39 protein-coding genes and 1 tRNA gene (1 of these 40 only partly in view) are annotated in these 57,671 nt (G+C 55.5%); 16 read left to right on the plus strand and 24 right to left on the minus strand.

Annotated features, from left to right (window positions below; all coding sequences use genetic code 11):
* Nucleotides 1-104: 104 nt before the first annotated feature.
* The 4 genes from Poly41_RS04070 to Poly41_RS04085 all read left to right on the plus strand — a co-directional run bounded on the left by Poly41_RS04070 (nucleotide 105) and on the right by Poly41_RS04085 (nucleotide 10,111).
* Nucleotides 105-3,083, plus strand: a complete 2,979-nt coding sequence (locus tag Poly41_RS04070) for a DUF11 domain-containing protein (protein WP_231615381.1) — start codon at nucleotides 105-107, stop codon at nucleotides 3,081-3,083.
* Nucleotides 3,084-3,162: 79 nt separating this feature from the next.
* Nucleotides 3,163-4,110 (plus strand): hypothetical protein, encoded by a 948-nt coding sequence (locus tag Poly41_RS04075; protein ID WP_197231049.1) that lies wholly within the window; start codon nucleotides 3,163-3,165, stop codon nucleotides 4,108-4,110.
* A gap of 31 nt (nucleotides 4,111-4,141) precedes the next feature.
* Entirely contained in the window at nucleotides 4,142-6,115 is a 1,974-nt protein-coding gene (locus tag Poly41_RS04080) for a hypothetical protein (protein WP_231615382.1), read from the plus strand.
* Nucleotides 6,116-6,418: 303 nt separating this feature from the next.
* On the plus strand, nucleotides 6,419-10,111 hold the full coding sequence (locus Poly41_RS04085) for a sulfatase/phosphatase domain-containing protein (RefSeq protein WP_315853707.1): 3,693 nt from the start codon (nucleotides 6,419-6,421) through the stop codon (nucleotides 10,109-10,111).
* A 169-nt stretch (nucleotides 10,112-10,280) separates the two neighbouring features.
* Here the strand turns inward: Poly41_RS04085 and Poly41_RS04090 are convergent, their stop codons facing one another.
* Nucleotides 10,281-11,639 (minus strand): enolase C-terminal domain-like protein, encoded by a 1,359-nt coding sequence (locus Poly41_RS04090; RefSeq protein ID WP_146524596.1) that lies wholly within the window; start codon nucleotides 11,637-11,639, stop codon nucleotides 10,281-10,283.
* Between the two features lie 360 nt (nucleotides 11,640-11,999).
* Between Poly41_RS04090 and Poly41_RS04095 the strand changes: the two genes are divergently transcribed.
* The gene (locus Poly41_RS04095; protein WP_146524597.1) at nucleotides 12,000-13,100 is read left to right on the plus strand and encodes a zinc-binding metallopeptidase family protein; all 1,101 of its coding nucleotides are present in this window, start codon (nucleotides 12,000-12,002) and stop codon (nucleotides 13,098-13,100) included.
* A 164-nt stretch (nucleotides 13,101-13,264) separates the two neighbouring features.
* The gene (locus tag Poly41_RS04100; RefSeq protein WP_146524598.1) at nucleotides 13,265-14,554 is read left to right on the plus strand and encodes a hemolysin family protein; all 1,290 of its coding nucleotides are present in this window, start codon (nucleotides 13,265-13,267) and stop codon (nucleotides 14,552-14,554) included.
* Between the two features lie 248 nt (nucleotides 14,555-14,802).
* Here Poly41_RS04100 and Poly41_RS04105 read toward each other — a convergent pair whose 3' ends face one another.
* From Poly41_RS04105 to Poly41_RS04145, 11 genes are all read right to left on the minus strand, one after another.
* Nucleotides 14,803-15,234 carry an arsenate reductase ArsC gene (locus Poly41_RS04105; RefSeq protein ID WP_146524599.1) on the minus strand — a complete coding sequence of 144 codons (432 nt, stop codon included), beginning with the start codon at nucleotides 15,232-15,234 and terminating at the stop codon, nucleotides 14,803-14,805.
* A gap of 88 nt (nucleotides 15,235-15,322) precedes the next feature.
* Entirely contained in the window at nucleotides 15,323-16,543 is a 1,221-nt protein-coding gene (arsB, locus tag Poly41_RS04110; protein WP_146524980.1) for an ACR3 family arsenite efflux transporter, read from the minus strand.
* 70 nt (nucleotides 16,544-16,613) lie between these two features.
* Nucleotides 16,614-16,937: an ArsR/SmtB family transcription factor gene (locus Poly41_RS04115; protein ID WP_146524600.1), complete on the minus strand. Its 324-nt coding sequence runs from the start codon at nucleotides 16,935-16,937 to the stop codon at nucleotides 16,614-16,616.
* A 129-nt stretch (nucleotides 16,938-17,066) separates the two neighbouring features.
* Nucleotides 17,067-17,315 carry a hypothetical protein gene (locus Poly41_RS04120; RefSeq protein WP_146524601.1) on the minus strand — a complete coding sequence of 83 codons (249 nt, stop codon included), beginning with the start codon at nucleotides 17,313-17,315 and terminating at the stop codon, nucleotides 17,067-17,069.
* A gap of 275 nt (nucleotides 17,316-17,590) precedes the next feature.
* Nucleotides 17,591-20,500 (minus strand): Ig-like domain-containing protein, encoded by a 2,910-nt coding sequence (locus tag Poly41_RS04125; protein ID WP_146524602.1) that lies wholly within the window; start codon nucleotides 20,498-20,500, stop codon nucleotides 17,591-17,593.
* Entirely contained in the window at nucleotides 20,442-22,127 is a 1,686-nt protein-coding gene (locus tag Poly41_RS04130) for a S8 family serine peptidase (RefSeq protein WP_315853708.1), read from the minus strand. Before Poly41_RS04130 ends, Poly41_RS04125 begins: the two co-directional genes overlap by 59 nt.
* 194 nt (nucleotides 22,128-22,321) lie before the next feature.
* Complete coding sequence (locus Poly41_RS04135) at nucleotides 22,322-22,519, minus strand: hypothetical protein (protein WP_146524603.1); 198 nt, start codon at nucleotides 22,517-22,519, stop codon at nucleotides 22,322-22,324.
* A 143-nt stretch (nucleotides 22,520-22,662) separates the two neighbouring features.
* Complete coding sequence (locus Poly41_RS33810; RefSeq protein WP_197231051.1) at nucleotides 22,663-22,800, minus strand: hypothetical protein; 138 nt, start codon at nucleotides 22,798-22,800, stop codon at nucleotides 22,663-22,665.
* A gap of 30 nt (nucleotides 22,801-22,830) precedes the next feature.
* Nucleotides 22,831-25,272, minus strand: a complete 2,442-nt coding sequence (locus tag Poly41_RS04140) for a hypothetical protein (RefSeq protein WP_146524604.1) — start codon at nucleotides 25,270-25,272, stop codon at nucleotides 22,831-22,833.
* Nucleotides 25,256-25,399 (minus strand): hypothetical protein, encoded by a 144-nt coding sequence (locus Poly41_RS34765; RefSeq protein ID WP_231615383.1) that lies wholly within the window; start codon nucleotides 25,397-25,399, stop codon nucleotides 25,256-25,258. Before Poly41_RS34765 ends, Poly41_RS04140 begins: the two co-directional genes overlap by 17 nt.
* 226 nt (nucleotides 25,400-25,625) lie before the next feature.
* Nucleotides 25,626-27,236 carry an ATP-binding response regulator gene (locus Poly41_RS04145; protein ID WP_231615384.1) on the minus strand — a complete coding sequence of 537 codons (1,611 nt, stop codon included), beginning with the start codon at nucleotides 27,234-27,236 and terminating at the stop codon, nucleotides 25,626-25,628.
* 22 nt (nucleotides 27,237-27,258) lie between these two features.
* Between Poly41_RS04145 and Poly41_RS04150 the strand changes: the two genes are divergently transcribed.
* Complete coding sequence (locus tag Poly41_RS04150; protein ID WP_261344881.1) at nucleotides 27,259-27,510, plus strand: RNA polymerase sigma factor; 252 nt, start codon at nucleotides 27,259-27,261, stop codon at nucleotides 27,508-27,510.
* A gap of 13 nt (nucleotides 27,511-27,523) precedes the next feature.
* Here the strand turns inward: Poly41_RS04150 and Poly41_RS04155 are convergent, their stop codons facing one another.
* Nucleotides 27,524-29,224, minus strand: coding sequence for a TolC family protein (locus Poly41_RS04155; protein WP_146524605.1), 1,701 nt, complete (start codon nucleotides 29,222-29,224; stop codon nucleotides 27,524-27,526).
* A gap of 289 nt (nucleotides 29,225-29,513) precedes the next feature.
* Here Poly41_RS04155 and Poly41_RS33815 point away from each other — a divergent pair, with 289 nt between their 5' ends.
* From Poly41_RS33815 to Poly41_RS34770, 4 genes are all read left to right on the plus strand, one after another.
* A complete protein-coding gene (locus Poly41_RS33815) occupies nucleotides 29,514-29,912 on the plus strand; it encodes a hypothetical protein (RefSeq protein ID WP_197231052.1) in 399 nt (132 codons plus the stop codon).
* Between the two features lie 280 nt (nucleotides 29,913-30,192).
* A complete protein-coding gene (locus Poly41_RS04170) occupies nucleotides 30,193-32,271 on the plus strand; it encodes an efflux RND transporter periplasmic adaptor subunit (RefSeq protein ID WP_146524607.1) in 2,079 nt (692 codons plus the stop codon).
* Nucleotides 32,272-32,395: 124 nt separating this feature from the next.
* Entirely contained in the window at nucleotides 32,396-36,052 is a 3,657-nt protein-coding gene (locus Poly41_RS04175) for an efflux RND transporter permease subunit (RefSeq protein WP_146524608.1), read from the plus strand.
* Between the two features lie 83 nt (nucleotides 36,053-36,135).
* A complete protein-coding gene (locus Poly41_RS34770; protein WP_231615385.1) occupies nucleotides 36,136-37,260 on the plus strand; it encodes an eL24 family ribosomal protein in 1,125 nt (374 codons plus the stop codon).
* Here Poly41_RS34770 and Poly41_RS04185 read toward each other — a convergent pair.
* The 3 genes from Poly41_RS04185 to Poly41_RS04195 all read right to left on the minus strand — a co-directional run bounded on the left by Poly41_RS04185 (nucleotide 37,228) and on the right by Poly41_RS04195 (nucleotide 39,690).
* The gene (locus Poly41_RS04185) at nucleotides 37,228-37,710 is read right to left on the minus strand and encodes a hypothetical protein (RefSeq protein WP_231615386.1); all 483 of its coding nucleotides are present in this window, start codon (nucleotides 37,708-37,710) and stop codon (nucleotides 37,228-37,230) included. The genes Poly41_RS34770 and Poly41_RS04185 overlap by 33 nt on opposite strands.
* Before the next feature lie 388 nt (nucleotides 37,711-38,098).
* A complete protein-coding gene (locus Poly41_RS04190) occupies nucleotides 38,099-38,299 on the minus strand; it encodes a hypothetical protein (RefSeq protein WP_146524609.1) in 201 nt (66 codons plus the stop codon).
* Nucleotides 38,300-38,442: 143 nt separating this feature from the next.
* On the minus strand, nucleotides 38,443-39,690 hold the full coding sequence (locus Poly41_RS04195; protein WP_146524610.1) for a DUF1559 domain-containing protein: 1,248 nt from the start codon (nucleotides 39,688-39,690) through the stop codon (nucleotides 38,443-38,445).
* A gap of 211 nt (nucleotides 39,691-39,901) precedes the next feature.
* Here Poly41_RS04195 and Poly41_RS35385 point away from each other — a divergent pair, with 211 nt between their 5' ends.
* Entirely contained in the window at nucleotides 39,902-40,036 is a 135-nt protein-coding gene (locus tag Poly41_RS35385) for a hypothetical protein (protein WP_261344882.1), read from the plus strand.
* Nucleotides 40,037-40,428: 392 nt separating this feature from the next.
* On the opposite strand, the gene Poly41_RS04200 is transcribed toward Poly41_RS35385, so the two are convergent.
* Both Poly41_RS04200 and Poly41_RS04205 read right to left on the minus strand, forming a co-directional pair.
* A tRNA-Leu gene (locus Poly41_RS04200) sits at nucleotides 40,429-40,513 on the minus strand.
* A gap of 129 nt (nucleotides 40,514-40,642) precedes the next feature.
* Complete coding sequence (locus tag Poly41_RS04205; protein ID WP_197231053.1) at nucleotides 40,643-42,331, minus strand: proteasome accessory factor PafA2 family protein; 1,689 nt, start codon at nucleotides 42,329-42,331, stop codon at nucleotides 40,643-40,645.
* 393 nt (nucleotides 42,332-42,724) lie between these two features.
* On the opposite strand from Poly41_RS04205, the gene Poly41_RS04210 reads away from it, so the two are divergent.
* Complete coding sequence (locus Poly41_RS04210) at nucleotides 42,725-44,470, plus strand: alpha-keto acid decarboxylase family protein (RefSeq protein WP_231615387.1); 1,746 nt, start codon at nucleotides 42,725-42,727, stop codon at nucleotides 44,468-44,470.
* An 81-nt stretch (nucleotides 44,471-44,551) separates the two neighbouring features.
* On the opposite strand, the gene Poly41_RS04215 is transcribed toward Poly41_RS04210, so the two are convergent.
* Nucleotides 44,552-45,412: a hypothetical protein gene (locus Poly41_RS04215; RefSeq protein ID WP_146524612.1), complete on the minus strand. Its 861-nt coding sequence runs from the start codon at nucleotides 45,410-45,412 to the stop codon at nucleotides 44,552-44,554.
* A 288-nt stretch (nucleotides 45,413-45,700) separates the two neighbouring features.
* Between Poly41_RS04215 and Poly41_RS04220 the strand changes: the two genes are divergently transcribed.
* Both Poly41_RS04220 and mutY read left to right on the plus strand, forming a co-directional pair.
* Complete coding sequence (locus tag Poly41_RS04220; RefSeq protein WP_146524613.1) at nucleotides 45,701-46,837, plus strand: PDZ domain-containing protein; 1,137 nt, start codon at nucleotides 45,701-45,703, stop codon at nucleotides 46,835-46,837.
* On the plus strand, nucleotides 46,834-48,018 hold the full coding sequence (gene mutY / locus Poly41_RS04225; RefSeq protein WP_231615388.1) for an A/G-specific adenine glycosylase: 1,185 nt from the start codon (nucleotides 46,834-46,836) through the stop codon (nucleotides 48,016-48,018). Before Poly41_RS04220 ends, mutY begins: the two co-directional genes overlap by 4 nt.
* Nucleotides 48,019-48,243: 225 nt before the next feature.
* On the opposite strand, the gene Poly41_RS04230 is transcribed toward mutY, so the two are convergent.
* The 3 genes from Poly41_RS04230 to Poly41_RS04240 form a co-directional block, all read right to left on the minus strand.
* Complete coding sequence (locus Poly41_RS04230; protein WP_146524614.1) at nucleotides 48,244-48,699, minus strand: response regulator; 456 nt, start codon at nucleotides 48,697-48,699, stop codon at nucleotides 48,244-48,246.
* Nucleotides 48,700-48,785: 86 nt separating this feature from the next.
* Nucleotides 48,786-49,100 (minus strand): hypothetical protein, encoded by a 315-nt coding sequence (locus tag Poly41_RS04235; RefSeq protein ID WP_146524615.1) that lies wholly within the window; start codon nucleotides 49,098-49,100, stop codon nucleotides 48,786-48,788.
* 480 nt (nucleotides 49,101-49,580) lie between these two features.
* On the minus strand, nucleotides 49,581-50,453 hold the full coding sequence (locus tag Poly41_RS04240) for a glycosyltransferase family 2 protein (protein ID WP_146524616.1): 873 nt from the start codon (nucleotides 50,451-50,453) through the stop codon (nucleotides 49,581-49,583).
* A gap of 959 nt (nucleotides 50,454-51,412) precedes the next feature.
* Between Poly41_RS04240 and Poly41_RS04245 the strand changes: the two genes are divergently transcribed.
* The gene (locus Poly41_RS04245) at nucleotides 51,413-52,183 is read left to right on the plus strand and encodes a rhomboid family intramembrane serine protease (protein WP_146524617.1); all 771 of its coding nucleotides are present in this window, start codon (nucleotides 51,413-51,415) and stop codon (nucleotides 52,181-52,183) included.
* 12 nt (nucleotides 52,184-52,195) lie between these two features.
* Here the strand turns inward: Poly41_RS04245 and Poly41_RS04250 are convergent, their stop codons facing one another.
* Together Poly41_RS04250 and Poly41_RS04255 are read right to left on the minus strand one after the other, a co-directional pair.
* The gene (locus Poly41_RS04250) at nucleotides 52,196-54,784 is read right to left on the minus strand and encodes a DUF11 domain-containing protein (RefSeq protein WP_231615389.1); all 2,589 of its coding nucleotides are present in this window, start codon (nucleotides 54,782-54,784) and stop codon (nucleotides 52,196-52,198) included.
* Between the two features lie 160 nt (nucleotides 54,785-54,944).
* Nucleotides 54,945-57,671: the 3' portion of an MMPL family transporter gene (locus Poly41_RS04255; RefSeq protein ID WP_146524619.1), read on the minus strand. Its footprint extends 18 nt past the window's final position; 2,727 of the gene's 2,745 nt are visible here — the last part of the coding sequence; its start codon lies beyond the right edge, outside the window; it ends in the stop codon at nucleotides 54,945-54,947.

Here is a 57,671-nt window from a genome sequence, read left to right on the forward strand (position 1 = left end):
CCCATTGCGTGCTAGGGTTCCTTGGACAAAGTCTGTCCCCTTAGGAATTCATCACCACGCAATGGGCGTCGGGTTCAGTTGAACTCGGTCGCCTGACGAGTCCAATGAACCGAAACACAGCACGAAGCGAGCCAACGTCGCAACGGAATTTGCCAGCTGGGCGACTTCTGGGCGTTGCGATGTTGCTGCTGGTGGTGCTGTCGAGTGGTTGCGGCCGCTTGCGATTGCCAGCGATTGATCCTAGCGGGACTTGTTTGTTTGCGCCGTGTCCAGCTTACACCGCGTTAGCACCGCCATGCACGTCGGGGCAAGGTTGCTGCTGCTTGGGCGGTTTGCGCGGAATTGGGTCTTGTTTATTGCCGTCCTGCTTAGGCGGTTCGTGTGTCTGCAACGATTCGCCTGGCGTGAATGTCTTGGCTGCTCCCGGTGCCACCGGTCTGCCTGCTCCGGCAACGCGAAGCCGTTGCACGTGCTTGGGTTGCCTTGGCGGTTTTGGTTGCCTGGGATGCCTTTGCAAACCGTTTTCTGGGGTTCCGGACCCTGCGTTCCCCGAACCTGTTCCGCCACCGGAATGCCCTGGTCCGGTCGCGGCTCCAGCGACCATGGGGGGCGCCGCGGTCAACGATGAACCTTGTGTGCCGGGACCGGCTTGCGGTGATTCATGTCCCAATGGTCCACCGGCTGTATTGTATGGAGCCGAGATCGGACAAACCGAACCCGCCTGTTTACCAGAATCCGGAGAACGCGGTTGCATCTTGTTGTCACCTCAGAAAATCGTTGCCCCAGTCGGCGGCGAAGTCATTCTGCTGTCAGGCATCTGTGGAACAGACGGTTACCTGCAAATGGGGCAACCGCTCGAATGGATGCTCACACCCGAAAGTGTTGGCACATTCATCCAGGTTGGCAACGACGATCCTGGACTGGTTCATCGGTTGGCGGGAATCAGGAAGGCTGAAAAGCATGATCCATCCTATGCCATTGGAGTGACCAGTACCAAACGAAGCTACATTACGCGAGGCAACCTGGACCCCAAGGACGACGTGAAGCTTGAAAAGGGACAAACCTGGTTGTCTCTCAGTAGTCCAACCGAGGGGACCAGTCGGGTGACCGTATTGGCGTCCGAGAGCGAATGCTGGGATCAACGCAAAGCGACAGCGACGATCTACTGGATCGATGCGCGTTGGCTATTCCCAAGTCCACAACGAGAAATCAAGGGAAACCCGGTCGCGCTGAACACACGGGTGACTCGCGCCGAAGGTACCTTACCAGCGCGAGGTTGGAAGGTGCGCTATGAGATTCAACAGCCTGAGCTGGCAACGTTTGCGGGGACCGGTGGATCGTCGGTTGTCGAAGTGAACGTGGATGATTCCGGCGACGCGCCAGCGGAGTTGATCCCCAATCCGGGGACCAGTGGTACCGCGATGATCGATATTCAGGTGATCCGTCCCGGCGGAGATTCGGACAACATGCCGACGATGACACTCGGTCGAGGCAGCACCACGGTCACGTGGAGTTCACCGCAACTCTTGATGCGTGCCGGAGCCCCAGCCGTTGCAAGTTTCGATGTACCGTTTGAAGTCGTCGCCAATGTTTCCAATCCTGGCGACCAACCGGCGACCAACGTTCGCGTTAGTGTGGCGCTGCCTCCCGGAACTCGCGTGATTGGAGCGAATCTGCAGGCACAGGTGTTACCCAACGCGGTCGTATGGGAAGTGGGAGACCTTCCAGCTCAAATGCAACTCGATATGTCGATGACCGTCGTGGCGCAATCAACGATGAATCTGACATTCCAAGCGAGAGCAGACGCCGGCTTGTTGTCCGAAGATACGGTTCGCGTCGATGTGTACCGGCCGTCGCTCGAAATCACCGCAGCCGCACAGCAAGAACGCTATGAGGCTGGGAAAGAGGTCACGTTCGAGATCGCGGTGAAGAATAGGGGGGATCGACCGCTGGCGAACGTGAAGCTGAGAGCATTTGGCGATGAAGGAATGGTGCACCACGAGAACGGAACTCGCGATGTTGGCAATGATAAGACCGACGGACCGCTACAACCGGGGCAATCGTGGACCACCAACGTTACCTACGTTCCCACGCGAGCGGGGCGACGATGCGTCAATTTCGAAGGGTTAGCCGATGGCGGTCAGCGTGATTCGACCGACGCCTGTGTGACCGTGATCAATCCGGTGCCACCGGCGCCTGCATTGACCGTACGGCTCGACGGCCGTGATCGGGTTAAGGCAGGTGACTTGGTGATGATCCGCGCCTACGTTACCAATACGGGCGAAGTGGTTCTGGAGGACACGCAAGTCGTGTTGGTTTACGATCCGCAGTTGCAATTGGCGGGTGCCACTGTCGGTGCGGATCAGCCAAGGCCGGGGCAATCGCTGATTCAGTGGAATCTACCAACGCTGGATCCTGGACAACCCAAGGTCTTGGAGGCTCAGTTCCGTGCGGTAGCAACAAATCCTCAATCTCGAGCAAGGTTGTCGGCGACCAGTCGCGACGGAACCACTGCGCAAACGGACTTGGCGTTCGCCATTGTCGCTGGCCCCCCCCCCGTGGCTGCCCCGCAAACCGGACCGCCACCGACCTTGCCGCCTGCATTGCCACCGCCGACCATTCCTGGTGGGCCGGGAACGCTGCCACCGTCGAATGTGCCTCCACCAGGAATGCCGCCATCAAGTACACCACCGGCAATGACTCGAAGCGGGTCAGGCCAGATCCAGGTGGAGCTGTTTGGACGAGACAATCCGGTCGCGGTTGGCCAACCGATTCGATACACCCTTCGCGTCACGAACGATTCGAATGAGGTGGATGGCGAAGTGAGCCTCAGCTTTCTGTTGCCCCCCGGGGTAACGATCGACAGCATCGCTCAGCGTCGCAGCCCCGCAGGTGGTCAGTACGAAATGAAGGCTGGCAAGGTCTACCTGGCTGAGATACGATCGATGCGGCCTGGTGAATCGGTGGAGTACGACCTGGTTCTGCGAAGCAACCAACCCCAGGCGATCACGCTGATGGCTGAAGCCGTCAGCCGCCGAGGTCCAGGCGGCAGCGATTCGGTGCAAACCGAGGTGAGACCGTAGCCTTTGCTTTGCAAGGGAGGTTGCTCGGAATAGAATAGGCCGCGACGATCCGAATGACTGCGCACCTCTCAGGCCAAACGTGAACGAATCGAGTCAACACAACCTGCCGATCGTCTGCCTTCGTCTCGGTGCGTTTCTCTGCTTTGCCGGATGGACTTGGGTACATTTTTATTGGGAAGGCCCCTATGGCGTCCTTGTTTGGCAAGATTCCACCTATGAACTTGCAACCCAATTTGGCATCAGCTGGGATGAATTCGTCGGATCAGGTGCCAACGATGGCTTCGTACAGAAATGGATCTCCAGGATTTGGTGGCTGTACCTAGCGTGCACGGTGTTGACCGTGACGGTCCGCAAGAAGTCCTGGATTCAAATGTCAGGGTTGGTACTTGGTAGCGGACTGCTTACGTTACTCTGCTATGCCAAATATGTTGGCTCGCAACGCCAGCTACCGATGTTTGTCGAACATGGTGGCCAGATGCTGATTCCGATTCTGCTCGTCATGGCACTCGCCCTTGGGGTTCGCCACCGGATCACGGTGATCACTGCGATCATCGCATTGATCATGACCTTCGCTGGTCATGGCAGTTACGCACTTGGGTTATGGCCGACGCCTGGGAATTACTATGCCATGACGTCCGTGATCCTTGGGCTCGATTATCCAACGGCGCAAGCCCATCTGCGAGCCGTTGGTGTTCTCGACTTTTTGATTTGCATCGGAATCTTCATTCCCTATCTGCGTCGTGCGAGTGCTTTATACGCCACGGTCTGGGGTTTCTTGACCTCGATCGCCCGACCGGTTGCCGGCATGTCCTGGGGGCTCAATTACTGGGGGGCTGATCAATTTTTGCACGAGGCAGTACTCCGGGCTCCCCATTTCCTCATCCCGCTCTATTTGTTGTTAATATGGCGGAAACCGCGTCCCACGGAATCCCCAGAGTTTTGCCCACATTCTCAACAAGATTCTGGCGTGTCTGACCGTCCGGTTGCTCCCGAAGGCAGCCAATCACCTACCGCTCCTGTACACTAGAGACAACTCACTCCGATCGATAGGCAAACGAATGAATCTGCAAAAAGACAAACAACCTGATCTGTTGCAATTATCGCTGAATTGGATGTTATCACGACACGACCCTTGCGACCGAAGAGAGCCGGCAAACGCGATTCGAGCGGTCGCTCGTGTTGCTTGTGGCCGTGCCACGCTATGCTTCCTGGGGTTGCTCTTTCTCGGTTCTCCGTTGCTGGCTCAGCAGAATGGGCAGAAACGACCCGCCCGTGCGGATTTGACAATCCCCAAGGTCGAAAGCAGCGAAATTATTTGTTTTGCACTCTACACCGTTCACGACAACACGCTCAAGCTCACCGCCCAGCTTTATCCACTTGAACCCAGCGATCCCAGAATCGTTCGCTTGGAAATACAGCAAGACGGCAAGTGGGTCGAAGTTGCCCGAACGACGGTGATTGAACAGGGCTGGACTGCACCGTTTCGAGTCGAAAACTGGAACGACACCGAAACGCATCCCTACCGTGTTTTGCATGGAACCGAAGCCAAATATGAAGGCGTCGTCCGCAAGAACCCCGTGGACAAGGACGAGATCGTTGTCGTCGGATTTACCGGCAACTCGATTCAACCCGTCCACGGCGGCGATATCTCGCGCCAGGACCTGATTGACAACGTGAATAAGGTGGATGCCGATGTGCTGTTTTTCTCGGGTGATCAAGTTTACGACCACAATCGGCATTATGCGGCTTGGCTGAAATTTGGACGCGACTTTGGCGATATCATCAAAGACCGCCCGACCCTTTGTCTGCCCGATGACCACGACGTAGGACAACCCAATCTGTGGGGCGAAAGCGGAAAGATCTCGACGCTCAGCGGCGCCGCAGACGGTGGCTACTCCCAGCCTGGGGTCTATGTCCAAGAAGTCGAACGCGCCCAGACGAGCCATTTGCCCGATCCGGTGGATCCACGGAAAATTGGTCAAGGCATTGGTGTCTATTTCACCAACTTGAATTGGGGCAACATCGATTTTGCCGTCTTGGAAGACCGTAAATTCAAAACGGGCCCAGCCGGCCGAGTTCCCAAACAGGGACCGCGGCCCGACCATATTCTCAACCCAGAATACGATCCTGCCAGCGTTGATGTTGAGGGTGCGGTCCTGCTTGGACAGCGACAACTGGATTTCTTGAATGACTGGGCCCAAGACTGGCAGAATGCAAAGATCAAGGTTGCTCTTTCGCAAACGATCTTCTGCGGCGGGGCACACATTCACGGTGGAGCCAACGGTCGATTGCATGCTGACATGGATTCCAACGGTTGGCCACAGACGGGACGAAACCAAGCGTTGATGTCGCTCCGTAAAGGTTTTGCCTTCCACTATGCTGGCGATCAACATCTGGCAACGATCTTCCACCATGGCGTTGACGAACACCGTGATGCCATCTGGTCGTTTTGCGTTCCCTCCATCGCGAATCTCTATCTGCGCTGGTGGGAACCGCTGGAACCAGGACAGAACCGGGAACCTGGCAGCCCCGAATACACGGGGGATCTTGTTGACGGTTTCGGCAACAAAGTCACCAACTACGCTGCGGCCAACCCCGATAAAAAGCCTGCTGGTAACCTCCTGAACACGCGTGCGGCTGGGTTTGGTATCGTTCGTCTGAACACAATCACTCGGCAGATCACGATGGAATGCTGGCCGCGTAATGTTGACGTGACCGATCCGTCCGCCAAGCAGTACGCCGGATGGCCACGCACCATCTCGCAATTCGACAACTACAATCCGCCCTCTTGGGGAAAGCTCGGAGAGCTAACCTTTGACGTGGATTCCCCCGTTGTACAGCTCATCGATTCCGATAGCGGTGAGATCCTCTACACCGTTCGAGTTAACGGAAAATCGTTTGTCCCCGGAGCGCCACATGGCAAGACCTTCAACATCAAAGCCGGCAAGGATGCACCCCAAACGATCGTTGTAAAAGACGCTCAAGTAGGCGGCGCTGCACAGACGGTGCATTTAGGGATTGCTCCGAAGTAAGATGGCTCTTTGCTCAAACGGGCTGCGATTACAGCACGAAATTCCAGCCTTGTTCTATACCGGCCCTCCCCCTCGCTGCGCTCGACCCCTCCCGCTGCGCGGGCAGGGGTGGTTGGATACCTAACACTGCAGCAGTCACAGCCTAAGAACTGCACGACCGCTGCGCGGGCAGGGGTGGTTGGATACCTAACACTGCAGCAGTCACAGCTTAAGAACTGCACGACCTTCGAAAGGGTGGGTGAAGCCAGATTTCGCGACCTCAGAGCGTGGGAGTGAAGTGCAGACAATCCATCGAGTTTAGAAATGCAGATCCACGGAAAACTCATCGAATCTTGTAAGAACACTCGACACGTTTGGTTGGCATTTGCAGTCGCCGGCATCCTTGCCGTTGGAGCGATGCCCAGCACGGCCGTCGCTGACCCATCGAAAGCGAAATCGGCGACCACGACGTTGGTTCGTCCCAATATTGTTTTTATCCTGACCGACGATCAGCGTTGGGACACGATTTCGGCGAACGTTCGTGCACATACTCGCGATTACTATGCGAGCGTTGAGCAAATGGACCAAGCCGTTGGTCGATTGCTTGACGAACTCGACCGATTGTCCCTTCGCGACAAGACATGGATACTGTTCATGGGCGATAATGGTTGGTTTCTCGGCGAGCATGGAATGACCAGTAAGGTATTGCCGTACGAAGAGTCGATGCGAGTCCCGATGGCGATCGCTGGCCCGAAGACGCCATCTCAGGTTGTCGATGACATCGTGTTGAACATCGATTTGACTGCGACAATCTATGAACTCGCCGGGCTTCCGGTGCCAAAGTCACAGCATGGGCGAAGTCTGCTGCCGATTGTTCTCGCGAAAACGCCCGACGATTGGCGAAAGAGCTTTCTGTATGAGGCCCCCACGCCTCAGCTCGGCAGCCAGCCGCTGTGGGCTATCCGGGATGCAAAATGGAAGTACGTTCGCACCGATCTCACGGACGGTGATGTATTCCATGAGTTGTATGATCTGGATTCTGACTCAATCGAGCAGACGAATGTCGCAGATCATCCGAAGAATAGGGCGGTGTTGACGCGTCTGAGCAGAGATCTGGCAGAACAGCGCGAAGTGATCGCGGCGACAACGAACTTAACACCACGCACGAAATCCCTAGCGCAACACGGCGTGTTGCAGATCCCGGACCAACCGCCTCGTTCGCCGCGAACCGACTTGTTCATCAGTGGTGTCTATCCTCATCTGACGACCTACGGTGTCTACAGCCAGAATGGTGCTCACGGCAAAGACGGACACAACGAATGTGGTATCGGCGCGGTGGTTCCGTGGGCAGGCAAGTTGTGGATGGTCAACTACGCGCCGCATATGCCCAAAGGAAGCGAGCACAAACTCTATTCCATCGAAGCGGACTTCTCCAAGCCAATGAAGGTTCATCCCGAGAGCGTGGGAGGGACTCCGGCCGGCAGAATGATCCACAAAGAATCCAACCAGTTACTGATTGGCCATCACATCATTGACGCCGAGGGCAACGTCCGGACGATTCAACCCGCAGACATGCCGATTCGAGTCACCGCGATGGCTCGGCACCTCAACGATCCTGCCAATTCGGTTTACTACATCGACATGGAAGGTTCGATCTGGGAAGCCAACGTGCATACGCTGGCGGTGAATCGGCTTTTCAAGAAGCCGGTTCCCGGCTGGCATGGCAAGGGAGCCTACACCTCGCAGGGTCGGCTGGTGGTTTCCAATAACGGTGAATTGCACGTCGGCACGTACAAGGATGTCCTTGTCGGAGGTGAAGCGAAAGACGACGAAGAAAGGGGCGTGCTTGCCGAATGGGACGGAGATCAGTGGCGGATCGTCGAGCGGCGGCAGTTTACGGAGGTGACCGGGCCAAACGGAATATCGGGTGGAAGTGACGGAAACGATCCGATCTGGTCAATGGGTTGGGACCGCCGCAGTCTTCGCTTCAAGCTGCTGGAAGACGGCCGGTGGCACACTTACCTCCTACCCAAGGCCGCCTACTGCAACGATGCCACTCACGGTTGGTACACCGAGTGGCCGCGGATACGCGAGATCACCGATGGCCGTTGGATGATGGACATGCATGGGATGTTCTTCGATTTCCCAAAGACGTTTTCCAGCACCAACTCGGCAGGTATCAAGCCGATCGGTAGCCACTTGCGTTACGTTCCCGACTTCTGTGGTTGGAATGGTCGACTGGTTTTGGCAACCGACGAAACCAGCATTCAGGGCAATCCGCTCGCCGGTCAACCACAGAGCAACCTGTGGTTCGGCAACGACGGCGACCTGAGGGAATGGGGACCGGCCAGCGGTTACGGCGGACCGTGGATGGAGGACATGGTCACGGCCCATACACCTTCCGACCCGTTCCTGGTTGCTGGCTTCGATCGACGCATCTTGCACCTTGCGTTGGGGCCGTTGAGGCCCGTCGCGGAAGTGGTTCGGAGGGCCACCGATCAATTGCCGATTACGAACCTGCCCGATGCACTTGCGGCGCTACCGCGTGTCACGATTCCTCGCGGTGACTGGCACCAGCCAGCGGCAGGCTTTGGATTCAATCTCAGCGAGCCCGCGACGGTTTACCTTGCCGTTGATGGGCGAGGCAAATCGTCACTGCCGCCGGTATGGAAGCGGACGGACCTGTCGTTGACTTGGGGCAAGAATGTCGAAGATCCCATCTATGTTTGTCAATGCGCTGCTGGAAACGTCTCGGTGCCGAGCAATTCGGTCGAGCACTCCAAGGGTGCTTTTGGCACGCCACACATGGCGTTTGTCAAATTCAACGACGGCTCCTTGGATTCGATCACGCCCGTTGGGAATGCATCCGTTACGAAGCCACTGTCTGTAAAGGTGCCGAGCCTAGCAAACCCAACGACCGTTCATGTCAAGCTGCAAGTCGATCGGAAAGGCAACGGGGTCTGGACCGACTTCGAGACGATCGCGTTGGCTTCAGACGGATATGTTGGAAAGGTGCTTCCAAACGATCTTGATGCCGTGTGGTTGCGACTGAGCGTGGACCGCGACTGTGTAGCGACGGCCATTCTGCATCAAACGACAAGTCAATTTGTAGACGGCGACACAGCACGGAACCAAGCTTTGTTCGCAGGTCTTGCTGACGTTGGCGACGAGGCTTTGAGCGGTTCGCTCTATCCGGCGAAACGCAATCGGAATTTGCGAGTCATCACCGACGATAATCGTTTCTTCGATTTCACCAAGGCTGACTTTGTGTTTGTTGCCGATCAGAACGACGCGAAACTCGCCAAACTGCTTTCCGTCAAACCCGAGTTTTCCGTTGACGAAGCGTCGGTGATTCTGGAAGATCAAGGGAAAAGGCTGCGACTCCCCAAAGGAGATGCCCTCTATGACAAGCCCTTCGCCTCTGGGTGGCCACGAGCGTCTCGGGAAGTCGAGTCCGAACGTCATCTCGCCAACATCCACGGTACGTTTTACGAAGTTCCCCTGGTCACCAACGGGGCGCCACCCGCATGGAATCTGATCCGCCCCGTATCAAGCCACTCGAAGCAGATCACCGACTATTGCTCGTGGAACGGTTTGCTTGTCCTGTCTGGAATCCGACCCGACGCCACAAACGATGGTCACATCTTCCGCGACGACAAGCACAATACAGCCCTCTGGTTTGGCGGAATCGACGACCTCTGGAAACTCGGCAAACCCATCGGCCATGGAGGTCCATGGTTAAACACAGCTGTCAAAAGCGGGGTCCCGTCGGATCCTTACCTGATGAAAGGCTACGACCAAAAGACCGCGCGCCTCTCACACGATTCCGAGCAAGCCGTCACGGTGACTTTGCAAGTGGATCTGGACGGAACAGGCCTGTGGGTCGACTATCGAAAAATCGTAGTCCCCCCCCGAACCGAGGCGATCCACAAGTTCGCACCCGAATTCTCAGCTTGCTGGATTCGCGGTGTCTCGAACCGTACTGCGCAGTTGACCCTGCAATTTGATTACCAATAGTAAGATCCTCCGCCGCGAGCGCCCCCGTTCTGATTCGAAGTCACACCCATTCTATTGGTCCACGCAGCCAACGGACGGTTTGGATTCTGCCAACATGGACATCGAACGTTACGAAGCAAGCTCGGGCTTGCAGTTTGCATTCCCTAATCCAATGGCGGGACGACGGATGTCAATCATGGCTCGTTTCGTCTGGGACTTCAAAAGCCGCGCCCTTTCGCGTTGCATCGCGTGTTCTCCAAACGTCGCCGTCGGGAAACCGATGTCGCTGGATAAAGTCTGGAACGAACTCTAAGCCCCAGCCCGGCGCCGTTGGCGTTGCGTAGCATCCGTTGTGCACCTCGACCGGATGCTCGACGGCTTCCTGCAAGAAGTCGATGTACTCCACAAGCTGCGTATCGGAGTGGCCCGCAACGGCGATCTGATCCCACAAGCCGTAGTGCTGAATCATGTTGCAAAGGGCGATGCCTCCGCCATGTGGACATACGGGAACACCGTACTTCGCAGCCATCAGGACAATCGCCATCACGTCGTTCACCCCGGCAACTCGGACCGCGTCAATTTGACAGTATTGGATCGCTCTGCTCTGAAGCAGTTGTTTGAAGATAACCGGCGAAGCTGCCTGTTCGCCACAGGCGAAACCGAAGTCCGCATCAGCGAAGGCTGCTGCGAGCTCGATATAGCCGAGTACATCGTCACGGGCGATCGGTTCTTCAATCCACGTCAGCCCGAATGGACGGTATCGTTCAATGTGTCGTTTAGCGTCGGCAAGGCCCCAGTATTGATTGGCATCTACCATCAACTTGCACTCGCTGCCGATCGCGTCTCGCATGAAGCGAATCCGTTGGACGTCTTCTTCGGAATCACGCCCTACTTTTAGCTTGAACGAGTCGAAGCCATGGGCTTGAAGTTTACGAATCGTCGCGAGTATCTCGTCATCGCTCAGCCCCAACCATCCAGCGGTGCAGTATGCCTTGGGGCCGCGTGTCGACATTTCCGATTCACGTTGCTGCAGGCTTGATTGACGTTCTTGAAGGATTGCAATTGCTTCCTCGCGAGTCAGGACATCGCTGATGTTTCTCCAGTCGATGCAGTCGGCCACGAACTCGGGTTCGAGATCAATCAGTAGCTTCCACAGCGGTTTGTCCACAGACTTAGCCCAAAGGTCGAACATTGCGTTGACAATTGCGCCGGAGGCCATCCGAAAGACTCCATCGTGCAACCACCGCAATTGGTGGTGATCGATTAGACGCCGATAGAGTTTGATCGGTGCCGTCGCGAAATCGTCAAGGCTTGTTCCGACGATCAATTGGCATAGATCCCGAATCCCGTGGCAAATCCAGTCCGTGCCGGCACCCACCGTGAACACGACCGATACACCTCGAAGCCCCGCGTTCGTTTCCAAGTGAAGTACCGCGGACGAATAGTCGGGTTGCTTGTGAAATGGGTCGGAACCAAGACGTTGATCCGAGGTGGGCACACGAATGTCGATGATTTCCGCTGAAGTGATCGTGATCGGTTGATGCATCATGAACGTCTGACTCGCCTCGAACTAGGTCGTGCAATGGAAGGTCACTTGTGCCTTTCTTTATGAATCGACTTGCTTCCGCACAAAGGAACGCGGAGGATTCCAGTGTTGGATTCATGCGATCAGTCTACCAAAGCTTCCAGCGACAACGCCAGTATTTAAGTCTTCTCAACCGTGGCTGCGGGTGATCTACCGCGATCGAGGGAAGTTCTGATGCGCGGGCTGGGCGAGATGCGTTGCTTCGGTTAGAACCTGACGAAGAATGGCCATTCGCCGGCTCACTGATCACGCGGATCCATTCCTCGGTTGTACAGGCGCTCGGCCCATTCGTGGGCCGTGAAACTATCGGAATGGATCTTGAGCATGAAGACTTTCGTTTGCGAGTGTGGCAATACGATCTTTTACGAGAACACTCGCTGCGTTTGCTGCGGCAGTGAACTGGGGTGGTGTCCGTCCTGCACTCGCATGACATCGCTGAGGCTGGAAAAAGATGGGCATCGTCGTTGCGGTAACAGCGACTGCAATGTACTGCTAATGAAATGCAGCAACTACTCGGAGCATCATGTATGCAATCACTGTGTTCCTGTGTCATCCGAGGCGGAGCGACCCGAGGGCTTGTGCGATTATTGCGACTTCAACGACACGATCCCTGACTTGACGGTTGCTGGCAATCGTGAGATGTGGAAGCGGCTCGAAGAGGCAAAACGCAGATTGCTTTACACGCTGGATCTTCTCCGTCTGCCATACGGAAAAAAGTCGGACGGCGTTTTGCCACGGCTCAATTTCGATTTCAAAGCGGATGCCGTGGGGAAGCCGGACCAGTGGTGGTGGTCCCTAGGCAAAGAGGAACGAGTTTTTACCGGGCACGCCGATGGCAAGATCACGATCAATTTGCGCGAAGCCGATACGGTGGAGCGAGAAAAGGCGCGAGTGCTTTTTCAGGAAGCCCATCGAACGGTGATCGGTCACTTTCGCCATGAAATCGCTCACTACTATTGGGAGATGCTGGTCAAGGGTAAAGCCGAGAGCGAGTTTAAGGCGGTTTTTGGTGATCACGAGAACCCGACTTATGCGGAGTGTCAAAGTAAATACTACAAGAAGGGGCCCGTTGCGAATTGGCAATCGAGCTTTGTGAGTGGTTACGCCGCAATGCATCCGTGGGAAGATTTTGCCGAGACCTTCGCGACCTACTTGGATATGGTGAGCGTTCTTGATACCGCGATGAATATGAATATCTCCCCGAGCTGCAATCCTGTTCAAACCGAACTCGCTGAGATGGTCAGCCACTATATCAAGCTTGGGGTCTTGCTAAACGAGATGAATCGGGCGATGGGGCTGATTGACTATGTCCCGGAGATCCTCGTGTCGCCTGTTGTGGTGAAAATGCAATACATCCACGATCTGCTTCGAAACGCCGCTGAGCCGCTGCCAGCCGCATCACCGCCCACGGAAACACCGACTTAGAATCGGATCTTGTTCCATGGATGGGAAGATTCCCTAAGTTGGCCGCGACCGGATCGGTGCCATAGTGTCGTTTTCGTTCTGCAGTGTTATGGTAGTGTTCGCGAAAAGACGGTCCGGTTTTTCTGGCGTCTTTTCCTTGTACCGACTTTCACCGGACACCCCTCATGACACTGATTTACCTAGGGCTTGCTGTTGCCCTGATTATTCTAAATGGCTTCTTCGTTGCCGCGGAATTCGCGTTGGTCAAAGTTCGTATCTCTCGGATCGAACAACTCCACAAAGACGGCCAGGCATTCGCCGGGACCGCAAAGTGGCTCGCGAAACGACTTGACGAATCGTTGTCCGCCTGCCAGTTGGGCATCACCATGGCGTCACTCGCACTCGGCTGGGTCGGCGAACCCGCGTTTGCGGCCCTAGTGGAACCGGTGCTGGGCTGGGTTGGTATTTCCGATGATCGCGTCATCCATGTCTTGGGTTTTGCTGTTGCCTTTACCGTGATCACGGGATTGCACTTGGTGGTGGGCGAGCAGTTCCCAAAGATCTTCGCGATACGTCGACCCGAACAAATGCTGCTCTGGTGTGCCTTGCCCCTGAAATTCTCCTACGTCGTTCTGTACCCGTTTCTGAAGGTCCTCAATCTCGTCACTTCATTTCTGCTTCGATTGGTTGGGATCCAGGGTGCGTCGGATCACCACAGCATCAATACGGAAGAAGAAATTCGAGCCCTGTTGCGAGAGGCTCATATCCACGGCAACCTTACTCGCAACGAACACTCACTGATCAATAATGTTTTCGAGTTTGACGACTTGATCGTTCGTCGTGTCATGTTGCCGCGGGGCGAGGTCGCATTTTTTGATGTCAATCAATCGATCAGCGACTTCCGCGAACTGGTGCGGCAAACGATGCACACACGCTACCCCGTTTGCGACGGCTCGTTGGACCGCGTGCTTGGTGTGGTTCATATCAAGGATCTCTTGAACGTCCCCACCGATGTAAGCGACTTTGACGTCCGCACCATCATGCGGCCACCCAAGAAGCTGCCAGAGACCATGCCGATCAGCCGAGTGCTTCGCCACTTTCAAGCCACTCATCAATTGATGGCCTTCGTCATCGACGAATACGGAACCATCACGGGCATGGTGACCCTCGAGAATGTGCTGGAACGAATCGTAGGTGAGGTTGACGACGAGTTTGATATTGCGGACCCGCACATCGTACCGGAGGAATCAGGATCGTATTTGGTGGTCGGTTCAACACCGCTCGATGAGGTTCGCTCGCGATTGAAACTTGCTTTGGATGAGTCCAGCGAGACCGATACGATCGCTGGGCTGTTGACGGACGTTCGGCAAAAAATTCTTACACAGGGCGACGTGATTGAACTGGATGGGGCTGTTTGCGAAGTGCTTGAGATGAAAAATGACAGCGCCACCAAGATTCGAGTCCGAGTGATCTAGCCCGGATGATTCGGGACTTCATTCTGTGGCAAATGCTGGCTTTGTCCGGACTTACTTGAGGCGTACGGTCAATTTGGAGATCTTTCCGTCAAAGGCAAAGGGAAGCCGTTCTCTACATGGTGCTTCGTGCCCGCTTCTCAGTCTGGTCCCGGGAGTCATGCCACTGAAAATCCCCTGGAGACACTTACCCACAATAAACCTGGATGGACCGCAAAATTGCCATCCAGCAACGATCCTTCTCGGCAAAATTACGGGAGCAAGTCGGGCAGTCGGTCGCGAATGAAATCGCGAATCTCGTCACGGACTCGTCGGTAGGCGTCGAACGCTTCTTTTTCACTGGCGGCTTCTTTAGCGAGTCGAGGTGGATCATCGAAGCCGACGTGAACCCGTTTGGCCTTGGTTAGAAACGAAGGGCAATTTTCGTCCGCATGACCGCATACGGTGATGACCAGGTCGAGAGGCACTTTACTGAGCGAGTCGGCCAGCTTGGATGATTGGCTTGAAATGTCCACGCCAGCTTCTTTCATCATGGCAATCGCATGCGGGTTCATGCCGTGAGTTTCAATGCCCGCCGAGTACGCTTCGATGGTGTCACCGTGAAAGTGTTTTGCCCAGCCTTCGGCCATTTGGCTGCGGCACGAATTTCCGGTACAGAGAAACAAAACGTTCTTCTTGGTCATGGGTTTCTTTCTTAGGTGCATGAGTGATCCATCAGAAGGGGCGCTGCGACGCATCCCCGTGATGCCCAGCGGTGGCTCTTTAGCCAAGCTAGCTTGGGGCTCTCTGTTTATTCGTATCGTTGGTTCCGGCAGGAAACCAACCTTGCGTCTTGAGGCAAAACTTGACCAAGCCCAACATCAAGGGTACTTCAATCAACACGCCCACGACGGTCGCCAGTGCTGCGCCGGACGACAATCCGTACAACATCGTTGACGTCGCGATTGCCACTTCAAAGTGATTCGACGCGCCGATCATCGCCGTTGGAGCGGCCGATTCATAGCGAAAGCCCATCGCTTTGCTCATCACGTAGCCCAGAGCAAAGATCACCAACGTCTGAAGCGTCAACGGAATGGCGATCCACAGAATCGTGAGTGGGTTTTCAACGATCGTTTCGCCTTTGAATGAAAACAGTAGCACCAGCGTTGCAAGCAGAGCTGTGATCGTAACGGGCGTCAAGAAATGCAAGAACTTGTCACGAAACCATGCTTCTCCCTTGGTCGCGATTAACCACTTGCGCGAAAGGTATCCGGCTAGCAACGGCAACGCGACATAGATGCCGATCGACAACAGCAACGCTTGCCAAGGAACGGGCAGTTGGCCGACTCCCAGTAGGAACCCGCCCAAGACACCGTACAAAACAAGCATCGTCAGTGAATTGATGGCGACCATCACCAAGGTGTGCCCGTCATTTCCCTTCGCCAAAAATCCCCATACCAAGACCATTGCGGTGCAGGGTGCAATGCCGAGCAAAATGCAACCGGCCAAGTAGCTTCGCCACAGCGGAACCTGCAGCATCTTCACGCCCTCAACCAACACCACCTCGCCAGCACCGTAGGTCGCTCCCACCTCAAGATTGCTCCCCAACGGAGCCTTCACATAGTCGACCGCGTCGGGGCCAATGAAACCAAGGAAGAGTGTGCCGAGAAAGAAACTGGCGATCGCGTACATCGTGAACGGCTTGATGGCCCAGTTGATAAACAGGGTTAAACCAACAGGCCGAATCGCTTTGCCGGCTTTCACCACTTCGCTGAAGTCGATCTTGACCATGATCGGATACATCATGAAGAACAGGCAGACCGCGATCGGGATCGAAACCACGGGGGCCTCGTTCACGTAAATCGCCATGCCGTCAAGTGACTTTGCGATTCCCGGTGCGATTTTGCCGAGCACGATTCCGGCGACGATGCACAGGCCAACCCAAACGGTGAGGTAACGTTCAAAGAAGCCGATGCCCTGGTTGTCCGTCGGGCACGTATTGGGGTGATTCATTTCCATCGCTTCGGTTCCTTCTAGCTAAATCGTCTATCGCCGGTATGCGATTGGCGTGTTGGAAAAAATATTACAGGTTGGTGACAAATGCCTTCAACTGAACCAGCCGCTCGGGGTTGATGCAGTAACAGACCTTCGGCCCATCGACTTCGCCCTGGATCAGCCCCGACTCTTTGAGAATTTTGAGGTGCTGTGAGACGGTCGATTGAGCGAGCGGCAAACAATCAACAATTTCGCCGCAAACGCAAGCTTCACGACCGATCAGAAGCCGCACGATTTGCACGCGAGCCGGATGAGCGATCGCCCAAGCAAGACGCGCAAAATCCTCCGCCGTCGGATCAGCCTTCAGCTTCACCGGTGTCGCATCACATCGTTTCTTGCTGGGCTTTTGCATTCGCTTGTCTCCAATATCGTTAATCTACGATATACGATATGTAATCAAGCCTCGTTGTCAATGGCGACTCCCAAAAAAAAGTTCGAGAGCCTGGATCTTTCGACACCCCATCGGACTCTTCTCACTCCATCAATCGACGCAAAGCGTTGAAGTCACTTCGGATGATCGGTGGTGGCGCCATGAAAGTACGGGGTGAAAACTGTTGGCGATCATCTGCCAGGCAATCTGACGTAGCGACTCGGCTGCCTCACGAGCAGATGGATCCTGTACTAGCTTCAGCACCCGTTCCGCTTCGACCAGCGCGACACGAGTATAGGTCGGGCTGTTGTGTTCGTTGAAACCGCCGCGATGCATTGCATGCTCGACACACTTTTTCATTCGTAAAGGCGTTTTCGGTCGCTTCGGTTGACGAATACGGCCGAGATGGGCTCGCAGTACGAAGCTCGTTTCTTACGCCAACGGCGTTCGATTCCGCAGCCCAGGGTCGACGCGAAGCGGCTTACCCTGGGTTCACGTTGCGGGCAACGATTCCGTACGCCGAAGGTGTTCTACAAAACGACGGCCTCGAACGGACACCTTAATGAGCCGTCGTTGCGTTATCGCAGTTTCCTGTCTAGCGTATCAGGGGTTGCTCTGGAAACCGGGGTCGATGTTTAGGAGATCAAGATGTCGAGCAACGCCTCATCCATCGAACCTTCGTTGTCGTCTTCGTCATCCATGGCCCACCATTGGTCGACGGCCTGTGGGGTGATCGGGGAACGACTTTGGATCGCGCTGCGAGTTCGCTGATTGAGATGGTTGATGGTGACCAGTGCGTCAAGCGGTGTCACAGCTCCGTCCTGGCTCAAATCCAAGTGCGATGGGTTGTCATGCGACCGATTCGTGTTGAGGTGGTTGATCACCAATAACGCATCCATTGAGGTCACCCGGCCGTCGCCGCTTGCGTCCATTGCAGTAACGGATGCACGAAGTTCCTCGACAGGTGGGTCGATGATGAAGTAGGCCACCTGCTCCGTTGTGTGATAGCGTTCGGTGTCTCGAGCTTGGTCTTCATCAATCGCGAAGTTGATCGTATTGCCAGTCGGCGTGATTGGGTCGTTTCCGTACAAAACGGCCCAACCTCCGTTGCCACCATCCATGGCTGCTTGGCTAGCGACCGCTGTTTTGGAATTCGGCATCGCCTGATAGCTGTAGCTGTACGCAGGCGAATCTCCAACTCCCCGGATCGAATCGCCACCTAGGGCAGCCACATACCGAAGGCCTTCGATTTCAGCGGTACCGGTGGTGCTGGTTTCGATAACGATGTACCCGAGCGTTTCGTCGGAGCGTGTGTTGTCCGAGTCCTCGCCGACGTGCTTGCCAACGGTCAACGCGCTACTTGTTGGCGCTGCGGAGCGGCTGCTACCACTGGCCCAGAAGACCGACCAGTCGGGATCGTTATAGGACATCACTTGGCCGAGGACCACGGGCTGACTGTACGATTGCAGGTAGCTCCGAGACTCACCGACCCACGAATTGTTCTCATCCGTTCGTGTCGAGTTGAACGTGACGGCTTCCATCTTGTAGCCTGGTTCGTCATAGAAGCCCGCTTCGACCACCACGTAGTGCACACGAACGTCGCTGAGCGAGCCTCCACCGGCCGAGTCGACACGAACGTCGAATTGGTTGCCCGAAGCATTCTGAATCCTGGTGACCCCTGGGGCGTCGCTCGAGTCGTAGTTGGGCGTCGCGATCACAACCATGTTGTCGTAGGTATGTGAGAGCACCACTGTGGTCCAGCCACTGCTGCCAACGCCTGTAACAACGCCGTGGGCAAGTTTGGGACCTGACGCGATGGGCGTAACATCGATGGTGACCGTAGCCACGTTGGAATCCAACTCACCGTCATTCAGCGTGTAAGTGAAGCTGGCTAGACCAGAAAAACTTGCAGAGGGTGTGAAGCTCACCGTGCCATTTTCGTTGACCACGGCGGTACCGTTGGTGCTGCCAATAATTGCGATTGAAAGCGATTCACCGTCCACATCGGTATCGTTGTCCAGCACATCAATCACAACAGGTGTGTCCATCGGAGTGTTGGCCAAGTCGTCGACCGCCACGGGGGCATCGTTGACCGCTGTCACTGTGACGAGGAAACTGTCCTGGGCGTAGGCTCCCGAGCCATCGGTTCCACGGATCGTGACCGTTGCGGTGCCGTTCTGATCGGGCTGGTAGTCGAGTGTGAGGACGTTGTCGAGCAACGACGCCGTGACCAGACTGCTGTTACTATTGGCTTGGACCGATAGAGTAACAAGATCACTCGCGTCGATATCGCTGAACATGCCGGTGAGATCAATCACAGAATCGGCTGAATCCTCGGTGACGTCCAGGTCGTCGATCGGCTGGTTCAGTATTGGAGCATCATTCACCGACGTGACGCTGATGCTGACCGTCGCTGCGGCGCTTTCCGCTATTCCATCGCTCACCGTGAAGGTGAAACTGTCCAGCCCGCTGTAGTTGGCTGCTGGCTCGTAGGTCAGAGCCGGGGCCGTTCCGGCGAGCGTCCCATGAGTTGGTCCAATCGTGACTGTGTAGGTCAGCGTGTCGCCATCTAGATCACTGCCTTGCAACGTCACGGGTTTGGAATCGTCCTCGGGCAAGACAATCGATTGAGATTCTGCTGTTGGAACATCATTCACAGAATTCACGGTCAGCGTGACGATCGCTTGATCGGAATTGCCAAAGCCGTCGTTGGCTACGTAGCTGAAACTATCCGTTCCAGCGAAGTTCGCTTCGGGCGTGTAGTTGAATGAACCGTCCTGATTCAGATTCAGTTGACCGTGTGAGACACCGCTGATGATGTTTGCCGTGATGGGGTCACCGTCGTCATCGCGGTCGTTTCCCAAGACGCCAGGAGTTGCCACATTGATCGGCTGGTCTTCGTCCACATCGTAGGAATCATCGTTGGCAACCGGAACGCTATTCACTCGATTGACCATGATCGTCACGGTGGCAGTATCAGAGACCAGGGATGAGTCCTGGACGCGATAGGTGAAGCTGTCTTGACCGTAGAAACCGTCCTCGGGCGTGTACGTGAAGGATCCGTCCTCGCCGAGCCAGACGTCGCCGTGGCTTGGATCGCCGACAATAGCGGCACTTAGCGTATCCGCATCAACATCGGAGTCATTGGCCAGCACTCCACTGGCTGGTACGACAAGGCTCATGTCTTGATCCACAACATAGTCGTCGTCGACTGCTACGGGTGCATCATTGACCGGGGTGACACTCACCATGACGGTTCCCGTATCAACACCGCCATTCCCATCGGCCAGCGTGTAGGTGAAGCTGTCGCTGCCGTGATAGTTGGCATCGGGTGTGTAGGTGATCGTGCCATCTGCGTTGTTTGCAATTGTTCCATGAGCAGCCACGCCGATGGAATCCACGAGCAGGCTGTCCCCATCGGGATCAGAGTCATTAGCGATAACATTCATCACGACCGCCGTATCCTCATCGGTGGTCGCCGAGTCATCAGTCGCCGTCCACTCCGACGTCGTCCACGCCCGTGACCGTGACCGTTTGAGGCACATCCCAATTGACAGGGGTAAAGGTCATGCTTGATACCGAGACGGTACCTTCGGTGGTGTCGCTCGATGACAAATCAAACGAAACATCGGCCGTCGGCATCGTATCCAAGACAACGTCAAATGTCGCAGTCTGGCCGGATTCCGAAGTGACCAACCCCGCGGTGGGATTCACCGTGATTCGAGGGTACGGATCATGGTCTTCCGCCCACCCCAGTCTTTCAACGTGATTGTCGGGACTGTCCGGGTTGGGATAGGGTGGATTGGGAATTTGTAACCCCTCGGCGCCGTACCAATCCATTGCCTCGTCAATCATCGCCTGGCGAATGGCGTACACTCCCGAGGCATCTGTGGCTCGACCATTCTTGGCAATGTAGAGCGCCGCAAGACCCGCTGCGTGGGGCGCCGCCATACTGGTTCCGCTGCCGACCGCATAACCACCGCCGATATACGTGGAATTGATGTCCACCCCTGGCATCATCAGGTCAATACCCAATCCGGGCGACGTGACAACGTTGTTGTCGTCGTACCACGATACGCGCCCGAAGTCGGGACCTTCATCATTGCTGTAGTTGCTGAAGTCTGCGTAGGTGTCATCCGGGTAATTCCCATAGCTCGTATTGTCGCCATGTCCTCCTGATTGCCCATCGGTATCCGCGATCGCGCTGATCGTGGCCACTTCCGGGTACACCGCTGGGATCGTGTCATCGGAAGTGCCAAAGTCAAAGTCAGTCCCAATGATGTCGCGATAGGAATTACCCGATGCGGCAACATAGACGACGCCAGCCTCCACGCTTTCTTTGATTGCGTCATGGTAGGCTTGGCTGACACCGAGACCACCGAGGCTCATGTTGGCGACCTCGATCTTATCCGCATTTGCTGTGACCCATTCGATCCCTTCGATAATGTCCGACAAGTTACCGTTGGTATTGCTGTCCAAGACTTTCACGGCCCACAGCCGAGCCCCAGGAGCGACCCCCACCACGCCAATGTTGTTGTCGAGTGCTCCCGCGATTCCCGCAACGTGAGTCCCATGACCATTGTCGTCGTCGTAACCAGTGTCCGTACCCAGAATGGCGTTGTACCCGCCCGCGACGTTCAGATCTGGATGGTCGATATCAATGCCTGAATCAATGATCGCAATGTCAACATCCAATAGCTGGTTAGTGCCGTCGATCTTTGCGGTTGAATTCAGGTCGGCTTGAATTCGATCAACACCCGTGGGCACGATCTGAGCAAAGGCCTGCATCGGCAAATCGGGTTCGACATACTTGACTCGCGGATCTTCACGCAATAACTGCACCGCTTCGCTTGACATTTCGCCCGCGAATCCATTCACTGCGTGCTCGAAGACATGGGAGATTCGGCCGCCTCGATCTCGGACTTGGTTCTCCGCCATGGTGCGCGATTGCTCGACATGGTCGTTCCAAACAACGATCACCCGCTCCAGTCGATTATTGCCATTCTGAATCAGATCGTTCATTGGCGTCATCGGGGTGGCTGCCAACAATCGACGGTCTTCGAGGGTCTCGATTTTCGCACGCCGCGTTCGCAGACGCCGTTTCGATTCGGCCGCTTTGCGAGAAGGGAGCTTGCGACGTTGTTGCTTTGATTGCAGGAGAGGGGTGAACATGATGGAGAACCCTTTTCGATTGAGGAAAGACGTTTTTGGGTTTGTCCATCTGCCTTGCCGGTCTTTGCCACAACCAGGCAAACGGGCATGTTCTCACGAGCACAAAAATGGGCCGTGTGGGGACGTTGCCTTGTCCAACGAGGGGCGTGGTCTACGTCGATCGCCGGGCGGATCTTGCGGTTGGCGGTTAGGCGCTATGTCATTGGCAAGACCTCGTCAAGGTTCGTGGTGTGCCGTGGTTCGTAGCCCAGCGTACAAAGCCTCGCCCTGGGCTTTCGAATCGAACCAGGCATGTGTACGGAAAGAAGGTGTCGACTCCGCTGCAGCGGCTTGGTATTCCATGAGGGGTTGCCCTCTTCGATCTGCTTGAGGATTTGCGTGACGTCACTCATCTTGAGAAACCCAAATCATTGGAGTTGTGCGCATTCTCCCCCTTCGAGAGCGAAGAAACAAGCAAAGCTATGGCCTGACACGCAAGCTTCGAAAAACACTACAAGGCGGGTTGGACATCTCCCAGTGCTAGTTCAGCATTGCTCTAACCCCGCTTGCCTAAACGGAAGACGACGTCACCGCGGCCATCGGGGCTTCCAGCCTCGTACTGCAGTTTCGCTTGATCGTCCTTGCCATCGGCGCCGACCGAGTAAAACACTCGTTGACCCTCTATCGTGGTCATCCTCACACGAAACCGCTTGGCCGCGGAGGTTTAAGCGTCGTCCGGATCGGAGAGCTGACGCACCCGGAATCTTTTGACGTGATACCGGACGGAAACGTCCGGCAAATAGAACAACTGCACCTGTCGCCATCGCCCAATTTGAATGATTCCCTCATGTTCGGTTGGGCCCTCGACCGTTCGTAAGGATTCCAAATTCCCAAAGATCTCCACACCACTGGGGCGGACTTCCATTCGCATCTGGGCCTTCGAGGAGCCATCGGTGTTGAAAGCCTGAATGACCGATCCGCCTTGATTCGTACGGGGGCGGGTAAGCTCAAATCGCCAGCTGCCAGGTTGGAATCGTACCATCATTCCCAGCCCACCGGTGTCAACCGTGTCTTCATGAAACATCGGACCCGCAACCAACGCGATGCCATACGGGTCTTGCGTGTCGCTGTCGAGCAACTCGACTTCCAATTCGAGTTCCAATGGCATGGGGAAATGGAGCCGCGGCCTGAGCACGTCCTCGCTGCTCTTGATTGAAGAGGACAGTACGAATCCATCGTCTCGTTCCTCAACCTCGTAGTCTCGAACGAACCACCCGATAAGATCTTCGTTGATCTCCAAATCAACCCATTGTCCTTGATGGAAGGTCGTAGCCCATTGATGGCATTGCCGCACCGTTTTGACAAAGAGGTTGTCCTGATCGTCGACGAATTCCTCGAGGGCTTCCAGGTCGTGGCCGATTTGCTTCCAATCCGTTGCGTTCTGGTGCTCGCCGTGGGACAAGACGCGTTGGTGCAGTTGTTGACACAGCAATTTTGTGCGATCGTCATAGACCGCCAACAAGGACCGAAGTAGTTCGAGGTCGAGGAAGTAGGAGCGACACGCCGCAGGAGTCATGCTGTCCGGCTCGTTTTCGAGCAACCAGGCAACATCCTCATAGCGTCCGCAATCCCAGAGAATCTTCGCGATGACGGTAAAGCAATCCGCTGCAACAACCCCTCTCGCTTCTGCGGATGCCATGGTGCGGCGATAGTCAAGAACTTTGGATGCTACCATCAAGATTTGAAGATCCGAGTCGGCGGGTGTCTGCCACGATCGTTCCGAAAACGCGCCGTCCAAAAAGAAAGTACTGAAGTAGGGGATCGCCGTGTCTTGCTGTGTGCAATTGGCACAGAGCGCTGCGATTTGCATCGCGTCGTCCGCGGACCCGACATTGACCGGTTTCATCTGGCGCAGGTAGGTTTCGTAAACATCGGGATCATCGCATACGACGCGAAGGGCGAGGCGAAACCAATGGTGGTTCGGTCGCCCTGTGGAACCCCATAGGCTTTGCTCTTCGATCAATCTCGTGAGCAATCGGACCGAGTTGGGACGATCGCACCACGCTCGGACCAGCAATTGCCCGCGCAGACTTGTGATTTTATCGACACCGGGCGGCAACTTTTCTGTGTTCCGCCATAGATTCCTCAGGTTCCAAACCTTGCCTCCAAGATAATGGGTCACGCCGTGCGCGAAATAATTCCGCACCCAGACCGGGAGATCTTCCTCAGGTAGCTCCGCGATCTTGAGGGCAAAGTCGCCTTCGGCGTGTCGGTTGCCCATGGCAGCATAGCCACTCAAGTAAGGAAGTACGAACTCCATGAAGGGGGGCTTGTCAGCGAATTTCTCGATCATGCTGAAAAACACTGCGTGAGCATCGATCACTCGAAAGCCCATATCGCTATAGTCCACATCAAAATCGTAGCGAGCCGAGTGGGCATAGATGACGAACTTCAATAACTCGCATGCTGGCTTACCGTCGATCGCGTCAACCGCTTGCTTGTACGCAGCACGACGTTCGACGCTCTTATTGGGAGCGCTGATGATTTGACCGTACAGGAGAAGTGGGTCTCGGTTGCCGTTGGCGTAGGCTTCGTCCAAAATGGTTTGTTGAGACTCAAGTCGAAGTTGCCTCGCAATACGTCGACGCAACTCTGTCTCGAGTGCACCGCGAAGCCTGTCATTCTTTGGTTGCGCCCCCTGGCGGCTGTCATAGTCCGCCATCAAATACTCGACCACCGGAAGAAACTGTGCTGCTCGCTGCTCAATCGTCGGGTAGCCGGAGTCGGGGAGGAGTGGTGTCTGCATCGGATCCCTCAACGCTTGGCGAAGGTGGGGGTCCTCCTTGACGAGCCGAGCCTCGGTCGCCCTGAGCACTTCGTTCGTTCCCTCTGCCTGCTTCGCAAACAGCTCGAATGCGCGGATCAGCTCCTCCGTAATTTCAACTTCGATTTCGTCGTCCGGGACGCTGTATCGAGCCGCCAGAGTGTTCGGTTTGTATTCGCCCGCCGCAACGATGGGGGCATGATCGTCGCGGGTCAGTAGGGGCAACCAAAGGAAGGAACTCGCCCCAATGGTGACAATGGCAAGCGACAACACACCTCCGAGCACCCACCACTTCTTTTTGCCAACGAGCAGTTTTCCAGACGACTTATCGTTTTGTTTCATTGGATGGCCCCATTCCTTCGTTGTTTGCGGCCTCCATTCCCGGCATCCGAATGTCGGTTATCACGAGGTCCGGTGTGCGGCTACGACAGTGCTTCCCGCTCGATCCCAAGAAAAAACTAAGAATCATCGTGGTTGCTCCTGCGAGTGTACACCGAATATATTGCTTTCGGTGTCCACCGCCAACACCATGAAGCCGTATGGAGCGAGCGACACTTTTCCCTTTTGAATCTTGCCACCGGCTGATTCGACTCGCGATGCTTCGGTCGCACGTCCCACAACCAGAAACCCGCGACAAGTTCGTTGGCTAGGAATCAAGGACGAACAGTTCGCTAAGAACGCATAAGTGAAACAAGCTACAAATCGGCAATGCATGGGGTCGTTTCATAGGTTTGGCTTTGCATGCTCTGAACACTCTCAAGAAGGGATTGAAAAGCGATCGGTTTCACGAGATGTAGATCAAATCCCGCTTGTGCGGCCAACTCGCGCCCTTGGCTACTTCCCCAGCCTGTTAGCGCAATCAACTTGACCTCGGAAAGTTGCCTCGAACGACGCATTCTGCGAGCAACTTCGTAACCATCCATTCCCGGCAAGCCAATGTCCATCACAATCACGGCGGGGCTTTGCTCAATCGCCTTGCTGATCGCCTCGATGCCGTCGTGCGCCAGCTGAACTTGATAGCCCTCGGTACAAAATAGGTCTCGCAGTATCAACGATGCGTCAAGATTATCGTCGACCAAGAGCAATTTGCAGACGGGTTGTTTGGCTGCGACGAAACATTCACGGCCAGTGCGATTCTCCGTGGCGTCGTCTCCGTTCAAGAAATCTTCCCCGACACAATCGCCGTCCCCAACGTTGAGGGTGGGTAACGTCACGGTAAAGCAACTGCCCAAGCCCGGTCCGCGGCTTTCGGCAGACAGTGTTCCATCGTGCAAGTCAACTAAACGCTTGGCGATGGTCAATCCCACTCCCAACCCGCCGTACTCTCGAGTTCGGCTAGCGTCAATTTGTACGAAAGGCTCGAAAATGCGCTCAGCGTGGTCAGCGGCAAATCCAATTCCGGTATCGCTAATGGCAATCGACGCGGTATCGTCATGTCGTTCAAGAACGAGCGTGATCCGGCCGGACTCAGGGGTGTATTTCGAGGCGTTTCCTAACAGGTTCGCAGTCAATTGAGCAAGCCGAACTTGATCACCATTGACCCAGATCGGTGTGTCAGGAATCAAGTATTGAAACCGTTGAGATTTTACCGACATCGCATTCTCGATCATTTCGATCGCATCATCGACAGATGCCCGAAGATCAAATCGCTGAACCAACAACTCAATGTGCCCGCGACAAAAACGAGAGACTTCTAAGAGATCGTCCGTGATACGAATCAGATGCATCGTTTGACGATGGATAACTTCTCTGACACGCCGCACGGTTTTTGGCGCATCTTCGTTCCGCTCTAACAGCGCCATGCTCGACCGAATCGGTGCCAGTGGGTTCCGTAATTCGTGTGCTAACAGTGCTAAAAACTCATCTTTGCGTTTATCGGCTTGTTGCAGGTCCATCCCCAAACGGACATTCTCTGCAGCTCGGTTTTCCGCTAAGACTCGCTGACGTTCGGCGCGATCAAAAAGAAAAATTGCAACGCAATTGACAACAACATAAATCACCAATTGCACAAGCTCCGGCACACCTTCAATCCACAAATTGGAAGCTGGAGCAATGAAGAAATGAGCTGCCGCCAATGTTCCAAGTGTGATTGCAAGCACAGCAGGTCCGCTTCCTGCCACCCACGCGGTCAACAAAACGCTCAAGTAGAATAAGCTAAATGGGCACTCCTCATTTAACCAAGGTTGCAATAGCCAGCGAAACCAAATAACGACAGCCGTACTCAGGAACGCAATCGCATAGCGACCAATGTCAATCATCCACGAATGAACATTTTGGTGCTGCGCGCGGCGCGAAAGAACTAGCATTGCCAGAGATCCTCCTATAAACATGCCAGTGCTTGCTGAACGCAAAGCAATCATTACGTTTCAGGAAGAAAAGCCCACTTCGACACAAGACTTCGAGTTGTGTCATGCCCTCGCTCAACTTGCTCCCGAACTACGAGCCATCTTTATGCTTAAAGAGGAAAGCGGCTTGTCCTACCAAGAGATCGCTCAGACGCTGAACATCCCCGAAGGCACGGTCGGTTCAAGGTTAAACCGAGCACGTCGGGCATTGCGGAAGCTCCTAACGTCGTGGTGACGAGAAGCCACCCCTACGGGCAACCCACGGTCCGATCGAGCTGTGCAACCGTACCTGCCAAGGTGGCGTCGATGCGGGCGACTTGGGTCTCGAACATCAACAGCTCGCGGTAAGTTTCGATCAAGGTGAAGAAGTCAGTGCGTTTGCCTCGGTAGTCAGCGATCGAAAGTTTGAGCGTGTCTTCGGTGCGCGGAATGATGCGGTCTTTGTACAGGTCACGCTGCTCATTCAGGGCATCGGCTTGAACGATCAGGCGGCGAATTTTTCCATACAGGTCGTCGCGTTCGGCTTCCCAACGGCGGGTCGTGCTGCTGGTTCGATGCGAAGCTTCGCGGATGCCTGCATTGATTTTGTCTCGCCAGATTGGAAGGGTGGTACCAAAGCTAAGGCTGACGTTGTCATGGCCATTTGCGACGGGACTGAGCACTTTGTAGTCGTCACTGATCAAACTCCAATTGATGCCGACGTTGAAGTCTGGGAATTTTTGCAAGCAGGCCAGAGTCTGCCTGTCGCGATCACGCTGGATCTCCCAAGCAAGTCCGCGAAGTTTTGGATTGCACTGCTCGGCCATAGCGATCAACGCTTCGATTTGCTGCGGCATCGGTGTCGTTGATAGCTCGTCACGGGCTTCCGGCATCATTGCCACGGGCTGCTGAAGCAGCGTAGCGAGATCCGCTTGTGCAAGCATTTTTTGCTTGCGAAGTGTGACGAGCTGATCGTCGAGTCGATCGGTTTCAAGTTGGGCACGCAAGACGTCCTGTTGCGAACCGCCGCTACGATAGCGTGCTTCGGCAACTTTAGTCAGGTCGGCGACGAGCTCTTTTGTTTCTTCAATAATCTTGATCGCTCGCGTTGCGAACCACACTTCGTAGTAAGCCAAACGTACCGACTCGGTGATTTCTCGCTCGATCGCATCGACTTCGGCTTGAACGATTTGCACCTCGCGACTAGCGATGACGGCTTTCGTTTTCAATTTGTTTGGATAGGGGACTGCCTGATTGATCGACATCTGGTGGCCGACTCGGCCACCAGCGGTTTGAAGGGCTTGGTCTTGAAAGGGCCAGAACGTGTTGTTGAATGACGGGTCCGGCAACGCTTTGACTTGCGGGATCACATTGTTCGCGGCGGCGACGCGCTGCCTGGCCGCCATGATCTTCGGGTGCCGCGACAGGGCTTCGGCAACGAAGTACTCGACAGGTTGGCCGGGGGTTAGTGAGGAGTAGGGAGCTGGAAGTGAGGAGCTGGGAGTTGCCTCCTCTTCATCGTCGTTCTCAAGAGTTAGGGGCTCGTTTGCTTCATTTTTTCCCTTTTTATCGACATCCGATTCGTCGACTTCCTGCTCGTCAACCTCCCGATCCTCGACTCCCGACTCCTGACTCACTTCAGGCGGATCGAGCTGCAGGAAGTCTCCAAAGCTTCGTTCCTCGTCTTCCTTGGGCGGTTGAGCGAAGAGGGCCGGCGATGCGATCACCACCACCCCGTCGTTGTAGCCAACGGGCAATACCGCCGCTGTTTCCGGCTCGCTAAGGACTTGCTGCCCTTCGATGTTGCTTATCACGCCCGATGTCGGAGTCGTCACGGTCTCCTTCGCAAAGCCTGGTGCCAGCTGAACACGACGCTGAGAGGCACAACCAGACGCCGATGCGGCGACCAATGCAGCCAGTAGGAGACGTTTCGCTTGGGGTGTTCCGGGTCGAAAAGATCGCCGATCCATGACGCTGGAGTCCTGATGAGCTATAATCGAACTGGCATAGTTTGCCTAACCGGTTAATTCCTGTTGAACTCTTCGGCCAAATTTCCGATACAGTTGCTATACTGGGCATGGGTATCTTTTTCGGAACGTCATAGTGAGCAGCTCCCCCCTAATTCGTATCGCCGTTAATCTTTGTCTGATCGCTGCAATGGTGATTCAGCCGATGGTGATCGTGGCTGCGCGGGGAACATGTGCTCAAGGTCCGTGTTGTCAGGCCAAAACGGTCTGCCACGCTTGCAAATGTTGTGAAGTGAAATCGGATCTCGAGCTGTGTGGCTGCTGTAGTGGTGCCAAGGACGACGCCAGTGGTTGCTGCACCAAGGAATCCAAACAAACCAAGTATGACGAGTTGTTCGGTGAAATCCCCGCTATCGTGCCGGAGCCGCCGAGCTCCGACGTGGATGAGTTGGTTCAAGACCAAGTCGCGTTGTCATCGTGCATGTGTGGCATTCGATCGGAACCGTTTGTACCGGCACCTCATCGCATACCTGTCCCGCAGCTTCGTGAAAGGGTCTTGATTGCGTACTTGGATCACGTTGCATCGGATGCTGGGTTTTCGATTTCTCCAGATGACCCGATGTCACGATTGCCGATCGGCAGTCACTCACCGCATTTCTCTCAGCGGTTTCTTTGCATCTGGCGGATTTGATTCTGCTGCGTTAGGAGTGCTGCGCGCTTGCAGTTCTTCAAAAAACAATTTGGCTTTCAAGCGATTGATGCTGCGCGCTCCGTCCTCCTGAAGCCTTTTCCAGATGCAATTCCCACGCGATTTGAGTCGCGTCACCTAAACAATGAACCGGTCACAGCCTGGAGGCAATGACTGGTCGATGATGCGATCCCCTCCATCGCATCGTTGGCCAGTCGCCTCATGAGCTGATATTTGTGGATGGAACCACATTCGTTTGCCGGCAAACGTCGTGAGCACTGCCATGAGTCAGGATGAACCTCGTCAACCCGATGAAGCTGAACCGAACACCTCGCATGAAATCGTGAACGAGGCTGCCGATACGCAAAGCGAGGATGAATCAACACCTGCGCCCACTTCCACCGGAGCCCCCACAGAAGCGACTCACGGCGGAATGCGGTGGCTCGTGCGAACCGGCGTCCACGCAGCGACCGTTGTGATTGTCGTTGGCTTGGTGTTCTTCTTGCTAGGCCTGGCACAACGAACGAAGTGGTTGACCGCTGATGGCTTCACTGGCGGAAAAGGCGAAGCCGCGGCAGAATCCGGGGGTGGCGGAGAAAAACGATACATCTGTCCGATGATGTGTACGCCACCCTCGACGGAGCCGGGGCGTTGCCCGGTATGTGCGATGGAGTTGGTCGAAGCGACAGGCGGAGGTGGTGGCGATGGCATTTCGGTCACCATTGAATCCTCCGCTCGTCGACTCATTGGCATTCAAACCGCAATGTCGAAGTGGGGAGAAGTCAATCGCACGATTCGCACCATCGGCTCCATCGACTTCGATGAAAGTCGGCTCTCGACGATTAGCGCATACATCGACGGCCGGTTGGAGAAGATGTACGCCAATTATGCCGGCATCACGGTCAATGAGGGCGACGACCTGGCGTTGATCTACAGCCCGCAGCTCTACACCGCTCAGACCGAGTTCATCATGAGCATGAACCATGACGGCAAGATCGGACGCTTTCAAATTTCTGGTGGCGATCTGAACAAGATGGCACGCGAAAACTTGGCCGAACTAGGCATGACGCAAAGTCAGATCGAACAGTTAGGGCAGTCCGGAAAACCAATGTCGCGGATCCGCATCAAGTCACCGCAGGGGGGGACGGTGATCGAAAAGTCAGCCGTCGAGGGCGACTACGTGAAGACCGGTCACAAGTTGTATCGAGTCGCCGATCTGAGCAGCGTATGGTTGATGCTTGATCTGTTCCCCGACGACGCATCCTCCGTTCGATTCGGTCAGCAGGTTGAAGCGGAAATCCAGTCGTTGCCTGGCGAGGTGTTCACCGGCCGCGTTGCCTTCATTGATCCGACGGTCAATGCAACAACTCGAACGGTTCGTGTGCGCGTCGAGATCCTGAACTTCGACGGCAAGCTACGACCGGGTGACTATGCCACCGCTCGGGTGACGGTTCCCGCAATTCCGATGGACAAAGCTTACGATCCGGCACTCGCGAATAAATACATCAGCCCGATGCACCCACAAGTTATCCGCGACGAACCGGGGACCTGTCCGTTGTGTGAAATGGCACTCGTCCCGACCTCCCAACTCGGATTCGCAGCGGACCCCTTGCCGATGCAGCAAGTCGTCACCGTTCCACGCGACGCTGTGTTGCTGGCCGGCGAAAACAGCGTGATTTATGTCGAAACCGAGCCGGGACGTTTTGAGATTCGCCGAGTCACCGTTGGTCCGATGAATCGTACGGAAGCGGTGATTGTTGAAGGGCTTTCCGCTGGCGAGACCGTTGCGACGGGTGGCAACTTCTTGATCGACTCGCAAATGCAGCTTGCGGGCAACCCGTCGTTGATGGACCCAGCGAAGGCACCCAGCTATTCGCCAGGACCGCTTGAACTTCCCGAATCCAAACCCGTTCTGTTGGCGACCGACGCCGGCAAGACGCTTGACCGGACCTACGACGCCTACTTTGAAATTCAATGTGCCATGGCAGCTGACCAAACGCCCCCGCCCTTCGCATTGAACATGTTGGTGGAAGGACTTCGCGAGCTGGAAATGTCGGTCGGCGTTCCCGATGAAGCACAACGCCGATTCGCGACCGCTCGCCGCGCGGCCTCACGCATGGATGGCTCGTTGGAAACGGCTCGCGAAGCTTATCGCGGCGTCAGTCACGCAATGTTGCTGGCGGCCATGGTTGCTCGTGGCCCGAAAACGGCACGGTCTCTTTACCACATGTATTGCCCGATGGTTCCTGGAGGCGGTGGGGATTGGATGCAAGCGGATGATGACCTCGCCAATCCCTATTGGGGCAGCGAGATGCTCAAGTGTGGTGAGCTGGTCGCGACGCTTGCTGTGGAGGTGCGATAATGGATTCTGTTTCGCTGTCGGCCCGATGGGGCTTCCTGTTTTGGCATTTAAGCCCTCGGTTGCAAAGTGAAGGCAAGCTCAAATCCCGAAGGGACGACAGCGAGAATCGAGGAGGAGGACAGCAATGCTAAATCTCCTCATTCACTTTTGTGTCAAAGAACCCTGGCTGGTGGTGTTGCTGACCGTTGCGTTGAGCGTCGCGGGTTGGGTGAGTTTTAAGTCGATTCCGATCGACGCAATTCCCGACATCGGTGAAAACCAAGTCATCGTGTTGACGCCTTGGCCAGGCCGCTCACCCAAGGACATTGAAGACCAAGTCACCTATCCGTTGAGCGTTTCGTTGCTTGCTGTGCCGGGGGCCGAATCGGTCCGTGGCAAGAGCATGTTTGGCTACAGTTTCGTGCAGGTTACGTTTGAAGACAAGATCGACTTCTATTGGGCACGCAGTCGTGTTTCTGAGCAACTCGGCAGCGCTGCATCACAGTTGCCCGATGGTGTCGTACCTCAACTTGGTCCTGATGCGACGGGACTTGGGCAGGTCTACTACTACACGCTAGAGCCACCCGACGAAGGCATGGGTTTGGCCGAACTTCGCAGCATGCAGGACTTTGTTGTGAAGTATGAATTGCAAGCGGTGAAGGGCGTCAGCGAAGTCGCTTCGATTGGGGGCTACGTTCGTCAATATCAGATCGAAGTCGATCCCGACAAGCTTCGGTTTTACAACGTGCCGCTGGACGCGCTGGTACTGGCGATTAAGGGATCGAACTTGGATGTCGGTGCCAAGACGGTTGAAACGACTGGCATGGAATTCATCGTCCGCAGCAAGGGATTCCTTGGCTCCGGAAGGACTGAAAAAGGGGACGGGGGTCTTTTGAGCGAAGTCGAAGGCGACGGAGGACAAAAGACCCCCGTCCCCTTTTACGTGGTCGAGGACATCGAAAGCACCGTTATCTTGCAGCGCGACGGCGTTCCCGTTCGCGTTCGTGATGTCGCCAATGTGCAGATCGGTCCTGACTTTCGCCGAGGTGCGTTGGATTACAACGGAGCCGAAGCCGTTGGTGGTGTGGTCGTGATGCGATATGGCGAGAACCCGCGAGTTGTGATCGACCGAGTGAAAGAAAAGATCGCTGCGATTACCCCTTCATTGCAAGGTGTCACCATTCACGGGGTCTATGATCGAAGTGGATTGATCGATGAAACGATGGCAACTTTGACGCATGCGTTGCGAGATGAGATCATCATCACCGCGATCATTATTTTGCTGTTCCTCTTGCACATCCGCAGTAGCTTTGTCGTTGCGATCTGTTTGCCGGCAGCTGTACTGATGTCATTCATCGCGATGCGAGTGATCGGAGTCGGTGCGAACATCATGTCGCTGGCCGGGATTGCGATCGCGATCGGCACGATGGTCGACATGGCGATCATCGTTTCGGAGAACGTGTATCAGCATTTAGCAGATTGGGAGAAAGGAGTGGAGAGTTCAGGGCCGACAGTTGATCGTCAGACGTCTGACGATCAACTGTCAAGCCTCAACGGACATTCCTTACGTCGCTCCGAGGTTGTCTACGAATCAACCGTTGAGGTTGCACCCGCCGTCGTGACCGCCGTGGCGACAACCATCGTCAGCTTTTTGCCGGTCTTCTTTTTGACCGGTCGCGACTACAAACTGTTTTCGCCACTGGCCTACACCAAATCATTCGCGATCGCCGCTGCGATGATCACCGCGGTAACGATCGTGCCTGCCTTGTGCCGGTTGATGCTGAGAAGCAATGTGCGTCGTAAAAGCACGGCTTTCATTGCCGGTATTTCGCTGGCGGGACTGCTCGGTTTCGCTTCGCATTTCCTATGGGGGGCACGGCTCGCCGAGCGTTTTAGCACGCAGACTTGGATTGTGACCGCGGTCGCAGCCGTGCTCGGCCTCGTTGGAGGATGGCAGTTGATGCGAGAACGAATTCGGCCCATCGAAGAGATTCCGTCGAGTCGCTTTGTTCGCTGGATTTACGCGGCGCGACTGCGACATGCTCTTCGTCACAAGGCCTTCGCACTGTCGTTTCCACTGGTGCTGCTGGTCGTCGGTGTGGGTGCCTATACGGGGTTGCCGACCGTGCTGCGTCCAATCGAGAAGGTTGCGAACCTTTTCGGTGCGGAGCTGAATGATTTTCCTGGCTACGTAAGTGCCAAACACGTCTTCACCGGTTTGCAAAGTGACGACTGGATCGCGTTGGACGAAGGAAGTTGGTTCTACATGCCTACGCTGTACCCAGCGGCGAGTTTCTCGCAGGCGATGCAGTTGTTGCAAACACAGGATGTCCTGATCGGGCAGATTCCCGAAGTCAAAGATGTGCTCGGCAAGATCGGTCGCGTGGAGTCGGCACTTGATCCCGCGCCCGCGGCGATGGTCGAAACGTACGTCATGCTCAAGCCCAAGCGCGAATGGCGAGAAGGGGTCACCGCACGTGACGTATGGGATGAAATCAACCGCGTCGCAACGTTGCCCGGTGTCACGCCCGCCTCGGCACTGCAACCGATCGAAGGCCGCGTCGTGATGCTGCAGTCTGGCATCAAGGCTCCGATGGCTATCCGTGTCTACGGAGACCAGTTGGACACGCTGGCCGAAGCCGCGATGGACGTCGCCGCCGAGCTAAAAAAGTCACCGCTGATTAATGCCGGCACGGTTAATCCCGATATCGTCCTTGGCAAACCCTACGTCGAGTTTTCAGTCGATCGTGAGGCGGCTTCACGGTACGGAATGAGTTCGGCGATGGTGAACCAGACCATCGAAGCGGCGCTCGGCGGGATGAACCTGATTAAGACGGTCGAAGGACGCGAGCGATACCCTGTGCGGCTTCGATACAACCGCGATCTTCGCGAACAAATCGACGGGTTGAAGCGTTTGCCAGTCGTCACGCATTCGGGGGCCGTCGTGCCGTTGGAGGAACTTGCAAAGTTGGAAACGACCTGGGGGCCAGGTGCGATCAACAGTGAAAACGGTCGGCTTGTCGCCCACGTTTCTTTCATGACTAACGGCGTGAAAGGGGATTTGGAATCAATTGACGAAATCGAACGACAACTGAGAGAAGCACAATCAGGAGTGAGGAGCGAGAAGAAAGGAGGCAGGAGCAACCGCAAAGACGCCTCACTCGATCTTCCGACCGGCTATTCCCTCGAAGCCGTTGGCAGTTTCCGAAACCAGATCGAAGCGAACCGTCGTTTGACATGGATCATTCCATTGGTGATCTGCATCAATCTACTGTTGATTTACATGGAATTCCGCAACTTCTCGATTTCGCTGGCCGTTTTTTCAGGTATTCCCGTCGCGTTTGCCGGCGGCATGATCGCAGTCGCAACGATGGGCGTGGAACTCAACACGGCAGTCTGGGTTGGCTTCATCGCCTTGTTTGGACTGGCGGTCGACGATGGCGTGGTGATGGCGACGTACATTCATCAACTGCTGAAGAAGCGAAAGGTCGAATCGGTCGACGACATTCGCAACACGGTTTACGAAGCAGGCCTGAAACGCATTCGACCTTGCATGATGACGACCGTGACGACGCTCGCCGCATTGATTCCCGTGTTGATCGCAACTGGCCGCGGTGCTGACGTTGCCCGAGCGATGGCGATTCCGGTGTTCGGTGGCATGTTGGCCGAACCCTTCACCTCATTCATCGTGCCGACCCTGTACTGCGGCTATCTCGAGTTGAAAATGCGATTTGGATTTCAAGACGATCTTTGGGAAGATACCGAAGCGATACCAAAGGAGGAGTCAATGAAGGCAGCATGAATCGGTTCGTTTGCCTGCGAAGGAAATACTTCCTCGGGCATCCAAACAAAACAACAACACCACTACCTTTAACGGAATCAGCTATGAAACGCGCTCTTCTTTTGTCCGCATATTCGATCGCTATCTCAGCGACGACCTCATTCGCACAGCCACCCCATTCGACACACAATCACTCGATGCCCGGTATGACGAAGGCTCGCGAATCAACACAAGCGGGTCCACATGGCGGCAGCTTGAAACAAACCGGTAACCTGCAAATTGAAACGATTATTTCACAAGGCGGACTGCGAATGTTCGTCTACGACCGCGATGGAAAGTCGGTCTCAGTCGATCAGGGGCGTGGCGCTGTCTCGGTGCGTATCGAGGGCAACGCGAAACGCTATCGCTACGACTTGCTTCCCGATGGCAAAGGAGCTCTGACGGCTCCGGTGAATCTTTCGCAGCTTGCCGGCCGGCAAATCGATGTTGAGGTGCAGTTGGTCGGCATGAATGTTTCCAGCGGCGACGTCATCAGCTTCAACGAGGTCGCAACGGTTCCCGCTAGCGAGCAACAACGGGCCGCCGCCGCGATTGCACGTCAAAAAATCTGTCCCGTCAGCGGCAAGACGCTCGGCAGTATGGGCGATCCCATGGCCGTCGATGTGGACGGACAGACGCTCTACGTTTGCTGTGCGGGCTGCGTGGACGCCATCAAATCCGACCCCAGCAGTTATGCCGCCGGTCGTCCGCACATCACCGTCACCACAGCGACCCAAGCCGACGCCACCGCCATCACGGCTCAGAAGACTTGCCCGGTGATGGACGAACCGCTCGGTGGCATGGGCACACCGATCAAGGTGATGGTCGGCAACAAACCGATCTATCTGTGCTGCAAAGGCTGCATCAAGAAAGTCCAAGCTGAACCAGCGAAGTATCTTGCCATGGTCTATGGAAACGGCGATCAAGCGTCCGTCCCCGCCGGAACGGAACAGGTTCGAGAAGGTATTTTTAAAGTGGTCGCTGCCGACGCCCCCTTCATTGCGGCACAAAAGAAATGCCCCGTGATGGACGAACCGCTTGATGCGATGGGCGGACCTTACAAGGTCAACGCGGCCGGGAAAGCAATCTACATCTGCTGCCCCGGATGCGCCAAGAAGATCGCCGCAGAACCGCAGAAGTGGTTGGCTGTCTTGAAATCACAAGGAGTCGAAGCTCCGGTCATTCGTTAGCTGTGACAAAGCACGAGTTGAGGAAAACTCACTCTCAACAAAGAATCCACCAATCCGGTCACGCGGGGGCGGTGTCGCGGCTGATTCACGCAAGTGATGACGTACCACGCCGTCCCTGCCCTTTTGCTTCCAAGGGGATGGATGGCCGTGCGAGACGGCTTGGTACGACAGCCCTCGCCAATCCGCAGCAATATGGTGGCCGGGCGAATCGTCGGTGTTCATTCGAGCACAAACGTTGTCAACCAGCTCCTGAATCGCATCGCCTCCATCGGCTTCTTCGGTCAGCGCGATCTGTTTATCGTTGATTCTGCGGGACATGCGAATGCGATAATCGACGACGAGAAAGATCGTGACCAAGCCAATCAAGATCGCGTTGACCAAGACAAGTAGCTGGCGGCTAATCGGCAACCGATGCCAACGGGTTGAAATCGATCTTCGTGAGAACGGCATCGAAGAATCTCTTGGCTACGACGGAAAGAATGGGCACCAGCCGAACGAGACACACGGGATCCCTTCTCTGATATTCTTTTGGATGCACGGTCCCGACGTTTCTCCACGACTTCCTTAAAAAGTTGGATCCTTAATAAATCTGTGGGTAAGTCATTCGATGTTCCTCCCTTGCCAAAACTTCCTCGCTTCGTCTCTCACTCGCCGTACTTCCGAAAGACCTTCATCAGTTCTTCGATCTTCATTCTCGGTACGGCATCCTTTTTGAACCTGTAGGGATCCTACTTTTCAACGAGTTCTCAGCAACCATTTCTCAGCAACCATCGCACCAATGCTCACGTCGCCTGGACCTAAATTTCGACTCGCTCTTTTAACGCAGTTCAACACGCCATCAAGGCCGACTCGCTTCCTCCAATCCCGTTGCCGATTCCGCCTCCATCTCCCTTTGAGCCTTTTCGTAAGCTTCAATTTCACTCAGTTCGACTCCTTCCGTGATCGAAGCTGGTTTTGAATCCGAGCCGCAGCCCGTGAGCGAGGTCATCGTGATCGACGAGAGAATCATCAATAGAGACAAAGAAATTGTTTTCATCATCGTTGGTGAGTTTTCAGTTTAGTGGGTCGGTACGGAATCAAAGCGTTTATTCGCTGAATCGACAAGACGTCAGCGATCGGCGATACCAAATTCGGAGGCGAGAGCGCAAGCTCAACGCCTCCAAATGAGCGGAACCGATTGGTCTAAAATGACTCGATTGCCTCGCGGTTGGCACGAGTCCCAAGCGCTCCCCAAAGACCGTAGGGGCTTGGACTTCCAGGTGTCCGATTACCTGTGCCACCGACCCAAACATCGCCGTTGCTACGGTTGCCGGCTTCGATCGAATCTGTAATGAACTTCACCGCTCCGTCGCCCATCAGCACATGAGCACCACCTTGGTGTCGGCTCGACATCGGTGCGGTGCCTGATAAGTGATTGGAATTGTGTCTTCCGCAGTAGACGTCGTTAGGTGGCAGGATGGTGAAACAACCTGAGAACATCTGGTTGGCATCCGCCCATTTGAAACCTCGGGCGTTGTTCGTCCTGGCGCCACCATTGAGCCAGAAACGTGGACGTGCTGGATCGACAAATCCATCGCAGACTGCAGCATTGTCACGGACGGCTCGCATCGCGCCGTTGTTGTTGCCTAGCGATGAACCGTCGTTCGGAGCTGTCGTCGAGATATTGTTGTCACCCAGATCGGTCGCAATTTCTCCCATTGCGATCGTGTTAGATAGGCCATCGAGAACATCACGAAACTTGCCGTTGTAATCAAAGGGCTTGTAGAAGCCGCGATGACCGCCTCGTGCAGTATTGACGCGTCCATTTGGAGCCGGTTCGGTACGCCATCCGTTCCAAGGGCCAACCATCGTTTGCCAGTGACTATCACCCAAACAAGCGGCATAGTTGGTTCGTCCAAGAGCCGGCAAGCCGACACCTGGGTCACTCGGGCATCGGTAGCCTGGAATCTCATAGGTCCAAGGGATGTATTGAATAATTCCAGGAGTGGGTCCCCCAGGAGACCAGGGGGCGGTCGGCGTGCCGATCACTGCAGCGGTATCACCGTCGGTCCGGGTTGAATTCGGATTGGAAATCTCCTCCCAGATCGCCTGCTGTTCAATGAACGGCAGGATTCCAACCAGTGTGCTCAGGCGTCTTTGGTTCACAAATCTGGTTTGGTCCCCCATATTGCTCTCTCGCCACCAAGCCGCGCCAATGCTGGGCTCCGCAACCGTGCCGATGCCATGAGCGGGCAATCGTTTGAAAGCGGAGTGGTAGTTGTGAATAGCCAAGCCAATCTGCTTGAAATTGTTGCTGCAGCTCATCCGCCGCGCGGCCTCACGCGCTGCCTGGACAGCTGGCAGCAACAGACCGACTAACACGCCGATGATTGCGATGACGACGAGAAGCTCCACTAGCGTGAAACCCTTCTTTGAAAACGACGTTTTCATTACGAGATACTCCCAAAACCGAGACAAGAAAAATAGAGACAAGACAAAAACCGGCACATGTGATCGTCCGTGTACCCTCGGACTCCGCTGAATCTTCGATGCCTCAGCGCGAGAAGCCGAATAGGTCAGGGCAATAAATCCGGTTCTTTAATGTGATTTTCCCATCCGCTAACGGCAATACAAGGGTGTTTTGCGACACCGGGATAAGCAAATGCGACAATTTGTCGCTGGCGTGGAGGTTCTAGGCGATATGGGCCAAATGCTCGATTCAATCTATCCGGCAGAGATTCGAGCGTTTTTGCTTCCGACGGATAAGGATGACGTAGGCCAGCTGTGGAAGCGATAGGACCGCCCTGCGTTGATGTGCTCGTGCTCAGTGAAACGGTGCTCGAGCTCGTAATCGATTTGGAGCGAAACGGATGATCGAACCAGCTTTCGACCACGATCGACTCGGCGTTTATCGTCTCGCAATCGAATACACTGCGAACGCGTTTGCCGTTTCGAAGGAATGGGAGACACCGAAGCGATCGTCACGGTTATTGCGCTGCTGGAAGCGGCCGAACCAGAAGCATTGGGACCGTTGAATGAGCTGACGCGAACGGCTGCACTTATGGATGCACCCAATGTTGGCAATTGGGGTCAACCAAGGGCGATTCCCAACCCTTCGCATGACGTGGAGGAGATGTCAAACGAGCCTCAGACAACGAAAAAACCCCGTGAATCACGGGGTTTCGTCGATGCGGCCGAGAGGACTCGAACCTCCACGGGATTAACTCCCACTAGGCCCTCAACCTAGCGCGTCTGCCAGTTCCGCCACGGCCGCTTGCTGTGTGGGATGTTGTTGGCATTTTGTTGAACAAGTGCAGAGTTTTGCCGGATCCGGGCTTTTCGTCAACGCCCCCAAGAAACTTGTGTCCCGCACGCGGGACGTGTCGGTTTAGAACGTGACGATTTAGAACATCACCTTCTTCCGACGTCGTCCACGTCCTACCATGGCATGCGTCCACTCGGCGTGAATCATTTCATCACTGCCGGAAAATTCGCGGATGACCCAGCCCCGCATCGCCGCAGGCGAACCGGCTGGGGGAGAACGTCGTCGCCGGTCCACTTGGGATTGGTCTACCAACTGGACATCCGGCCTGGTTTGGAGCAACTGCTGGAAATACCCCTCCGCCGACAACTCATGATAGCGAAGATCAACCTTTTTCTTTTCGGCCCACGCAGCCTCGGGGCCGAGCTGTTCGATCATCTGGTGTTTCGTCAGCCAATCGACGTGGCCCATTGCCGCGTTGGTGTCACGGTGGTTGCGGCGAAATGCGGTGACGATGTCCAGCAAGGATTCCCAACGCGAGATCACGGTGGGGCCCTCGCCGATCCAGGGCACGGGGGTTTGCGAAACGAATTGTTTCGCGGCATTCAAGTAAGTCCGTTGGATCTCGAGTGCCGACAACTCGCCTCGATGGGTCGGCACTCGCGAGACCAAATTCCAGTCCGCAGCAATGCGGTGAATCGAATCCACGCCATGACGCAATTGAGGCAAATCGCCTACGTGCCCTGATTCGATCAGATCCAACAGCAGCGAGGTTGAGGCGAACTTAACGTACTCGGCATGGTCCGACATATTCGAATCGGACAGGCCAATTTGCAATCGCTGACGTTTTGCGAACATTTGCCGCGTCGAAGATAGCGACAAGAAAGATTTTGCACAGAATTGACTGAGCCAATGGCCGAAGACGAACACAGGTTTTTCGCCACGAAAGCCCCCCATATCGGACAACGTGTCGATTGCCATCGCCTTGGCACTGAGCCGATAGCGACCTTCGTGATCCAGCGTTCCCGCCCCACAGATTGCGATTCTTGATGCAAAAAATGCAGCGAGGTATTTTCGCTGCGGCCGAAACGCGACATGTCGAGCAACAAAACGTAGCACTCCTACCGTGGGCAAGTGGATCAAACGCAACGTAAGTACAAAGCCGTGTGTCACAAAGGAGGGAACCGCATCAAACAGGGTTTCCAAATCATTGGCTGGTTCGGACGAAAAATCCTCGCCTTCCTCTGCCAAATCGTCCTCCGATTCCTCGGCGATTGCTCGCTCTTTGCGATGCCAAAACCGACTCGTCATCCCGACCAACAGGACACCCCATAGAATCGGCAGGGACAACAGCAGCGTAAACACCTGCATGCACCAGAGCAGCAGCATGCAAAGTCGGTAGATCGCCAATCCTATTCCGGTAGCTACCGTTGCCTCGTAGTTTTCCTGGCAGCCATAAACGTGCCCCAAGGCATCGGAACTATTCTTCAAAACTCGCAGATCGAAACTCGTTTCCGAATTCGCCGTGGCGTCAGCAACCAATTGGTCAAGCGAACGCTGGCACGTCAGTAATTCTTCGGGGCTCCTGACTTCGGGCGTCGCAATCTCGATCAGCCCACCTGGCAAGTCATGCATCAAGGGATGCGATTCAAAAGAAACGGCACCACCGCTGGCCAAGAACAACTGCTCGTTATCAAACAAGCCCTTCACCGTCGGTTGATCGCGTCGAATCGCATCACAAATCTGTTCGTAGACCACTCGCGACGCAGGCAAGTCATCCTGATCGAGGTTCTGTGGGTCGGCAACCAGGGTGGCGTATTCGGTTTCCATCCCCATAATCCGCGACACCAGCGGGGTCGTGCGACGTCTACGAAGCGAGCGGCGCCGACGTGGGGCGCTCGGTGGGACACGGGGTTCGTTAGGTGGTTCGGATTTCACGTGTCGCATCGGGGAAGGATGACGGAATCGCCGCATGTCGCAAAAGCGCCGTGCGAAAACAAGATTGTATTGGCATGATGAACCAACCGGAAGTCGAGTCGGGCCAGTATAATGCAGGGTGGAGGTCGCTCGGAGCTGGCATGGGCGTCGCCGTGGGGGAGAGCTTGATGACGCCGGTTGCTCCCCGATCCAGGGCGAAGGTGTTTGGAAGGGGTATCCCCTTGTTTTCCAACGGCCTCTGCACATCTTTTCTGGCCAGTCTTCTAGGCATTTAAGGAGTTCTCGATGAGCCTTTCTCCTCCAAATCGTCCTCGGGAAAATCGTCCTCGGGCCGAGATCGCGTCCGGGACAACCTCACCCTCTCGCGGTGCCGCCACTCGGATGACCGCGAATGTCTCCATCGCGGGTTACCTGATCCAACGACTGCGTGACTATGGCGTGGACGACCTGTTCGGAATCCCGGGAGACTATGTCTTGTCGTTCTATAGCGAATTGGAGAGGAGCCCCATCAACGTGATCGGGTGCACGCGAGAGGACTGCGCGGGCTTCGCTGCCGATGCTTATGCGCGGATTCGCGGGATGGGGGCGGTGTGTGTCACGTACTGTGTCGGCGGTTTGAGCGTATGCAACTCGATTGCGGGGGCCTATGCCGAAAAGTCGCCAGTCGTTGTGATTTCGGGTGCGCCTGGGTTAAACGAAAGGGCAACCGGTGCTTTGTTGCATCACATGGTCCGTGACTTCCGCACTCAACTGGACGTGTTCGAGAAGTTTACGATTGCGACGGCGGAATTGACAGACCCGCTGACGGCGTTTTCCGAAATCGATCGTGTGCTCGATGCCTGTGACCAATACAAACGTCCCGTTTACATCGAATTGCCACGAGACATGGTCGCGGTGGTCCCGCCGGTGGCACACGGGTACCGCGGTTTCGTTCGCGAGATCGACGCGAATGCGACGGCGGAAGCGGTTCGGGAAACGTACCAACGATTGTCCGAGGCGAAAAATCCTGTCATCCTTGCAGGGGTCGAGATGCATCGTTTTCGACTGCAAGATGAATTGTTGCAGCTTGCTGAATCGGCGAACATCCCAATCGCGACCACGATGCTTGGCAAGAGCGTCGTTAGCGAACGACATCCCTTGTTCATCGGGCTTTATGAAGGTGCCATCGGCGATTCCCAGGTCACGCGAATTGTCGAACAGAGTGACCTGGTGTTGCTAATGGGCGCCTTTCTTAGCGACATCAATTTAGGGATCTATACGGCAAAGCTTGACCCGAATCGCTGTGTTTATGCGACGAGCGAATCGCTGCGCATTTCGTATCACCACTACCACAATGTTGATTTGAAATCGTTCTTGGTTGGATTGAACGAGTCCGCGACAGCCCTACCCAAACGACCGTTTACGCCCATCGAAGGTTTGCACGCCGCTGCGTTGGCGCCCGACTTGGGGGCAAACGAGTTTTTGCGCACCAGTTGGATGATCTCGGAGCTGAACAAGCGACTCGACGCGGACACCATTGTGATTGCGGATGTGGGAGATGCGCTATTTGCGGCTACCGAGTTGACGATCCATGAACGGACGGAATTTCTAAGTCCGGCATACTACACGTCGATGGGGTTCAGTATTCCTGCAGCGCTCGGAGCCGCGACAGCACGCAAGGACCACCGGATCGTCGTGTTGGTCGGTGACGGGGCGTTTCAGATGACAGGCCAGGAACTCAGCACGCTGATTCGCCAAGGGCATAGCCCCGTCGTCATTCTGTTAGACAATCATGGCTATGGGACCGAACGCTATTTGCATCAAGGGGATTGGCGGTACAACGAAATTGCGAGCTGGGACTATGGCGAGTTAATGCAAGTCTACGGCCACGGCGTCGCCCATCGCGTCCGCACCAAAGCGGAGTACATCGCAGCGCTCGATGCAGCATGGGACCAACCCAACGAGCCTCATCTGATCCACGCAACCTTGGAGGAATCCGACGCCAGTGAGACGCTCAAGAAACTGGCTCAGCGGATGTGTGAGCGCGTTTAGGAAGACAACGGCGATTCCGAGCAGATCTCGGAATCGCGTGGATTCGCGTTCGCAGCGTCTTGGACGCGTGCGGACCTCGCACTACTGAGGAATGACTTGGTTTCGGAGACGAATTCGCTCGGTTTCGACCCATTTCGCCATTTCGACCTTTCGAGGACGCATTTCCAATTCGACAAAGTCGGTCAGTTTTGTGAAGTCGTCGGCATTCTCGATCGTAGGAAGTGGGGCGGCGATCGAATCGGGGAGCGAGAGACCGCCAGCTTTTGCTGCACTGATTATATAGTTTTGAGCCGCTTCCAGGTGCTTCAGCGACTGCAGCGAGTCGTATCGGTATTGCTCCACCCGCGCTTCAATCTGTGCCTGTCGAATTTCTTTCTCCGCTTCTTTCACGACCGGCGAGAGGTTTTTTCCGACCCCAAGGGTGGGCCGATCATATTCGTCCGAGTCTTCCGCAGCGCTGGCCCGCATGAGATGCGATTTGGCGATGCAGATTTCTCCGAGCGTGACCAGCGTGTTCAAGTCGGCGTCGGAAAGAGGAGCGGATCCGCGTCGGATCGCGTCGACCTGATCGTTCATCAAGGTTTCGCAGGCAATGATTCCTTCTTCTCCGTTGGTCATCGCTGCCGAGGCTGCTAAGCCGAGCCACGCGGCGCTCTTTTCGAGCGACAGGGCGAGATCGTCGTCCTTGCCCTTTCCGATCAATTCCCGTGCCTCTTCCATGCGATCGAGCGATTCATAGCATAGCGGCCAATAGGTCGACTTGGCCACGACAAACCAACCTCGTTCGAACGTTGGTCGCTCGTCAAGCAAGACTTTTCTCCCTTTCATGTCCACAAGGGGCGTCGGAGGAGCCGCCGATGCAATCGACGCCATCACGATCAACAGCGGGGAAAGCATCGTCAGGGCGGAGGTGTTGAAGCGTTGGTTGTGGGGGGTGCGCATCTTGGGAATCCTAATGGAATCGGTGTGAAATGTGGTAACAACAACCACTCAGTGAATGATCAACTGTCTGGCGAAGCCTTGGTTTCGCAATAGCTCCCAAAAAAGAGATTATTTCCTCGTCATGCGTTCAACACACGGACGTGCCTCGCTTGCGGGCGTTCGAAAACCGACTGGCGCTCATGCCGGTTCCCGTTAAGAAATCGGCTTCTTTCGCGTCGTTCGCTATTCGCTACCATAGAAGGCACTATCTGCAACGTTCCTTCTAACTCGTTTCGCGAAGCCGTTTGAATGAATCGATTCATACTTGCCTTGCTATTGGGTCTGTTTCACTTCACCCTCACCGTGGTGCCTGGGTTTTCGCAGACAAACGCTGAGCAGGATGCGGAGTCGGATCCAGTGCTTCGGGTGTGGGTCGAACAACTGGGCAGCGAGCAGTTTCATCAAAGAAAGTCGGCAACGGCCAAATTGATCAAGGCTGGCCCAAAGGCGGTTCCGGCTTTGGTCGAAGCGATGGCGTCGGCGGATTTAGAAACGATCGATCGTGCGGTGCATTGTCTGAGCGAAATCGCGATGAAGCAGTCACCTGATAACGAAGAAGGGGCCTGGGGCGAACTGCTGCGGTTGAGCCGCTCAGCAGGCAGTCGTGCGACTTTGTCACAAGCTGCGATCGACGAAATTCGTGATGCCCGTGAATCACAAGCCGTGATCATGTTGGCGAGGTCAGGTGTGACCGTGGGGTTGGATCTGTTCATGGTACGTGCTGTCAGCACTCCGCAAATGGTCGTGCAGATTGACGAGAATTGGTCAGGCGAATTGGAACCGCTTCGGTGGTTGCGTTGGATTCAAGAGATCGAGTTCGCACGGGTCAAAGGGGATGCGATACGCAAAGAGGTGATCGAACGGCTGATTGAGATGCCCAAATTGAACACCATCGCGATCGTCGAAGGCAAGGTTGACGCGAACGTAATTGAGCTGTTGCAGCGGATGCAGCGAGTCAATTCGCTTGAATTTCGCTACGTTCCGCTGACGCCGGAGATGGGGGACGAGATTGTCAAGATTCCAATTCGCGTCTCCTTGAACCTGATGGGCACAGGAATTCCGGTCGCCAAAGTCGAGCAGATGCGGACGCAGTTGCCGGGCCTGCATATTGACCATCGGCAAGGCGGCTTTTTAGGAGTGCAGTGCTACAGCGGATTCAATATTTGCCGCATTAACGAAGTCTTAGAGGGCAAGCCAGCAGAGAAAGCGGGGCTCCTGCCTGGCGACGAGATCCTTGGCATTGATGATGCGGCGGTGACAAAATTTGAAGATCTGCAGGATGCGATTAACCAGAAAGTACCGGGCGACGAAGTGGAAGTGCTCTTTCGCCGTGGTGGCGTCGAGCAGACCGTCACCTTAAAGCTCGGAAAGTACGGGGACGAGTGAGCAAACGCAGCCCTCCATCTCGCGTCGCTGAATCCGTGCCGCACGATCCGGTATGGCAGCAGTCGGCTTGGCGGAGCCGGCTGAGAAAACGCCTGCTCGATTGGTTTGGGGAGAACCAACGGGACTTGCCTTGGCGCGCGAAATCGGACGAGTTGCGGCCCGATCCGTATCGAGTTTGGGTCAGCGAGATCATGTTGCAACAAACTCAAGTCGCGACGGTCATTCCCTATTACGAGCGTTTCCTGGATCGGTTTCCGACGGTCACGTCGTTGGCCGCCGCAGACGAACAAACCATGCTGTCCCTTTGGGAAGGACTCGGTTATTACCGCCGTGCCCGATCCCTGCATGCTGCGGCCAAAGTCGTTTGCGAGAAACACCAAGGAACGTTCCCCGACGATTATACGGACGTGATCGGTTTGCCCGGTATCGGGCGTTACACGGCCGGGGCGATTTTGTCGATCGCGTTCAATCAGAAACTGCCGATTTTGGAGGGGAACACTCAGCGCGTCTTCAGCCGTTGGGTCGCGCTGCGAGCTGCTGTCAACGAGAAGCCTGTTTCCAACTTGCTTTGGCAGCTTGCCGAGGCGATGCTGCCACCGGCCAAGCCACAGGCTCGGGGCCCCGGTCAGTTTAACCAAGCGGCGATGGAACTCGGTGCGTTGGTCTGTACCCCTCGATCACCCCGATGCGACCTGTGTCCGATTCGCGGCATGTGCAAAGCAAGAATCGCGGGGCTTGAGCAAACGATCCCAGGTAAGGTCAAACAGATCGAATACGAGAAGCGAATCGAGTACGCGTTCTTGATTGCGGACCGATCACGCAAGCGTTTCTTGGTCAGACCCATTCCTGAGGGACAGCGTTGGGCAGGGTTGTGGGATTTCCCAAGGTGGACTCGCGGTGATGTCCAAGACGTTGACGTCGCTGCGGCGAAGTTGGGGGCGCAACTGAGTAGCGAAATCGCGCCGCTGAAGTCGTTCGCCACGATCAAACACGCGGTGACAAAGTATCGGATCGAACTGAAAGTTTACACCGCCAACATTGCTTCGGCGGGAAGCCTCAACAAAAAGGCAAACGACTGGTCACCCGTCGATCCTTGGCGTTTCATGACGCTTACGGAGTTGAACGGATTGCCAATGAGTGTTACCGGCCGCCGCATCACAAAAAAGTTGATTCACTCCTAGCGGACCGTCAAGGTTAAAACTGCGAGTTAGGACGTAGTGGGCTTCGCCAGAAGTCCCTAAGAACATTTGAGTTACGGATTTCTGGCGAAATCCACTACCCCATAATTTGATGCTGACGGTCGACTCGCCCTTGGGGCGATCGCCCCAACGCTACACGCCGCATCGCTACACGCCGCATCGCTACACGCCCCAACGCTACACGCCCCAACGCTACACGCCGCATCGCTACACGACCGCGGCAAGTTGCTGTGCCGAATGGACCATCAGACGTTTGTGGTCGCGTACCACACGCATGAATTCGTTTTCGTGAACCGGTTTTTGAATGTAATCATGTACGCCGAGTTCGCGACAACGGTACCGGATCCCTTCGTCTTCGTTGGCCGTTAGCACGACCGTCGTGACCGAGTCGATGTTGACATCCCCCGATTGCATCGATTCCAACACGTCGATTCCTGATCCATCCGGTAGGTTGAGGTCCAACAGCAAGAGGTCGGGTTGCGGTGCGCGAGCAAAGACACCTTCTTGGTTCAAAAACTGCAACGCTTCGGTGACGCTGCGGACCAGGGTCAAGCGATGATGCACTTGACTACGTCGTAGCGAATGAATGGTCACGCGCGCATCCATCAGGCCATCCTCAACCAACAAGATCTCCATCGGTTTGACTCGTGAGGCGGCAAGCATGCTCTATCTCCTTCGTTTCTTCCAGGTAATCTGTTTTCGAGTTCCTTCGGAACACCCCGTCACGCCAATGGCGGGACCGACGACATTCAATAAGCCGAAAAGGAGCCTTCGATCAGCTCATTTTCAGTGCGTTCATGTTCTTGCAGGCGTGCGTCAAATTGCCGCGTTGCCTGAATCAATTGTTGCAGGTTTGCGACGGCGATTCCTCGGTACTGATACTCTTCCGCACGCTCGACCATCTCACTCAGCTCCAGGTAAAGGGAGCAATGCTCGGCGCGAGCTGTTTCCGCGAGCGCGGTGTTGCCTCGTGACGCATCGGCTGGCACCTCCATGTAGCCATAGCATTCTTCGAGTGCAAATTGCATCGCCAAGTGGTCACGCAGCTCATCGAGCAACCTCACTATTCTAATCGCGACTTGGCGAGGTTCCTCCCTGCATTCGCAAACTTGGCGAAGTTGATGCAAGGAACGCCCAAAATCGGGGTTACTATCCTTGATCTCCTGCAAGAAAGCAGGGTTTACGACCAAGACCACCCGATTGTCTTGTCTATCCGTGTCGGTTCGATGAGAATTAGAAAGGACCGCAACCATCAATTTCAGCCTCCGTGAAGTCTCTGTCGAAGCGGCGGTGTCCGCAAAATCGCTGTTGCTACAAGCGTCTGGGTCGCACGGGGACCCAAAGAACGTGCCCGCGCCCTCTTCTAGCGTAACGTCACGATCAGGTAGGGGTCAAGCATTTGACGGAATTCCGCCAGCCGAAGGGGGGAAAATGCCGTATTTCTGCGATCGTTCCAGTTCGCCACCGGTCAGGTTAGGGCAATTCGCCCTCCCCAAATGCCCGTCGGCGCGTCAGGTCGGATTCGGTGTCAACGTAGAGCGGAACTAGCGTTTGAAAAGTCCGTACTTGACGATGCACCACAAGGCGGACACGCCATCGCGCCAGCCAATTTTCTTCCCTTCGTCGTACCATCGGTGCTGGTAGCGGATCGGCCTTTCGGTGAACCGGAGTCCCCGTCTGGCCCATCGTGCTGTCATTTCAATTTCTATACCGAATCGTGATTCGGCAAGTTGGGGAAGGATGGTGTCGAAATGCTGACGTGGTGCCATCTTGTAGCAGGTTTCAACGTCGCTCAGCCGGATGCCGATACAGACGCTTGCAAGCAGCGTAATGAAGCTGTTGACCGCTTGATGCCACCAAGGCGACAGTTGGCGGTCGTAGTGGCCGTATCGAGTGCCATAGGCGATATCGGCTTCGCCGGCTAGGAGCGGTTGGAGCAGGTAGCGAAAATCGGACGGGTCGTATTCTTGATCTGCGTCCTGGATCACGATGACGTCGCCGCTGCAAGATCGGATGCCGGTTCGTATGGCTGCTCCCTTGCCCAAGTTTTGATCGTGGCGAAGGACGGTAATCGTCGGGTCACTCGCAAGGGCTTCGATCGAGTCGGCCGTTCCATCGTCGCTGCCATCATCGATCAAGACGATCTGCATTGGAATGCCGATCTCGCGGAGTCGGTCGACGACGGTCGCGATCGTGTTCCGTTCATTAAAAACGGGGACGATGACGGACAGGACAAAACCAGGTGGTAGTTTAAAGATCGCCAATCGACGACACACACTTGCTCCGAGCAGCGTTTCCATTTCGTCGACGTAAGCGTCGGTCCATAATCGCTGGGCTTTAGTCAATAGCTTTACCGTAGGGTGTAGTGAATCATGATTCAAAAAGCGACGCTCCTCGTGTCGATTGTTTTGTGACATTGTAATCGAACCAGGTGGCCGACGTGGTGCCGATGGGATGCTATCGCGATGGAGCAAGAAACGTGCGACGTGACAAAGCCAATACGAGGTGCGACAAAAAAAATGTTTGCGATAAGACAACGTGTTTTTCGCCTCTTTTTGAAGAGATGCCTCAGAGAGGGGAAAAGTATCCGCAGTTTGTTGTTGACATCGGAGTGAAACCACGCCACATTTTCCCTCGCAACGAAAACCTAATTTTGGTGAGCAAACCTTGCCTCCGGCGACCAGTTTTGTTTGTCACCACTCTTCACCTCTACACGGAGTAAACCGATGCGAAGCCCGAATGACTCAAGCTTGCTTGTTTCCCTCGGTTCGCCACCCGTGTTCCCCTCGTTCAAGCAGCGTCTGACGCTCTGAATGGATCCCCTGAGCCACTCGTTTTTTGATGGCTCCCGCCGAAATGATGATTGCTGAATGAGTCAGCGATTTGAAAACGTCTCAACGGATTTTGATGACGAATATTCGGGAGATGGCGACGCTGGATGCATGCCAATGAGTTCAATTCCACTCATGGACACGGATGTCACTCCCTGTTTTTTGCTGCGTTGTTGTAAGGCCAGATGCTCCAATCACGCCTTCGGTGTGTGAGGTTGTTTATTGCCTGGAACAAGGGATCCGCTGGAGTGGTCGATGGATTGACACGCTCAGGCCGGTGAACTGTTCAGCAGATTTGCGAAGCCGGTTGAGCATGAAGCGACACCGGCTCGCTTTTCTTCTTTGACAAGCGGGCCAAAAGGATAAGAACCTATCCGAAAAGGGGTCTGACCCTTTGTCGACCGACGTTTCGATTGCTCAAAAACTCGTTGTTTTCCAATGGATTCGCTACCCATGCGCTCAGACCAAGAGAGGGTCAGACCCCTTTTCGGATAGGTTCTGAGGGATGGGCTTGTCGGTTGTCGTCCGCAAACGATAATCGCCTTATGATTCCATTACGCGACAGCATCCCAAGTCGAACAACGCCGGTGGTGAACTACGCCATCATCGTTCTCTGCACGTTGGCGTTTTTCTGGCAAGGGGCATCCGGCCGTCAAGATGGTCGCATCGTCGAACAATTCGGGATGGTTCCCGCGCGACTGAGCAACCCCGGTGCGGAATTGAAAATCACCGAGCAGGTTCCTGTGCAAACGCGTTTTGGCGTTCAAATCGAAACGGTGACGCGGACCATGGCGGAACCGGTGATTCCAGCGTGGATGACGATCTTGACGTGCATGTTCTTGCATGGTGGATGGATGCACTTTCTCGGCAACATGTGGTTCCTTTACATCTTTGGCGACAACGTTGAAGATCGTTTGGGTCACTTGGGCTACGCAACCCTCTATTTGGGGACCGGGATTGCGGCCGGCTTAGCCCATTACGTCACGGAACGTTACAGTCCCATACCGACGATCGGCGCTAGCGGCGCGATTGCAGGAGTGATGGGGGCGTATGCTTACTTGTATCCTCACGCGAAAGTGATTGCAGTGATCCCGTTGTTCGTGATTCTGCAGACCATCATCGTCCCTGCTCCCGTTTTCTTGGGGCTGTGGTTCTTGCTGCAAGCCTTTAGCGGAGTCTCCGCGATCGCGGGTGGGGTTGCCGGCGGCGTCGCATGGTGGGCGCACATCGGAGGTTTTGTCGCAGGTGCGGTCGTGGCAGTCGTTCTGGGGCGATCCCCGCAGGGTCACGAGGCGGTGACCGAGCGACGCTTCTAGAACGCTGCCCGTCTAGCGATCTGCGTAGACCATGGTGCTTTCTTCTTTGGTCACAGGAACAGCGGCTTGATCACTTGTCACAATCGCTTTGACAAGATGAGTGCCTTCGGTCATTCCACGTACGCGAACGCGGTAGACGAGATCGCTGTTGGCGGCCAGTTGTGGCTTGGGTGGGAAGAAAATCCCGCCTCGGCCATCTTCTTGTGCGTCACCGTCCGCAGCGACTCGTTCAATCCCAGCTGGCAGCTGCAGTTGGACGCGGACATTGCTGTCGTTTCGAGAGCCGCTGTTGGCGACGCGGATTTCATAGGTGGTTTCACCCCCAATTTCGATCGGGTCTGCGGAGTCGGCGATCTGGAAGGTCAACTCGGCAAGCGATTCAATCGCAATGTTCTTCTCGCTCTTGGCAACCGTTCCGAGGTCGCCTTTCGCCTCAATGCTGATCTTTCGAGCTCCTTCTTCGACCGGCAGCAACGTCAACGGAACCTTGCCACCCTTGCCCTTTGGCAGATTGGCGAGAGACCAATAGACCGCATGTTGTGAGGGGTCGTATTGGCCTTCGAAGTCGGTGCTGACAAAGGTGAACCCGCGATCAAGCTGGGCGACGATTTCCACGTTGGTCGCATCGGCCGTCCCGGTATTCTCCACTTGCAATTCGTAAGTCGCTTGTCGTTCAAGGTACTTCAGCGAGGGGCCTGACAAACCGATTTGCAATTGAGGGGCGACCACTTCGACGTCGACCTGATGCTCCGCGGACAACCCATCGTCGGAAACCAAGCGGATCGTGTTCTGGATGACTCCGGGGGCAGTTGCTCGCAATCGTAAAACTTGGTGTCGTACTTCGCCTGGAGCCAGATCGCCGAGCAGATTGTCAAGCTGCTTTCCCTTTGGGTGTTCGAGACCGTTGGGAACATCTTCTTGGACGACCACGCCGGTGGCCGATCCCGTTCCAGGATTCGACACTTCCACTTCGATTTCAAGTTGCTGGCCAATCAGCACTTGTTCCGGTGCACGTTGGACGATTTTTAATTCGGGTCGAGTGCTGACGGTGCGCACGGAGGCGGCCGCTTCGAACGTGACCCTCGCGACGCTCCCCAATTCGCCCTCTTGTTCTGGAACCAATTGCATCGTCACGGTGCGCTCATCGCCGGCGGGCATGGATCCGAGGGACCAGATCAGCACATCGCCCTCAAGCGTCGGTGCTGGGGAGGCATCCACCAATCGCATTCCTTGCGGCACTCGATCGTTCACTTGAACGTCAAGGGCTTCGACCGTCCCGACGTTCTGGACGTGAATCACGAATGAGGCAGGTTTTCCAACCTTCACCTCGCTTGGAGCGCGTTTTTGAATGACGATACTCGGAGCCTGGATGCCCTCTAATCGTCGGTCTCCTGGCGATGCTAGCGTTTCATTCGGATCGATCGCAACCGGTTGAGCGGCGATCGGTGTTGCAAGCGGTTGCGGTGGGTAGCTGTTCTGCATCGCTGTCGGCAACGAGGCTGCGGATGCGACCCGCTGGTCGGGCAGACTTGCAGGGTAACCAGGTTGTTCTAAAGGAGCCGCGGAGCCGTATTGCGGTTGATTCACGCTAGGTTCGGCATAGGGCATCGGCATCGCGGCCATTGACGTCGCGGCGGGCAACGCGTCCGCAGCCGCGGGGGGGGTGAATGGCATTGGCTGGCCCATCATCGGCTGGGTTTCCATTGGGGCTGATTGCGGCAGTGGATTCACCGACGGTGCTGCTGCGATCGAACCGCTCATCGCCGAGCCACTCATCGTCATTGGTTCCGGGCCACCACGAAGGACATTGCTCGGTTGGCCCGATGACATCGGTGCCGCTCCAACCTCCGCCAGCGGGTCGACGTACTCATCTTGGGGGACGTTTGCCATCGACAAGGCCGGTACTGCCATCGAGGGCATTGCCATCGCGGGCATTGCCATCGAGGGTTCCCCGCCCAATTCTTGCATCGGCGAGGAGTCGGGCATTGGAAGTTCACCGTACGCCGCTGCGCTGGGTCCCAGTGGTGCCATCGCCATGCCTTGTGGGTCGGATGACAGCGAATCCGGCGCGTCCGTCGGAGTGGGGGGCATAGGCTCCGGGGACTCTGATTCCACCGAAATCGGATCGTTTGGCAATCCCCAGCCGGGTGCTTCTGACGCAGACATTGGATCGCCAGCGAGGGTGGGTGGCACGAACGGGGCAACCGTCGAGCGGGTCGCGATGTGGGCCGAGGCGGTTTCATAGGCCAGATCAGGAGCGGAATCAATTGCCGGCTCGCTGAATTGGACTTGTTGGACGGCTCCGTACTCGGCCATGGGCAATGACTTCGAATCAATGCTGCCAAGTGGGCCGTCGGGAAGGTTCAGTTTGCTGAGATTGCCGGCCTGCATCTCCGAGGCGGCAACGCCAAGCAGTCCCTGTGGCTGCGTGGATTCCATTCCTGTGATCGGAGCAGGCGGGTGGGTTAATTGAGTTGACGCATTCAAGGTCCAGCTTGATTCCTTGTGGTCACCACGGTCTTTTTGTGCCTGTGCAGCGGCTAACGCCCCCAACAATATTGTGACGGCACCAGCAGCAAGTCGAACACCAAACGGTTTCATGAGTCGCATTCCTTCGCGAGAAAACTAGCCTAATTGTGCGGCTAGAGTACGTCGTTAGCAAATTGGCGGTGGTCGCGTGAAGAGCAAATTGTTGTCGGGAAACTCGTTCAATTGGTTGCGCTTGGAGCGATTGCTGCCTTGTTTGGCGGAACCTGCTCCCTCAGCTCGGCTTTTTTAACGACCATCGTCCCATCAAAGCGATAAAGCTTGGTACCAGAATCGTGCGGACATAAAATGTATCGATCAGAACGCCAAGCCCGAGTGCGAAACCGAGTTCGACGATTCCTCGCAGTGCTACGCCGCTTTGAGTCGGAAACCCAAAAAAACGTGCAATCGGGGGGAGCCAGACGGCGGCAGTCATGCTGAAGAACGTCGCAGCCATGACGAGTCCGCACGCCGTGATGATTCCTCCCGTCCGAGACACGGCCCGACGTAGTGCAGCTCGCCAACCCAGCTGACGTTGCTCCTCCAGGACTCGCGTGACAAGGTAAACATTGTAGTCTTGACCAACCGCGACCAAGATCACAAACAAAAACAGCGGCAGCTTCCAGTCCAAACCGACGTAGTCGCTGCCATAAGCGGCTCGGAAAAACAAGATGGTCAGTCCTAAGGTCGCGTAATAACTAATCAGTACGGTGATGATCAAGTACAACGACAAAACCACTTGTCGAAGAACGAGCACCAGGACGGCAAAAACGGCGACGACCACCGCGATCTTGATACGCCGGTTGTCCGACAAGGTGACCTTGCGTAGATCGATGATTGACGGCGTCGTTCCGGCCAATAAGACCTTGGAGCCTTTCCAGACCGATTCCTTGGACAGGGTTTGAGCTCGTAGGAAGGCTTCCAGCTTGCTGACACGCGTTGACGTTTCGAGGGAGAACGGATCACCGTCAATGATGACATCCAAGCGAACCAGGCGTTTTTCGTACTCGGGAACTTCACTATAGAAATATCGCTGAGCAATTCGGTGATTCTGCAACGCCCGGCGGCGCCAAGCATCGCCGCCAAATAAGCTCATGTCGCGGCTAGGGGGAAAGTCACCCAAGGGGTCATCGGCGTTTCGAACCGCCGCAACGCCATCTTGGGCGTACAGTTGGGTGGTCAGTTGCTTGACGTCTTTTCCCAGTTTATCACGGGGCGTATCCTCCGCCCGTAGAAACAGAACCGTGACCGGGTTGATTTCACCAATGTTGAAATGGCGGGCCAGCAACCGCAGCCCCTGGCGGCTTTTGGCTGCATGATTCAATTGGCTGCTGAGGTCGTAGGTGACTGAACGCTCGTTCAAAAATCCGTAAACCCCGGGAACGCTCAGCAGCATCCCGCCGAACAGGATCGCAGTCGCAGGGTATCGAGTCAGCAGCACGGCGATCCACCCCCACGTCCCGCCATGATGGGAATCGAAGGATCGATTGGGCGATGGCCCCAGCAGTGATCGCTTGGGTTGCTTTCGCAGATTGATCCGATTTGGCCAAAACACGATCGGGCCGAATGCTGTCAATAACGCCGGAGTCAATGTTGTGCAAACGAGCAGTCCCACGAGCAAACAAATCGCAATCACGGGACCGGTGTAATGAAACTTTCCGAATTGGGCAATCCACAGCATCCCCAACCCCAAGACGGTTGTCATGGCGCTGCCAATCAAGGCTCCCATCACACCCGAAACTGCATTGCGACATGCGACCGGCCAAACGTTTTGACAAGCTTCTTCGCGAAGTCGCGCGATCAAGAACAGGCAGTAGTCCGTTCCTGCACCAAACAGAAGCACGACGATAAAGATCCGACTGGTCGTAAACACCCGCATGTCGAGCAGAGGGATCGTCTCCTTCATCGACAGCTGAGTCAGTATCGCCACCAGACTCATGGAGGCGACGACGGCGAACCCGATCGAGGCCATGGGGATCGCAACCAATAAGGGCGCCCGATAGACGATCGTCAAGATAAGCAAGATCATGCCAACCGTGATCCATTCGGTATAGCGAATGGCATCGCGAGCTCCCATCAAGGTTTCACCACCGATCGCTGCCGAACCGGTCATTAGCAGCTGCAAGCCCGGCTTGGTGTAACGCATGCTGTCGTGTGTGACCTCGGCGATCAGTGCCTCGAGGGCTTCGACGATTTGGATATTGCCCGTTGCCGCCAACTCACTCGACAATTGCAAGACAGCTAACCGTGCAGCGGGTTTCCGTAACCGCGTTCCAACAACGGGATCTTCCCAGGCCAGTACGTCAAGCAGGCTTTGCCAAGCCTCTAAGTCTCGCTTGGCGATCGGCGCGACCATCTTGGGAATCTCTGGAATCAAGATCAGCGCCGCTTCAAAATCAGCTTCGACCGCTTCGTCTGCATCACCCCATCGTTCGAGCAATCGGCCGCGATCCCAATAAGCAATCGCAAGTCGAGGTTGAGTCAGCGTCGGTGGCCGCTCGGTCAGTTGATCGGCAATGCGTTCGTAGTACCGTTCGTCCAATTCAATCGACTGATCGAAGGCTTCTCGCGCTAGCTTGATCCATGGTCCTGCGGACGTTTGCTGCTCAGGTGGCCCCGATTGATAGCCCGCGTCAATCGCACGTTTCCAACTCACCACTCCGAGTTGATGGTACAGTCGCCTTAGGAGGTCGAGTCCGATGATGTCATCGGATTTGAGAAGTTCTTCTTTTTCCCGGCCGAGCACCAGGACGATCTGGCTGCGACTTTGGATGCCCGGAAAGGCATCGTTCAGCAAACGCGTGCCGGCAACACTGGTCATTTTCGCCGGCAGGTACTCGAAATCGCCGTCAAAAGCGATCTCTTTCCATGACGGCGCTGCGATGCGAAGTAAAACAACCGCAACGATCCAAGCCAACAGCACCCATCGCCAACGTCGTGTCACGAACTGCGCCCATCGATG

It is taken from the genome of Novipirellula artificiosorum, from assembly GCF_007860135.1.
Taxonomy (GTDB): Bacteria; Planctomycetota; Planctomycetia; order Pirellulales; family Pirellulaceae; genus Novipirellula_A; species Novipirellula_A artificiosorum.

Excerpts from the sequence above, each read along its gene's own strand:
- Poly41_RS04105 (WP_146524599.1), bottom strand. The coding sequence starts at position 15,234 with ATGACCAAGAAGAACGTTTTGTTTCTCTGTACCGGAAATTCGTGCCGC.
- Poly41_RS04115 (WP_146524600.1), bottom strand. The coding sequence starts at position 16,937 with ATGCAAAAGCCCAGCAAGAAACGATGTGATGCGACACCGGTGAAGCTG.
- Poly41_RS33810 (WP_197231051.1), bottom strand. The coding sequence starts at position 22,800 with ATGACCACGATAGAGGGTCAACGAGTGTTTTACTCGGTCGGCGCCGAT.
- arsB (WP_146524980.1), bottom strand. The coding sequence starts at position 16,543 with ATGAATCACCCCAATACGTGCCCGACGGACAACCAGGGCATCGGCTTC.
- Poly41_RS04220 (WP_146524613.1), top strand. The coding sequence starts at position 45,701 with ATGAATCGATTCATACTTGCCTTGCTATTGGGTCTGTTTCACTTCACC.
- Poly41_RS04190 (WP_146524609.1), bottom strand. The coding sequence starts at position 38,299 with ATGATGAAAACAATTTCTTTGTCTCTATTGATGATTCTCTCGTCGATC.
- Poly41_RS35385 (WP_261344882.1), top strand. The coding sequence starts at position 39,902 with ATGCGACAATTTGTCGCTGGCGTGGAGGTTCTAGGCGATATGGGCCAA.
- Poly41_RS04095 (WP_146524597.1), top strand. The coding sequence starts at position 12,000 with ATGAAGACTTTCGTTTGCGAGTGTGGCAATACGATCTTTTACGAGAAC.
- Poly41_RS04205 (WP_197231053.1), bottom strand. The coding sequence starts at position 42,331 with ATGGAAACCGAATACGCCACCCTGGTTGCCGACCCACAGAACCTCGAT.
- Poly41_RS04100 (WP_146524598.1), top strand. The coding sequence starts at position 13,265 with ATGACACTGATTTACCTAGGGCTTGCTGTTGCCCTGATTATTCTAAAT.
- Poly41_RS04125 (WP_146524602.1), bottom strand. The coding sequence starts at position 20,500 with ATGTGCCTCAAACGGTCACGGTCACGGGCGTGGACGACGTCGGAGTGG.
- Poly41_RS04230 (WP_146524614.1), bottom strand. The coding sequence starts at position 48,699 with ATGCTTGCCGCCTCACGAGTCAAACCGATGGAGATCTTGTTGGTTGAG.
- Poly41_RS04185 (WP_231615386.1), bottom strand. The coding sequence starts at position 37,710 with ATGCCGTTCTCACGAAGATCGATTTCAACCCGTTGGCATCGGTTGCCG.
- Poly41_RS04155 (WP_146524605.1), bottom strand. The coding sequence starts at position 29,224 with ATGGATCGGCGATCTTTTCGACCCGGAACACCCCAAGCGAAACGTCTC.
- Poly41_RS04250 (WP_231615389.1), bottom strand. The coding sequence starts at position 54,784 with ATGAAACCGTTTGGTGTTCGACTTGCTGCTGGTGCCGTCACAATATTG.
- Poly41_RS34765 (WP_231615383.1), bottom strand. The coding sequence starts at position 25,399 with ATGATTCTTAGTTTTTTCTTGGGATCGAGCGGGAAGCACTGTCGTAGC.
- Poly41_RS04240 (WP_146524616.1), bottom strand. The coding sequence starts at position 50,453 with ATGTCACAAAACAATCGACACGAGGAGCGTCGCTTTTTGAATCATGAT.
- Poly41_RS04140 (WP_146524604.1), bottom strand. The coding sequence starts at position 25,272 with ATGAAACAAAACGATAAGTCGTCTGGAAAACTGCTCGTTGGCAAAAAG.
- Poly41_RS04150 (WP_261344881.1), top strand. The coding sequence starts at position 27,259 with ATGCCAGTGCTTGCTGAACGCAAAGCAATCATTACGTTTCAGGAAGAA.
- Poly41_RS04245 (WP_146524617.1), top strand. The coding sequence starts at position 51,413 with ATGATTCCATTACGCGACAGCATCCCAAGTCGAACAACGCCGGTGGTG.
- Poly41_RS04195 (WP_146524610.1), bottom strand. The coding sequence starts at position 39,690 with ATGAAAACGTCGTTTTCAAAGAAGGGTTTCACGCTAGTGGAGCTTCTC.
- Poly41_RS04070 (WP_231615381.1), top strand. The coding sequence starts at position 105 with ATGAACCGAAACACAGCACGAAGCGAGCCAACGTCGCAACGGAATTTG.
- Poly41_RS04170 (WP_146524607.1), top strand. The coding sequence starts at position 30,193 with ATGAGTCAGGATGAACCTCGTCAACCCGATGAAGCTGAACCGAACACC.
- Poly41_RS04175 (WP_146524608.1), top strand. The coding sequence starts at position 32,396 with ATGCTAAATCTCCTCATTCACTTTTGTGTCAAAGAACCCTGGCTGGTG.
- Poly41_RS04210 (WP_231615387.1), top strand. The coding sequence starts at position 42,725 with ATGAGCCTTTCTCCTCCAAATCGTCCTCGGGAAAATCGTCCTCGGGCC.
- Poly41_RS04215 (WP_146524612.1), bottom strand. The coding sequence starts at position 45,412 with ATGCGCACCCCCCACAACCAACGCTTCAACACCTCCGCCCTGACGATG.
- Poly41_RS04090 (WP_146524596.1), bottom strand. The coding sequence starts at position 11,639 with ATGATGCATCAACCGATCACGATCACTTCAGCGGAAATCATCGACATT.
- Poly41_RS04120 (WP_146524601.1), bottom strand. The coding sequence starts at position 17,315 with ATGAAAAAGTGTGTCGAGCATGCAATGCATCGCGGCGGTTTCAACGAA.
- Poly41_RS34770 (WP_231615385.1), top strand. The coding sequence starts at position 36,136 with ATGAAACGCGCTCTTCTTTTGTCCGCATATTCGATCGCTATCTCAGCG.
- Poly41_RS04130 (WP_315853708.1), bottom strand. The coding sequence starts at position 22,127 with ATGTTCACCCCTCTCCTGCAATCAAAGCAACAACGTCGCAAGCTCCCT.
- Poly41_RS04135 (WP_146524603.1), bottom strand. The coding sequence starts at position 22,519 with ATGAGTGACGTCACGCAAATCCTCAAGCAGATCGAAGAGGGCAACCCC.
- Poly41_RS04145 (WP_231615384.1), bottom strand. The coding sequence starts at position 27,236 with ATGCTAGTTCTTTCGCGCCGCGCGCAGCACCAAAATGTTCATTCGTGG.
- Poly41_RS04080 (WP_231615382.1), top strand. The coding sequence starts at position 4,142 with ATGAATCTGCAAAAAGACAAACAACCTGATCTGTTGCAATTATCGCTG.
- Poly41_RS04085 (WP_315853707.1), top strand. The coding sequence starts at position 6,419 with ATGCAGATCCACGGAAAACTCATCGAATCTTGTAAGAACACTCGACAC.